Raw genomic sequence first — 57,671 nt, 5'->3', positions numbered from 1 at the left:
GTCTGGAGGACCTCCAGTACATCGGCACGAACGACAACGAGGCGGGGACGGGTTATGTCATTCCCCAGGGTGTCCTTAGCCACGTTCCCGTTGGCATCGAGGACGTATTCAGTGCCATCGGTGATTTCCTTCTCGTCGGTATATGCGCGCTCGTTGACCCGCTCGGGGCTCACCTGGATGTTATCGATCACGATGCGCGCGGTGTAGTCGTACTCCTTGCCGGCAACTGGCGTGAAGTCGTAGAACCTCCAGTTATCGTCCAGTACCGGTCCTTCGGGGCGCAGCAATTCATGTTCGAAGTTACGGGGCAGATATCCGCCGGTTTCGTTGACCATTTGTACCGCGACGAAGACCTTACCCAGTTCGCGGGCCTCGGCCCGCAGGGCATCGGTATCGCGGTAGTTGGCACGGTATTCCTCCACCCTGCCAAAAGCGACGAAAGCCTTTCTGCCGGCGGATTTATTGCCGATGCGGGCTTCTGACAGCAGATTCAGCGCCTCGGTATAGTATTGCTGAGCGGCCTTTTCTTCGGCTTCGGAGATTAGTCCGTCCAGGCGGGCGAAACGGAATTCGGCCTGGTAACCATTTTTGTCTACCAAAGGAAGCAAAGGAGTGAGAGCATCCTGGCGGCGCTGGATATTGTCGTATACAGAAGCAATTTCGGCCCAGTTGGGGTTGCCCGATACCGTCATGCGGCGGGCGCGCTCCATATCCTGAGCGATCATTTTATTGAAAGCGGTCTCGAGGGCCAGTACGAATTTCGGATTTTTCTTTTGCTTACCGGTCAGGCGGTTTTGGGCCAGCCGCACGGCTTCTTCGTAGTGTCCGCTTTCGACAAGCTTCTCCACCGATCCGCAGGAAGTGACCAGCAGCGCAAGTAAAGCGAAGCAAAAAAAGATGGGGGTTTGAATCAGGCGTGTCATAACTAGATAATTAATCAGGTGATGCATGATCACCTTTCTTACTGCTAAACACGGCTTTTTCTCCCTTCCGGTTGCTTACGGTCGGGTTAAGAAGAATTAAGATTTGTTAAGACGGGACGACAGCGATGGGCACCTTTCGGCTAATGACGAGGCGAGCACGCAGGTGCAAAGCGCGGAATTTCAGGCCTGGGGAACGGTCTGATTATTCCCTTCCTTGCACCTGCGTACGCGCCGTATGATCTATCAACCTGGCCTACTATTGCATACTACTGGACATTTCGCTTCGCGGCTTCTTCGAGGTTTGGTTCCCTCTCCGCTGAGCCTTAGGCGAAGCTTGCTGGAGAGGGCGGAGGGTGAGGTGGAAAACCAAAAATGTCCAGTTGCATACTACTATTGTTGTTTATCTCCGGCTGCGCGCGCCACCTCCGATGAGGCCAAGGTCGAGCAAGACCGCAACGACCATTCCAATGGTGGGAATCATCGTCCAGTCTCCTCCGTAAAAGTATTGAACGATACCGTACCAAAGTAAAGTGATCGGTAAAAACAGGAACCCGAGAATCGGGAGGAGGTAGCCATCGAAAGCGTCACGGAACCACCCGGTAAAAAAGAAAAGAAACACAATAACGATGCGCGGAAAAAACACACCAAGCAGAAGCAACAGAATAGGCATAACTCTGGGGTTGAAGTGAAACGAAATTGAATCGGAGTAATAACCCCGATTATTCCACGTACGTTCACAATTACCTGCAAGTTTACAGCACTCTGTTGAAAACCATCGATTTACGACTCCCAAGGCTAGCAAATGGCGCAGCAAATGCCCACACCCCTGAAAAGAATGATGTTCTGCCGTACCCCGAAAGCCAGACATAAACGAACAACTAGCAAGCTAATACCCGAAGAACGGGTGCCATAAAAAGATTTTAGCAAAATACTTGCAATTTATATATTTCTTTATATCTTGCCAATCACGAGCCGCTTAATTACACTACCCAAAGCGTTGCTCGGCTATTTCCTACCCACTTCATTGACTAGCTCATACCAAGAGAACAAACCAACAATTCCTAAATAAAAATACTAATCTAGTAATCAATTACCGGCATCGTTGACCGGAGGGTTGATTGTATTGCACCGTCAGGAAGGCGCCGTCCTGATGAATGGTAGTACTATGCCCTTACCTACGGAAACCGGGGTTTCACATACTTGTTTTTTCAAACCATTTAATCATGAAATTCACATCATTTGCGATGGCCGCCTGCGGCCTCTTCGCCCTCTCGAGCTGTACCACAGACAATGCGATCACCGAACAGCTCGCTCCTACCACCGACCTTGCTTTCATCGTTGACGTCAACGAAGACGGCAATACAAATATGCCTGCCTACGAATTCGGCGATGCCATCGCGGAGCACGTTGAAGGCCATTCACTCGACTTCACTTCTATGGAGAAAGTCACGGAGACTCGTCCGGACGGAACTACAGAAACCATGTGGCGCCTCGACGGAGACGTTGACGTAACTGAAGAGCAACTCCGCGAGCTTCAGAGCATGGACGCCAACGGAGAGAAGCAATACCGCACGAACAACCTTGTTTCGGACAACTACATTACAGTTGTTGGCTACACCGGAAGCGGCTACAACCTTACCAGCAAAATGCGGACAGCGCTTCAGTGGGCAGTAAACAACTACAATGCATTGAACACGAACAAGACCTTCAGTCTCAGTTTTGCGGCGAGCACCAATGCCGACATTGTAGTGTACCGTAACGTAAGCAACAACGGTGCTGGTGGTGTGGCAGGTTTCCCGAGTGGAGGCCAGCCTTACAAGTGGGTCCAGATTTACAACGGCATGGAGAACTACAACACCAACACCAACGAGCACGTGATGACACACGAGATCGGACACTGTATGGGTTTACGCCATACGGATTGGTTCAGCCGTCAGTCTTGCGGTCAGTCGGGCGAAAGCGCTGGCTCCGATGGTGCGGTTCACATTCCGGGTACGCCAACCGGCTACGACGCTAACTCAATCATGCTCGCGTGCTTCAGTTCTAACGAAGATGGCGAGTTCGGTTACTACGACCGGGTAGCACTGGAATACATCTACTAGCAGGTTGCGATTCAGCACCAAATTATTTTTACGTAAAAATTTACCCGCTCCAGCTCAGGCTGGGGCGGGTTTTTACGTTATTGGGCCAAGTTGTAAAAGATAATTTATTTTACTGCTTTCTAAATCATAAACCCGTATCTTTGCGGCCTCTTAGCGCAGATTTTCCAGCCTGGAAGTAGTGGCTGAGTTAAAAAGTCTATATGAAGTCCATAAGAAACATTGCCATCATTGCTCACGTAGACCACGGTAAAACTACCCTGGTTGATAAAATGCTCCTCGCAGGTCAGTTATTCGGCGACCACGAGCGGCCCGGTGAGCTAATCATGGATAACAATGATCAGGAACGTGAGCGTGGCATCACTATCCTGGCCAAGAACGTCTCCATTAACTATAAGGGAACGAAGATCAACATTATTGATACCCCTGGTCACGCCGATTTCGGTGGTGAGGTTGAGCGCGTTCTCAACATGGCCGACGGTGTACTCTTGCTCGTTGATGCATTCGAAGGTCCTATGCCTCAGACCCGGTTCGTAATGGACAAGGCGCTGAAACTCGGCCTTAACCCACTCGTGGTAGTTAACAAGGTTGACAAGCCGAACTGTACGCCGGACGAAGTGCACGAAATGGTATTCGACCTGATGTTCAGCCTCGACGCTACCGAAGAGCAGCTCGACTTCCCTACCATCTACGGTTCTGCAAAGAACGGCTGGATGAGCACCGACTGGCGCAAAGAGACCGATTCGATCGTTCCCCTTCTCGATGCTATCCTCGAGCACGTTCCCGAGCACCAGGCAGAAGAAGGTAACACTCAGATGCTGGTTACCAGCATTGAGTTCAGCAAGTACATCGGACGGATGGCCATTGGTCGTCTCAACCGTGGCACCCTGAAACAAAACCAGTCGCTGACGCTCATTAACCGTGAAGGTGTTGAGACCCGCGCTAAAGCACGTAACCTTTACGTATACGAAGGTTTCGGCCGCGTAGAAGTGGAAGAAGTACAGACCGGAGATATCTGTGCTGTGTTCGGTGCCGAAGGTTTTGAAATCGGTGATACCATCGCTGATGCCGAGAACCCCGAAGCACTGCCTACCATCGCCATCGATGAGCCGACGCTGAGCATGACTTTCACCATCAATGACTCTCCTTTCTTCGGTAAAGAGGGTAAATTCGTAACGAGCCGTCATATTCACGATCGCCTGCAGGCCGAACTTGAGCGCAACCTCGCGCTGCGCGTAGAGAACACGGACAGCGCCGATACCTTCCGGGTTTACGGTCGTGGTGTAATGCACCTTTCCGTACTCATCGAAACGATGCGTCGCGAAGGATACGAACTCCAGATTGGCCAGCCACAGGTAATCATGAAAGAAATCGACGGCGTTAAGCATGAGCCCGTCGAAGAAATGACCATCGACCTTCCTGAGAGTATGTCTGGTACAGCCATCAACATGGTAACCCAGCGTAAGGGAATGATGCTGAGCATGACTCCAAAAGGCGACCGTGTTGTTCTTGAATTCGAAATCCCATCTCGTGGTATCATCGGTATGCGTTCCAATATGCTGACCGCTACTCAGGGTGAGGCTATCATGACGCACCGCTTCAAAGAATTCCAGCCGCACAAAGGAGAAATCCCGGGGCGTATGAACGGATCTTTGATTTCTATGGAACTCGGTAAAGCCATTCCTTTCTCTATTAACAACCTTCAGGATCGCGGCCGTTTCTTCGTAGATGCTGGTGAAGAGATTTACGAAGGTCAGGTAATCGGAGAAAACAACCGTGCCAACGACCTGGTAATCAACGTTACCAAGACTAAGAAGCTGACCAACATGCGTTCCTCCGGAGCGGACGATAAAGCCCGCATCGTTCCCCCACGGAAGTTCACGCTGGAAGAAGCGCTGGAATACATCCAGGGCGATGAATACGTAGAAGCTACTCCTGAATCTATCCGCTTGCGGAAGATTCTCCTTCGCGAAGCCGAGCGTAAGCGTGGACACAAAATCAACATGTAGCCATGTATGTGAGGCTTATGGTTTCACATTAAGTTGCTTATAGAACGGCCCGCTCTCCTTCTCGGAAAGCGGGCCGTTTTTGTTGGGGTTGGGTGGAAAGCACCTCAAGCAGTGGTTATTACGCCTGCTCCACTACCCTTTCAGTTTTTTTACCCTGCTCTCACGGATGAATTTTCGGATGTACCGGATAAACCAGGGTACCGAGTAGCCTCTCTTCGTCAGGTGGACAGCCCCAAGTTCGTACATGTTTTTGTCGCCTTTGATGCCGTGTCCGTCGAGCAGCCTGTTGTAAAAGTTGAATAAGGCCCCTACGCAAATAGCATCTTGAAGCCCCTTCTCGCTCCAGCCAGCAGCAAAGACGGCCTGAGCATCCTCTTCTACAATTTTACTGGGGCTCAGTGTCAGCTTCTTTATGTACTTGAGAAGTTGCAGAAATTCAGGAGATACATCTGCCTGGTCAATATTGGTGATCAGGTCTACAATAAGTCTTTCATCGATACCGAAATTCTTGGCGACTTCAGTGTGGATGCCCTGGCAGAAGTTGCACTCGTTGAGGCCGGAGACGTAAGCAGCAATTATTTCACGTTGGGATACGCTCAACGACGACTTGCCACGTAAAATCTGGTGGGAGAACTTATCCAGAGATGCAAACCTTTTTCGGTCGCGGAATGTGATATCAGTAATGTCTGAATACTCGTCCAGGTAGCTAAAAAACGGCATGTATTGTATGGGTTATGAAGGTCAGAGACGGAAATCAGGCAGCCAAAGGCTCCTGATTAACCTTTCAAAGATAGCTTCTCAAGGCCTGAATTGAAGGCCCGTCAGAAACCTTTCGACAACTCCTCAATAGAACATACAATTCACCGGACGCATCCTGGGGCAACAATTCGAAATAGAACTCACGAGATTGAGATTCCCCTTGCTACGGCCTACGCCCGTTAATGTCCCTTCTGGAAATTAGCGATCATCTCTTCAGGTGACAGATGAGGCCTGCCGGCAGCTGTAGAATAATCGGAGGCTACGTCGTTCACCCCCAGTTGAATCCCCTCGTAGATGCCCGCTATTACGCTTCCAATAAATTCGCCGAGGGCTGCCTTACGTTCTTTTGCGTAATCTGACACGGAAACGGGGTGATATGAGAGGTCTGATCCGTAAGCAGCATTGAGAAGTTCAGCCAATTCAGCCTGAGTAATCGATTTGCCTGCCAGATTGTAGATTTGTCCGTTATGCTTCTCTTCGAGAAGCATCTTGGTGTACGCATGCCCTAACTCCGGTCTACTCGTGTAAGCACACTTCCCGTCACCCGCACAGTTACGGATTTCACCTTCTGCCACATACTGATCAACATACTCCAGGTCCGGCTCTATATATATTCCATTGCGTCCGATGGACCACTGCAGGCCGGAAGCCTGAATATCTTTCTCCGTTTGTCGGTTGCTCCTGACGACCTCGCTAAACGATGTTTTGTTTTCGTCGCCTACAATACTGGTGTAAACGATTTTACTTACCCCGTTTTGCTTCGCGGCCTCAATCACATTCCGGTGTTGCTGAATCCTCTTCTGCGGATCGTCCATTCCGGAAACCAGAAGAACGGCATCAACTCCCTTTAACGCCTGGTTGAAGTGCTCCCGGCTGTTGTAGTCTCCCTCACGGGTTTCCACGCCAAAATGACTGGCTTTCGCGGGGGTCCGCGCAATGGCAATCACCTGGTCTTTTCCGATTTCGTCGATTAGTTCTTTAACGATGGCTCCGCCGAGCTGTCCGCTGGCTGATGTTACTGCGATTTTCATTTTATTGGTTGTTTTTCGATTTAATGGAAGCCAATTCTTGCTCCAGGGCCTCAGCCTTCTCTTTGAACTTCTGCATCGCTTTTTTGAGTTGTCCCACCTTCAGGATGACTTCGTCATCCTGAAGCGCTTCGTAAGTTAGGGTTCCATCCTTTTCTTTGATCTTTGATTTACTGCCACAAGTAGGGCAGGTTGCTATTTGACTCATATTATAATTGATTTAGGCCTGCGTTGCGGGTCTGCTCCGTTGTTCAGGCAAGAATAGTGATGATTACTACCTTCCCGTTGAATTCGGGTTGGAGGTGATATTTTTTGCTTTCAGCAATTGTCCTCAGAAAGGCTTTTGTATCCGCCATATCAGCGTTGTCTACGTACACGACAGTTCCCGACCTGAAATTACCTTCAAGTATTCTGAACAGGGGCAGGTACAATTCTTTCCAGCCATCGAGGAATAAGAGATCAATTGGCTCATTGAAGTCTCTTAAGGTTTCAAGGGCGTTACCAACTCTTACTTCAATTAAATCTTCGACTCCCGCATTCCGGAAATTCTCTTTGGCTTTGCTGGCCTTCGAAGCTATGAGCTCTGTGGTAACAATTCGTCCGCCCGTGCTGGAAACGCCCTTGGCGAGGTACAAGGTGGATATCCCGAAAGAGGTTCCGAATTCTACTACAGTACGCAAGTTTTTAGCCCTGATGAGCTCAGTCAGAGCTTCCCCCTGCTTTTTAGAGATAGAGAGATATGCATCTTTGAAGTCTTGCGGCTTCATAGGCCTGAACACACTCCGGCTTGCACCCTTTAGCATTTTGATATGGTCGAATCGAGCATCATGGTGAAGTTCCGTGAGGACGCTATCGATCTGAACTGATTTATTTACGGTCATGGTAATTGTCTTTGAATAAGGCAGCACAGCAAATGAGACCGAATTCCCCGATCAACTCGGGAAAAGATTACTATCCTCCTACCCTTACCGGGCTACCCGGGCTCCGGGATAAAATGACAGCTGCTGCACGATTCATTATTTCTTTGGTTATTTGGTACAGCAAAACTATGGGCTTTCTCCGCCTGAACTGCTATCAAAGCGACAGCAAAAATGGTAAAAGTGGAACCGTCTTGCTAAAATGGCCGTTGGTGTCTACGGATCAGAGTCACGTCCTGATCCGTAGTTACGCGCTCCCGGCAAGAACGCGTACAGGGCTTTGACGAGTTGAAATCAGACTGCTCTTCGAAACTTGAGTGGTGTGGTCTGCGCGTTCCTTTTGAAGAACTTAACCATGTTGGCCGAATCTTCAAACCCGGTTCTGTAGCTGATTTCTTTCACCGACAAAGAAGTAGAAACCAGATAACGCTTGATCTCCATGGTGACAAAGTCGTCGATAAATGCTTTTACAGTCTTGCCGGTCAATTGCTTAACTACATCGTTGAGGAATTTGTAGGAAATCAGCAGTTTAGAGGCATACGCTCTCGAGTTCCGGGTGAACTCATAGTCCGTTTCCAGTAAGTCCTTGAACGAATTGAAGATTTCCAACCATTGCTTTTTAGCACCGCGTCCGGAGTACATTTCTTTTGTTCTTTCAGCCTTTAGCAATAGAACGTGAAGCAATGTGCGCAGCATTTCAGCTTTTGCAAAGCTGTTCGGAAACTTGAATTCGCGGTACAAATGATCCGCAATTTCAGAAAAGACATTTTCCTCGGGCTCATTCGTTCGAATTACGGGAGATTCAATATGATAATTGAAAAGCCGGTTAAACTTCCGGTTACCGGACAAGAGGTAATACTCTTCCATGAAAGTGCTGCTGAAAATAATCCCGTAGCCTTCGGCTTCAGTTAGCTTTTCAGTAAAATGATGGACCTGGTTCTTCGCTATGAAAATAGCACTTCCCGGCGCTAACGCGTAGTCATTGAAATCGACAAAATGGGTGTAGCTGCCTTCGGTTACTACAAGAACCAGGTAAAACTCTATTTTATGCGGCGCGAACGGATTGTGGTCTTTCGATTGAGATATTTTCCTGAACAACTGCTCGAAAGTCATCACCTCAATCTGCAGCGACTGGCTTGTATTAAAAAGTATCTTCGGGATTTCTTCTTCCATTCCTCACCAGTTTCAAGACGTTAACCTTGCCCGGCATCCAATCATCCTGTTGCGAGGATACCTGAAGCACTGCTTTTGGTTGACTGGGGTATACGCTTTGCTGCTTGTTATTTGCCCGCATTTGGTTCCTACAGGAGCGCAGACGTCCGTCCACTCGTGCAAACTGTACGTATCGGTCACTTTAAATTACAGCCTGCCCACCAGATAACAAAACAAGAGTACTTTTCTGAAACGTATTAAAATTAATACGGCTCCATTCCTGGCTCTTTACTCCGGAGAATTTTGGCCTTTAACCGTGTTTCCGTAATACTTGTCGCGTAGCCAGAAAGAAACACGCACCAACAGAATCAGCGCCGGCACTTCTACGAGTGGACCAATCACTCCGGCAAAAGCCTGGCCTGAGTTAAGGCCGAATACCGCAATGGCGACTGCGATCGCCAATTCGAAGTTATTCCCGGCCGCAGTAAAGGCCACCGAAGCAGTTTTGTCGTATTCCGCTCCGGTTGCTTTGGTGAAGAAGAAGCCGATGATGAACATCAGCGTAAAGTAAATCAGCAGAGGAACAGCTATGATCAAAACGTCCATAGGGATCTTAACGATCAGTTCCCCCTTCAGAGAAAACATAACGACGATGGTAAAAAGCAGAGCTATTAGTGTTATGGGCGAAATGAATGGAATGAAAGTTTGAGTATACCACTCTTCTCCTTTGAGTCTCACCAGAATCAATCGGCTCAGGATACCCATCACAAACGGGATTCCGAGATAAATCGCAACGCTTTCTGCGATCGTAACCACCGAAATGTCTAGGATAGCCCCTTCGAAACCGAAGTAAGGGGGAAGAACAGTGATAAAAACCCATGCGTAGAAACTGTAGGCAAACACCTGAAAAATACTATTCAATGCCACCAAGCCCGCACCGTATTCGGTACTTCCTTCGGCCAGGTCATTCCACACCAGAACCATCGCAATACAACGGGCCAGACCGATAAGTATCAGCCCGACCATATATTCAGGATAGTCGCGCAGGAAGGTGATTGCCAGCAGAAACATTAACACAGGTCCTATTATCCAGTTCAGGATCAATGAAATTGAGAGAATCTTCACGTTTCTGAACACCTTGGGCAACAGCGAATAGTTGACCTTTGCCAGCGGTGGGTACATCATCAGAATCAAACCGATAGCGATTGGAATATTAGTCGTTCCGCTACTGAAAGAATCGATAATACTCGGGAAAGAAGGTATGAAATAACCTAGTCCAACGCCTATTGCCATCGCGACGAATATCCACAGCGTCAAATTCCTGTCGAGAAAGCTTAGCTTTTTAGTTGCCATGTTTATTTTTTAAAAGTCCGGTTGCAGCAAGATTATAAAAAAGACCAGGCGCGATAATCCTCCAGAATCAGAATTCCTGTCGCTCCTGCCTTATGTTTTTTTGCTTTGTTGAAAGCAACGTGAAAAGGCATTCATTGTTTCATTGCAATATTACAATCAATAATTGAAAGCTCAAAACGCTGTTCGACCAGAACGTGGGCGACAAGCTGTATCCGTTGGGTAGGGCGTCGGAATTTATGGTGGTTCATCGGGCGCGGTCGCAGGTGCAGACCTGCTTTTTGAGGAGCCGGCACCTCCCTCTACAAACAGAATTGTCGCTTTCCTTCCCGTAATTTACCATTCCAGGGAAGAAAAGCGACAATTCTCAGGTTCAGCTCCTTGTTTCGGGTCTAGTAGCCGTCATTCTGTGGGTAACCCGGGCCCAGGAGGTCCAGGTCAATTTGCGCGATCGGCCAGTTGATGTAGTGAGATCGCCAGTTGGTCCGTGGATCTTTCTCACCGAGGTTATCGGGGAAAAATTCTCCGTCTCCCGCAAAGCTGGTAATCTGCCGGTCAATGACCTCCTGCCCCATTCTTTTCAGGGTGAACCATCGTTGACCTTCAAAGGCGAGTTCCCGCGCACGTTCATCCAGAATGGCCTGTTCGTCCACAACTGTGAGGGGGGCAGCATTCGCCCGTTCTCTTACGGCATTGATGTAGGGCAACGGATCACCGGAAGACCTCATGATCGCCTCCGCAGCGATCAGGTAGGTTTCGGCCAACCTGTAAACCATGATGTTGCTCCGGTTAAGGTAAGAGTTGGGGTTATCGTCTTCCTGAGCAAATTTGATACAGGACGGATGCTGCCGCTGGTAATACCGGGCGAATGTCGGACTCGGATTGTCCAGATCAGTGATTGGCGCATAGTCATCTACTTGTTCACCAATCCGATCCCCGGATGTGTAGTAATATTTCAACCTGAAGTATGTGTTGTCGTCCCTCGTATCATTCGGGTCATCGGCCAGCAGTCCCTGAAGGTAAAGGTTCGGCAGAATACGCGAAAAACCGCGGCCACCCTGCTCTGCATTAGCTTCTATACCCGCAATCTGGAAGTATTGGGTTACGTAATTGGCATTGAGCATAGTATTGTTGCCACCGCCAAGCAGATCGTCCTGAGCCTGGATGACAAACAGGGCTTCGGAGTGGTTTCTGTCGCCGTCAAATACTGCCGCAGTACTGGAAACCAGACTGTGTGGACTGTCCGGACTTTCGATCACGTCCAGTGCCTGGCTCTTGGCTTCCTCCCAATCACCTTCCCACATCGCCACCTTGGCTTTGAGGTGTTTAGCTGTTCCTTTGGTGACACGGCCAAAAACGCCGGTCCACTCCAGGTGCTCGACGGCAAAGTCAAGGTCACTGTTCAACAGCGCAAATATCTCTTCCTCCGAAGACTTATCGTTTACGACATCGAACGCATTGTCTACCGTAACCGTCTCCGTCGTAACGTAAATGTTGTTGAACATCCGGTACAGGTAGAAGTAAGAGTTAGCCCTGAAGAACCGAGCCTCTGCCAGAATGGTATTTCTCGCATCTTCATCGATGTCTTCAATCGCCTCAGCAGCGTTGATGATTTCTGTAGCTTTATTGGTAATGTTGTAAAAGTGCTTCCAGAACAAAGAAGAGACAAAATTTGCCCCCTGGTCTACCGGCGAAACACCTCTTTGGTACCTGCCCATAAGACCTGTATAACCCGTCCGGCTGAAAGCAAGATCACTTCTGGACGACATCAGCGTAGCACCCATAAAATCTTCGGTGCTCTGATCATACCGGTCTCTGTTGAATTTGTACAAGCTTACTACACCAGATTTCAGGCCTTCCTCAGTAGTATAAATATAGTCTGAATCAATCAGCGTACTTGGTTGTTCCTCGAGGAAGCTCTCGCAGGAAGAAAGACTAATGACCAATGCCAGAGATAACACCAACAGGCCTTGGGTTCGCGCGCGATACATTAAAGTATTCATAATTTAATTATTTTAAAATTAAAATTTAGCTCTCAGGCCGACGGTAAAACTTTGAGCGTCAGGGTAGCCGGTGTCTGCACTGGAGAAGGTACTTCTGATATTTACCTCCGGGCTGTATCCAAGGTAGTCGGTGTCGGTGAACAGGTTGGTACCCGTCACGTATACTCTCAATTGCTCCATGCGCAGTTTTGAAGTGAGGGCATCCGGCAGGCTGTAGCCCAGGCTTACCGTTCGCAGACGTAAATACGAAGCGTCCTTAACCGCAAGTGAGTTAAGGTAAAGTGGCGTTGCGTCAAAGTTCGCTCTCGGGAACTCACTGGAGGGGTTCTCCGGAGTATAGTAGTCTACCCGAATACCATTCAACTTACCTGAAATGGTTCCTCCGTTATTGAAGTCGGATAAGAAAGGATTGACTTTCGTTGCGCCGCTTACTGCGTAGAAATCAACAAACAGATCGAAGCCTTTATAGGCTAAAGTGGTAGAGAAGGAACCGAACCAATCCGGGTTCGGATCAATAAATACCCGATCCTCAGGAGTGATTTTACCATCAGGTATGCCAGTTCGGTTTCCGTCCGCATCAACGCCGTTGGTGTCCTTGATTCTGATGTCACCCGGCCGCAGGTTCTCCTGCGTCAGGATAGATTCGGGGTTGGCCTGCGGAGCACCGTCGAAATCATCTCCTTCCTGGAAGATTCCGTCAAACTCATACTGGTAGATTGCGCCAACGGCCTGCCCAACGAAATAGTTATACGTATCGTCTTCCAGGATTGGGTTACCATCACCGTCGTCGTACAGTTCAAGAATCTTGTTCTTGTTGTTCGACCAGTTTGTGGACACTGACCAGCTGAAATCTTTTTTGTTGATGATGTTCGCCGTCAGGCTAAGCTCAACTCCCTTGTTCTGCAGTTCTCCTGCGTTGAAGAAGGTGTACTGATAGCCCGTCGTAGAGGGTACTCCGCGCCGCAGAAGCAAATCAGTTGTTCTGGCGTCGTAGTAGTTGATGTTACCCTCGACAAACCTCTTGAACAGCGAAAAGTCAAGCCCGACGTTGAATGTCGTTATCCGCTCAAACTTCAAGTCCGGATTGGGCAGAATCACCGAAGGAGAATAGCCGGATGCAGACTGTTGATCGAAGATGTAGTTTTGTCCCTGAGCTGTAAAGAGCGAAGTATAGGCGCGGCCCAAATCGTTTACGAGTGAACCATAGCTTGTCCTGAACTTCAATTCCTGAATAGCATCATTACCGTCTAAAAAATCTTCATTGTGCAGTTTCCAGGCAAATGAGCCGGCAGGGTTGATGCTCCACTTATTATCGGCAGAATTAACCGATGCTCCGTCCGCCCTGGCGGTGAACGTGAAGAGATACTTATTCATCAGGTTGTACCGCGCCCTTCCCATAAAGGACGCCAGTCGTTGTCTGTTTTTGTCGCGTACTACAGATACGTTTCCAATGGCGTTCGTAATTCCGTCGTAGCCCAGACTTTCGTTAGTGAAGCCCTGCCCTTCCGTAAATGTTCGGCTGAACTGGTTTTCCTGTGCAGACTGAACCAGGGTCAGGTTGACGATGTGGTTGTAGTTGAATTCTTTATTGTAGGTTAGGATATTTTCTACCAGGTAAGACTCTCTCAACTGGTTGTTAATTCTTGCAATCCCGTTCACATCATCGCCCGCAGAACTCAACGACGATTGGTATTGTCCACCTTCAATGTTCCGCCGGGTGAAGTTTGTCTTCAACTGGTACATAAGGTTTTTGGTGATTTGCCAATTAGGGGTAACATTAATCACAAAATCGTTCCCTTTGGTATCGTTCGACTGCTCTCTCAGGTTCCAGAGAGGGTTAATCGCCGAGAGCTCCTCTCCACTCGGAAACTGGGTCAGGTCACCGTTGGCGTCATAGGCAAGGCCCAAAGGAGAAGTAGTGATTACATTCACGTTTGCCGCCCTTTCCGTATCGTCATTCAACATGTTCAGGTCGAAGTTGACGGAGAACTTATCGTTCAACTGCTGGTCCACGTTCAGGCGCAATGTTTTGCGGGTGTAACTGGAAGTAGGAATAATTCCGTCCTCTTTAAAGTAGTTGAGGCTACCGAAGACCTTTGTCTTTTCTGAGCCCCCGCTGATACTGATCGCATGACTGTTTACCATGCCCTGATCAACCAATTCATCTTCCCAATCGACAAATTCATTGTTTGCGATAGACGCCAATTCCAGTTCCGAAAAGATGTCGGAATCCGGAGAGTAGACATCATCGGCATTGGTAGACCTTACTGCCTCGCGTCTCAGCTGTGCAAATTCCTGACCACTGTAAACGTCGAAGTTTCTTTCCAGCGACTTAGTGGAAAGGTAACCGTGGTAACTCACACTTACCTTACCTGCTTCACCGCGTTTGGTGGTGATCAAAACCACACCGTTAGCGCCCCGTGAACCGTAGATCGCCTGAGCCGAAGCATCTTTAAGAAACTCGATGGATTCGATATCGTCAGGGTCGATATCCTCAATGCCCCCGTCTCTGATGATACCGTCAACAACGTAAATAGCGCTCACATTGCCTTCAATGGAACCACGGCCTCTAAAGATGATATCCGACGTTCCGCCAGGCCGGAGGCTTCCGCCACCTACATCTACCTGGAGTCCGGCGATGCGCCCGCGCAGCATCTCGTTCACGTCCGAAGTCGGCGTTAAAACTGCCCGATCCATTTCCGCGGTAGCAACAGCATTGACGATGTCGCTCTTCTTCTGGGTACCGTATCCTACAACCGTTACGAGATCGAGTGTACGATCATCAGCGACCAAAGCAATGGTCAGCGGAGAAGAAGCACCCACAATTTCCTGCGTAATGTAGCCAATATAGGACACCTTGAGGGTTGCGCCATCTTCATTAAGACGTAGGGAAAAATTACCATCAACATCCGTTATTGTGCCGTTGGCAGCCCCTACTTCCTGTACGGTTGCTCCAATCAACGGGCCTCCGTCCTCTAAACCGACAACAGAACCCGTAACTATTGATTGTGCCTGCAGGTGAGAAATCCCCCCTGATAAAGCGAACAGGAACAAGGTTAAAACCCTGATCATTCTAAAAAGTGATCTTTGTTTCATGTTATATGTATCTAGTGTTTCGTTTCAGAAAATCAAGTGCCGTACACTAAGTACATGCTCGTATTTGAATTTTCGAACGCAACATTAAGGCCGCTGACACCACATTAGTACTATCAGCTTCCAGGAATTAATCAGTGGTCAATTTCGGTTAAAACAGTTAACATTGCCTTTAAAAAATATGTAATTTATTCTCTCACAATCCCTAGCTATTCCTAATAAGAAATAGCGCCGGTTAAATCAGAGGAATCATGCTCAATGTTAAATAACCTCTGATTTACATTGTGTTTACCCTGAAAATCCCCGTTGGCCACCATACGTCGGTCTCTTTCACCATCACGCTTCGCCCCCGGCTCAGCACAGAGAGAGGGCCTCCGACGCCAGAGAAGGAGACTAAAAAACCATCTTTGCATCCTGCGTCCGCGCCCGAAAACCCAACGTTTAACCAGTGCTTAGTGTTACTTCTTGCCGAGCAGGAACTCAAGCGGGATATCCAGACGCTTATTCCAGGCCCTTTCGGAGTGGTCTTCTCCGTCAAACTTCAGGGTCTTCCAGTTCGACGCGTTGTAACCACCTTTTGTCATGATAGAATCGGCCATGATTTGGTAAGGCTCGTACAGCGCATCGAGTGTTTCTGTTCCGTAGTCAAAATAGATTTTATGGTTTCCGGGATCGGGCAAATGCTTTTCCAAATAGTCGGAAAACAGGAGGGGAATGGGGTTGTTGAGAGTATCGAAAATCCCGACCCAATGTGTCGACAGGCAAGCGGCTCCGGAAAAGACGTCGGGATACTCGCAAATTGCATACATTGATATCAATCCTCCCATACTTGAGCCCGCAACGAAGGTATTTTCCATCCCGGGGTGCGTGGAATACGTGCTGTCAATGAAAGGCTTCAATTCCTCCACCAGAAACCTGAGGTAATTGTCAGAATAAACTTCACGCTTAAATAATGACGACGCCCCGTTTTCTCCACCAGAGCTCAAAAGAGAATCCTGATAAGTTTCGGGCAGGTTTTCGAAGGGCTCCTGCGGAAAGTATTCGGAATGCCGAAACTCAGTGTTCCATATTCCGACAACGATGGTCTCCCGGATTTCTCCCGTCTCAATGAGTTTCGCCATCGTTTCGTCGACGCCCCAGTCCTGCTTATTCCAGGTGGTTGTAGAGTCAAACAGCATTTGTCCGTCGTGCATATAGAGTACTGCGTATTGCCTGGTGTCTGAGTATTCTTCAGGCAACCATACGTCTACATTTCGCGCGGGAATAAATTTAGAGTTGAAGTCTTCAACTCTCTCGACCTTACCACTCGCCAGGCTAAGCCCTTCGGGAGCGACGTTGCGCTGTGAGCAACTCAGCATCATGAGGACACAGAGGACACAGAGGACAGAAAATTTTATCATCTTTCAATTATAAGGGTACACACTACTTAAATCACAAAGTAAGTAATCTCCTGATAAAATTGACCAAAACGTTAAATCGGGAACAGGCACTAAACCAAACCCGACTCAGGCAGTCTATTGGTCAGCATAAAGCTTCGTTCATGAATAAGCTCCTTCACTTATACCGACGCGCGGGCTTCGGTCTCAGCCCATCTGAATGGCAGGACAGGCGGAATTGGTCGCTGGATCAGGCTATCGATGATCTCTTCCTCCGCGCGCAGTCCCGGGCTCCATTGCCCGAAGGCGACCATCCGGAATACACCCGGGGAGGGATGATGGCCGCCGCCCGACGAAAGGAACTGCAAAAGATGGAGCGTCAGGCGATGATGAGCATCAACCACAACTGGCTCTCCCGGATGGCAGCCCCCGGGGAAAGCAGTTTGCTGGAGCGGATGTGCTTTTTCTGGCACGGCCATTTTGCCTGCGAAGTGAAAGCGGGCTTACTTGCCATCCGGCAGCTGAACACGTTGAGGGCACACGGACTGGGCAACTTCCGGGACCTCGTACTGGCCGTTGCCCGCGACCCGGCGATGATCCGCTACCTTAACAACCAGCAGAATCGGAAATTCTCGCCCAACGAAAACTTCGCCCGCGAACTGATGGAGCTCTTCACCATCGGGCGCGGCCATTATACCGAAATGGATGTGAAAGAAGCTGCCCGTGCCTTCACGGGCTGGTCTGGCAACCTTGCGGGAGAATACGTTTTCCGCGCGCGCCAACACGATAACGGCACAAAAACCTTCATGGGTAAAACCGGAAACTTCAACGGCGAAGACATCATCGACATCATCCTTGAACAGGAAGAAACTGCTCGTTTTATTTGCCGGAAAGTCTACCGTCATTTCGTGAACGATACGGTGGATGAAAGCCATGTAAATACGCTGGCGGCCGAGTTCCGCAGTTTGGATTACGACATTGCCGCGCTGATGCGGTCTGTTTTCTCGAGTGACTGGTTTTACGCATCTGAAAACACCGGCAACAAGATTAAATCTCCCGTAGAATTGCTCGCGGGAACGATGCGGCAGCTCGAAGTCAGCAACATCGCTACCCAGGGTCTCATCGGATTGCAATTTGCTCTCGGGCAGGTTTTATTTCGCCCGCCCAACGTCGCCGGGTGGCCCGGCGGCCGCACCTGGATCGACAACTCCACGCTGTTACTGCGCCTGAACCTTGCCGCTGCGCTTTTTCAGGCGGCCGATTTCAACTTCGAGCTGGCTCCGGAACTGGAGCAGGAAAATAAAAGGCAGCTAAAACGACTGAACGCAGAGATCAATACGACTCCTTTAGCGGCGCTGGCGCAGGATGCAGGGCAGGTTGATGGAAAGCAAGGTGTTGCTTCTCTGGTTACGCTTCTGCTGGCTACTCCCCCACCCGACTTCAAAACCGGTCCCAAACCCAGTGCGGCACTGGTTGCCCTCCGGCTGATGTCGCTGCCCGAATACCAACTCTGTTGATCCGGATTATTCCGGGCGCAAACCAGATTGTCGTCCATTATTTCTCACCGGTCGTCCTTCAACCATCCAGATAAAAACCACGAGCATGAACCGCAGATCCTTCCTTCAGGCTTCCACGTTGGCCTCTACCGCAATGATGACTCCTGCCTTCCTGCGGAGCATGGCCTCAGCTTATACTACGGCTTCCCGATCCGGGAAAATCCTCATCGTTCTACAGTTGTCGGGCGGCAACGACGGATTGAATACGGTTGTTCCGTACGCCGACGATATTTACTACCAGAAGCGTCCGTCGCTGGCGATCAAGGCAAATGAGGTCATACGACTCAACGAAAAACAAGCTTTGCACCCTGCGCTCGCGCCGCTGCAAAACCTTTACGATCAGGGAGAGCTATGCATCGTCAATAGCGTCGGCTACCCGAATCCCGACCGGTCTCATTTCAGGTCGATGGACATCTGGCAAACGGGCAGCCCCGCCTCCGAGAACTGGTCGAGTGGCTGGATCGGTCGCTACCTTGACAGTGCCTGTGTCGGAAAGCCACCTTACCATGCCCTGGAAGTGAACGACGGGCTGAGCCTGGCGATGAAGGGAAAGATCAGCAACGGATTTGCCATGAGCGACGCCAAACGCTTGCGGCAGGCCGTCGACAATACCCGCCTGAAAAATCTGCAGGCTACCGGGGTTTCTCAAAGCGGAAACCTTGGCTATCTCTACAAAACCCTCACCGAAACTACCGATGCCGCAGCGTACCTCTACGAGCAATCGAGGGTACATAAAGCCACTGCCGATTACCCTAACGTAGCTTTTGGCAAAGACTTGAAGCAGATCGCCGAACTCATTACAGCCGACACGGCCACCCAGATTTACTACGCCAGCCTTAGTGGTTTCGATACCCACGCTGGTCAGAAAGGGCGCCAGCAAAGGCTTCTCGGTCAGTACGCACAAGGTGTTGCGGCGCTGGTCTCCGACCTGAAGGCCAACAACCTCTTCGACGATGTGCTCATCATGACCTTTTCGGAGTTCGGTCGCCGGTTGGCTCAAAACGGAAGCGGCGGAACCGATCACGGCACTGCCAACAACCTGTTCCTGATGGGAGGAAAACTTAAAAAAGCCGGGTTCTACAACGATGCCCCCAACCTTTCACGACTGCAGGACGCTGACCTTATTCACCAGGTAGACTTCCGGCAATGTTACGCCAGCATTATCGACGACTGGCTCGAAGGAGACAGCCAGGCGGTGCTGGGGCAGCAATTTGCAGGCATGGGAATATTCTGATCGGAAGCTGAGAAAACCCCTTTTCAGAATTTATCCCGGAAGCGTTGCTACAAAGAGCCTTCCTTTAGGATGCGGTCGGGGTAAAAAAAGTAGTGCCGTCCACAACGGACAGCACTACCCAAAAATTCATTTCCTTGTTTGAATTATTTACACCAATAAATCCGCCCCAGTCTCCAAAGTAATACGCTCCGTAGCCAGCAGCGTGCGCTTGTGCGCTGATACCTTGGGGAAGATGTAGTTGAAATAGAACCGTGCGGTAGCCACCTTGGACTTATAGAAGTTTGTATCATCCTGACCTTCTGCGGCGGGCAGAGTTTTGGCGGCTACGAGCGCCTCTTTGAGCCACAGCCATCCGATCACGTGGAGGCTGAAGTAGTCGAGGAAGATGGTTGCGTCGGCAAGGAAAACCTTAGGGTCTTCGGTTCTGGCGATCCCCATGAGGTGGTCCATTACTTGTTTTACGCCGCCGAGACTTTTGGCAAGGGTTTCGGCCAGCGGCCTGGTCGTTTCGTTAGCCATCGCCAGTTTGATCGTGCCCTGCACCTCCTGCATGAGGTATTCTACCGGTTTGCCGCCCTTCATCATCATTTTGCGGCCAAGCAGGTCGAGGCCATGGATGGTGGTTGTGCCCTCGTAAATAGAGTTAACGCGGATGTCGCGGAAGATTTGCTCCAGCGGGAAATCATCGCAGTAGCCGGCTCCGCCCAGTACCTGCATTCCGGTGCTGACCGATTCGTTGCCGTATTCGCTGGGGAAAGACTTTGCAATAGGCGTCAGCAGCTCGGTAAGCAGGTGAGCCCGTTCTTTTTCGGCCGGGTCTTCACTCACTTTACTGAGGTCTTCGTACAGAGACGACTGCAGCAGCAGGTGAACGCTTCCTTCCACGACGGCTTTCTGGAAAAGGAGCATCCGCCGCACGTCGGCGTGCTCAGCGATGAGGACCTGCGGTGCGTTGACGTCCTTATTTCCGGGGTGCCGCCCCTGCGGACGCTCCTTAGCGTAGTGCAGGCTGGCGTAGTACGCCGCCGACGCGGAGCCCGCGGCCATGATGCCCGTACCGATTCGGGCTTCGTTCATCATCTGGAACATGCAGTTCAGTCCGCGGAATTCTTCGCCGACCAGAAAGCCTTTCGTTGGTCCCTGCTCGCCGTACATGAGGTGAGCGGCCACGTAGCCTTTCTGGCCCATTTTGCCATAGATTCCGGCGGTGGTAACGTTGTTGTCCTTCAGGCCGTCGTCGGTCGGCAGGAATTTAGGGACTACAAAAAGGCTGACGCCCTTCATTCCTTTGGGGCCGCCTTTCTGGCGGGCAAGGAGAAGGTGAACAACGTTCTCGGTCGCGTTGTGGTCGCCACCCGAAATGTAGATCTTTTGTCCTTTGATGTTGTAGCTTCCATCTTCGTTCTCTTCGTAGTAGGTGGTGATGTCTGAGAGTGAAGAACCAGCCTGAGGCTCCGTAAGGGCCATAGTTCCCTGCCATTCGCCGGCGGCCATTTTGGCGAGGTACCTCTCCTTGAGCTCATCAGAGCCGAAGGTTCTGATGAGGTTGGCGGCTCCCGTAGTCAGGAAACTGTAGGCAGCCATGTTTCCGTTGGCTGCCTGGAAGATGAGTCCGGCGGCGTTACCGATCACGGATGGCATTTGCTGTCCGCCCTCGTCGTAGTTCCACAGGGCGCTGATCCATCCTCCCGCACCAAGCGTACGCATGCTCTCCCCTACTTCGGGAAGTACGTGTACCTCGCCGTCCTTATAGTAAGCCTTGTTTTTATCCATTTCCCGGTAAAAAGGGAAAAGATGCTGATCGGCCAACTGCTTGGCCGCATCCAGTGTCATTTCTGTGGCGTCGTGATCAAAAGCTTCATGAGCTTCGAAGCTGCGGATTTTAGAAAGATCGAGTACTTCGTTCAGGACAAAACGAAGGTTACGTGTGGAAATATATTGCATGATGATGATCGGTTATAGGGCGAATATAGAACATTTAGCGAAAATTCGCTACCCGGGAATGAAATACCTTCAATTAAGCCCCCTTTGCACCTGCGGTCGCGCAAACAGCTTGTCTGGATGTAATCCAAATAACGACACCCCCACTTGCGCACTAAGGCTCCGCAAGGCTACCTTTGCATTATTAAGACTTAGTTCAGATAAAAACAACCACTCCCCAAAACGAGACCACTAAATTTTTCAGATGAAGACTTCCCTCTACCTCTTTGCCGGACTGTTCCTGCTTTTTACCGTTGCCGCTTGTGACGACGATGACGACAATACCCCGGCGATCGATGTACCTGAGACGTATGAATTCTCCCGCGACGGTCAATCTACGGTTTCATTTTCTGGCCAGTCTCTTCGCATCGCAATGGCGGAAGAACTCACCGCTGCGATGCTGGACTTCGATAAAACGACCGAAGACCTCAATAATATGTTCACCAACGCTGAAGGCACCAATCCCTTCTCTGATGCGGAACTGAATGCCTCTACGAAATCCCTTCGCTCAAAAGTTGCGGCAAGCCGTGACCTCTACTCCGACAATTCCGTTGAAGCCGCTGAGGTAAAAGCTGAATTCGATCGTTGGATCTTCAATCAGGTAAATGAGGTATTCCCCAACCGCAACCAACTGGCCTCTGCTGGCCAGGCGGGTCAGATGGCCGATGGCAGTAGTGTTCGTTATGTTAGTTCCTGGGGGCTCGAGTACAACCAGGCGTTTGCGAAAGCCCTGATCGGAGCGATGATGTACGATCAGATTGCCAACCACTACCTCAGTTCCGACGTACTTTTCGAAGGGACCAACCAAGCCGATAACGATGCCGAAATCACCGTAGACGGAGAATCCTACACGACTATGGAACACTACTGGGACGAAGCTTTCGGCTACCTCTTCGGCGCTTCGGCTACCCCTGCGGAGCCTCTCACCGACGTAGGCGAAGCCGACAGTTTCCTCAACGAATACCTCGGCAGAGTAGCCGAGCAAGGCAGTTTCACCGCCATTACAACCATCACAGAACGCTCCTTCCGAACGGGTCGGGCGGCCATCGTAGCCGGCCGTTATGACGACATCGTACCACAACACGCCGTGATGATCCGGGCTGAACTCAACAAAGTTCTCGCGGCGCGGGCCAATTACTACCTCTGCTCTGCCATCGCTGATCTGGAAGCCATGCCAGCTAACCAGGGTGGTGCTTTCCATGCCCTTAGTGAGGCCTACGGCTTTATCTACGCGCTCCGCTTTATCGCTCAGAATTCCGGCAACTTCGTTCCGGCCGACATGGAGGTTATATCTGACTTCCTGCTCGAAGAACTGCGCAACGAAGATGGTTTCGGTTTCTGGGGGCTTAGTGCCGACGACATCCGGGTTATTAATAACGACCTTAAAGAAAGTGCTGTTATCGCCGGGATTTATCCTTCCAGCGCCTATTTCTGTGACTAAATCATTGAAATAAATTCAGGGAAGTTAGCGCGTGTCTGAAGATTTAGAAGACCTCGTAATCCGATACTTGCGTGTCACCGGCCAAAAGTCCTCAATCTCTTATTAAGACAATATCAAAATAAGGTTCCAAAAGCTTGCGCACCTCAATATCCTGACGTTACCTTTGCGCTATTAAGATTTAGTACAGATAAAAACAACCCCATCTTAAGGCTTCCGCTATGAAAACTTCACTTTACCTTTTTGCAGGTCTTTTTTTGCTTTTCTTCGCTACTTCCTGTGAGGACGATGATGACATTACCCCCAGCCTGGATGTACCGACCACGTACGCTTTCTCGCGTGATGGAGCGTCTACTGTATCCTTCTCCGGCCAGAGTGAACGTATTGCTATGGCGGAAGAACTCGTGAGTTCGTTTACAGACTTCAGCCAGACCACCGAGAGCCTCAACAATATGTTTACCAACGCTGAGGGGACTAACCCTTTCACTGATGCTGAACTGAATGCCTCTACAAAATCTATCCGTTCGAAAGTTGCTGCCAGCTCAGAGCTTTTTGCTGCCAACAGCGTGCTTTCAGCTGAGATCAAAGAAGACTTTGACGGCTGGATCAGCGCACAGGTAAACGAAGTATTCCCCGCTCAGAGCGAGGTGGCAGAAGCAGGAACCCCTGGTCAGATCGCTGATGGCAGTAGCGTACGTTACGTCAACGCATGGGGCCTCGAGTACAACCAGGCATTCGCGAAAAGCCTGATTGGCGGCCTTATGTACGATCAGATTGCCAACCACTACCTCAGCCCGCTACAACTCGATTCAGGCACCCGCCGCACCGACAACACTGCCGGAATCGTTGAAACCGACGAGTCTTACACCGCCATGGAGCACCGTTGGGATGAAGCTTACGGCTACCTCTTCGGTGCTTCTGAAGACGAAACGGGGCCGCTTACAGACCTCGGTTCCGCAGACAACTTCCTCAATAAGTACCTCGGGCGGGTAAACGATGATGAAGACTTCAGCGATACCGCTGCAAACATCGAGGCTGCTTTCCGTCGTGGCCGTGCGGCCATCGTTGCTGCCGACTATACTGAGCGTGACGCTCAGGCAAGTATCATCAAAGATGAGCTCTCTAAAGTGATTCGCGTACGTGCCGCTTACTACCTCATGCAGGGTAAAGCAGCGCTCGAAGACAGTAATATGGGTGGCGCATTCCACGACCTCAGCGAGGGGTACGGATTTGTCTACTCGCTTCGCTTCATTGACGGAACTGCCGGCGAAGATATTGCCGAAAGTTACCTAACAACACTGCGCAACGCTGATGGTAACGGCTTTTGGGACATCGACCCCGCAGCACTTGAAACCATCGCGTCTGAAATCGCTTCTAGCGGAGGATTCTCCCTCGAAGCAGCGGCCAACTAGGCCCTAACCATTCAACAATTGAAGGGGAAGCTTTCATCTTAAGCATGAACGCTTCCCCTTCAGGTGTTTAACATTCTTTCTTAAACCAAGCATCATGCAACGTTTACTTCTTTTGCCGATAGCAATTCTGTTCCTGACGATCGCAGCCTGCGACTCGAATAACGGAGGAACCGATGACGACGGGCCAATGCTTCCGTCTTTCGATCGCCAGGCGATGCTCACCGGGTGGGCCAACGATGTGATCGTTCCTGCCTATGACGAAGCAGGGGCAACCACAGAGCAGCTCACCACCTCAGCTTTCGACTTCGCCGCCGCCCCAACGGCCGAGGCATTCGACGCACTGCGTGCCGACTACCAGGCAGCTTACCTCGCGTGGCAGTCCGTGAGTCCGTTACTTATGGGCCGGGCTGAAGAGATCAACCTGCGCTTCCGGGCCAATACTTACCCCACCGATACTGAACTCATTGAGCAGAACATCGCAGCGGACGACTACAACCTCGACCTGCCCAGCCAAACCGTAGCGCAGGGCTTTCCGGCGCTGGATTACTTGCTGTACGCCAACTCCGGACTTCTGCTGGAAACAGGCCCCGCAGCAAGCGCGCGCCGCGAATACGTTGCCGCTCTCACCAGCACACTACGTGACCTCATCGCTAACGCAGCGAGCGAGTGGACCGATGCTTACGTGGCCTCTTATGGCCAGAACGATGGCAACTCCGCTACCGCCAGCGTAGACCGTACGGTGAACGACTATATTTTCCATTACGAGAAATTTCTCCGTGCGGGGAAAGTCGGCATTCCCGCTGGTGTATTCAGTGATATGCCACTGGCCGACCGGGCAGAAGCGCTTTACTCCGGCAACTCGAAAACTCTGTTCCTTGCCTCCCTTTCGGCTTCGGAAACCTTCTTCAATGATAACGGCCTGGCTGATTACCTCGACGCACTGAACGTAACGAGGGACGGTGAACTGCTGAGTGCAAAAATAGCTGATCAGTTTCTGGCTATCCGGTCCGCCTCCGCATCGGTTAGTGAAAGCTTCTCGGACCAGGTTGAATCCGACAACGTTGCTATGCTAACGCTCTACGATGAAATGCAACGCCTCGTCGTTCTGCTGAAGGTAGATATGCTGCAGGCACTAAGTATCAACGTAGATTACGTGGATGCCGATGGTGACTGATTTCCAAACGGCAAAGAGTCGGAGATAGAGGACTGGGGCTGCGCAATTCAAGATCCAATCTTAGTGCGCAGGGATCATGTTTAAAAAACCAATTACGGCAGGCCAGTGGCTTCAAATTACGCTTCGTCGACTTCGGCAGCACCGCTTGCCGTATTCCGAATAGGCTTTGGGTTCATGATGGCCCTTAGCCTTATTCGCTTTTGGTGGAATGGATGGATCGAGAAGCTCTACCTCGAACCTGATTATTTCTTTAGCTACCGCTACTTCGAATGGGTCAAGCCCCCTGGCAACTGGACATATCTGCTCTTTGTCATAGCTTTTGTTTCGGCAATAATGGTAATGATCGGGTGGAAATACCGCATCGCTATCGTACTCTTTTTCCTCAGCTTCACGTACATAGAGCTGATGGATAAAACCACCTATTTAAACCATTACTACTTCATTACGCTGCTCAGTTTTGTCCTGATTTGGCTCCCGGCTGCGAATTGTTACTCGGCAGATAAAGGAGTGAATAAGGCCGCAACTGTCCCCTCCTGGACGATAGACTGCCTCAAAGTCTTTGTCGGGGTCGTGTACTTCTACGCCGGGCTTGCCAAGCTGAATTCAGACTGGCTGATCGACGCCCAGCCGTTGTCGATCTGGTTGCCGGCCAAGTACGACATTCCGCTGCTGGGCGATCTGATGCAACAGGTTTGGGTCCACTATGCATTTTCGTGGGCTGGCGCAGCGTACGATCTCTTCATTGTCTTTTTCCTCCTTTGGCGCCCTACCCGTCCGCTTGCATTTGTCGCCGTAATCATTTTTCACGTGCTTACCCGTGTGCTCTTTCCCATCGGAATGTTCCCGTACATCATGATCGTCAGCGCACTGATATTCTTCCCCGCCAAGGTCCACCTCCGAATTCTAGAATGGCTGACGGCCATGTGGCCGGAGAGTAAAGCCCACAGCAAGGTTTCGGAGGCGCGGCCGCTGGATGCAAAGTGGGTTGATTGGAGCAAGGTAATTGTCGGGGTGGTGTTGGTGCTCCATCTTCTGCTTCCGTGGCGTTATCTCCTTCATCCCGGAGAACTCTTTTGGACCGAAGAAGGTTACCGCTTCAGCTGGCGGGTAATGCTGATGGAAAAAGCGGGCTACCTTACTTATAAAGTAGTAGACCCAGCTACGGGCAAACGTAAAATTGTTAACCCCGCCGACTACCTGACCACCTTCCAGAACAAGCAACTTGCGACACAACCGGACTTTATCCTTGAATTCGCTCATCATTTAGCTTCGCTGCATCAGGAAAAAGACGGACCTTTGCCTGCCGTTTACGCAGAGAGCTACGTAGCCCTGAACGGACGCGGCAGCCAGGTTTATGTGAACCCCGATATCAACCTGTCGGCAATAACCGAGGATACGCCCCGTACACAATGGCTGATGCCTTTTGAAGATACTATTTATGGATTGTAGACACAACGTCCCCGGCCCCCCTGCCCCTTTTCCTGTGGAAAAGAATAACACGATTGGTTTCTCCGGAGGCCGCTCCCTCTCAGGGTATAGTGTGGCAGGGATCAGCGGATCGTTGGTCTTGTACAAAAAGCCCGGGACAGCGCCATTACCCAAAATAAAAACTATGCTGTCGCCGCAACGATTTCCGGTGCTCCTAACCCTGCTCCTGACCTTTCTTTGCACCTGCGTCTGCGCCCAGAATACGCTTACGCTCACCATTCAGAATCAGGAAGACAATCAGCCTCTGCCGGCAGTCGAAATTTTTGCCGAAGAAACCGGGCAAGTGTACACGACCGACCGTAAAGGCATTGCAACGATCAGTAGCCAGTCTCCCGTACTCACCCTCACCATCCTCGGTACAGGTTTCAGTAGTCGTCAGGAAAGCATTGACTTTAGTCAGCCGGTTCAAGCGGTTACCATCCGGCTAGTACCGCTTCAACTCGACCTCGATGCCGTAACGGTACTTGCTGAAGGAAAGAAAAAAGCTTCCCTTTCGCGGCTCCGTGCGGTGGAGGGGACGGCCATCTACGCCGGGAAGAAAACGGAGGTTGTTCGCCTGGATGCACTCACGGTCAACCTGGCGAGTAACCAGGCGCGCCAGATTTACGCCGAGGTATCCGGGCTCAACATTTATGAATCAGACGATGCCGGCCTGCAGCTCAGCATCGGAGGCCGGGGCCTCGACCCCAACCGGTCGGCCAGCTTTAATACCCGTCAGAACGGCTACGACATTAGTGCCGATGTACTCGGCTACCCCGAAAGCTACTATACCCCGCCTGCCGAAGCATTAAGCGAGGTTCAGGTAATCCGGGGAGCGGCCAGTTTGCAGTATGGCACGCAGTTTGGCGGGCTGGTCAACTTCGTGTTTCGCAAGCCGAATCCCCGCAAAAAGATCGAACTCATCAGCCGACAAACAATTGGCTCCAACGGGCTTTTTACCAGCTTCAACTCCCTTAGTGGCACGGTCGGAAAACTCGGTTACTACGGATACTTCAACTACAAGCGGGGAGATGGCTTCCGGCCCAATTCAGGTTTCGACAGCCGCAACGCCTATCTGCATCTCGACTACGAGCTTGCCGAGAACAGCAAAATAAGTTTTGAGTACACCTACCTCGATTACCTCGCTCAGCAAGCCGGGGGGCTCACCGACGCCCAATTCTACGCAGATCCGTTGCAAAGCAACCGCACCCGCAACTGGTTTGAGGTAGACTGGGAACTCTACAACCTACGCTGGGACCACAAACTGAACGACCGGACAAATCTTTCGATCAGCGCTTTCGCGCTCGATGCGGCCCGCAGAGCTGTAGGCTTTCGGACGAACCGTGTTTCTCAGATAGACGACCTCTCCGCACCCCGCGACCTCATCGTTGGTGAGTTCAACAACTGGGGGGCAGAAGCGAGAATTCTTCACCGCTACAAACTGGGCAAGCGGTCCGCAGTATTCCTCCTGGGAGCCAAGTATTACCAGGCCGACAACAGTGCTTTACAGGGACCGGGTACCAACGGATCTGATGCTGACTTCATGCTGGCGACAAATGAATTTCCGGAATATCCCAATCAATCTGCCTTCACTTTCCCGAACCGTAATGTTGCGCTCTTCGGAGAGCATATTTTATACCTGACCGACAAACTAAGCATTACGCCCGGTGCCCGGTACGAATACATCAACACTCAATCAGAGGGCTCATTCCGCCGTATTGACTTTGATCTGGCGGGCAACCCAATCCGGGACACTGAGTTTACCGACGACCGCGACTTTGCCCGCAATAAAGTCCTTCTGGGCCTGGGTCTTAGTTACCTCCCTTCGGAACGGTTGGAGTTTTTCGCCAATGTGAGTCAGAATTACCGCTCGGTTACCTTCAACGACATTCGTACCGTAAACCCCAGTTTTCAGGTAGACCCGAACATCCGGGACGAGAGTGGCTTCACAGCAGATGCCGGAATCAGAGGCAGCATTTCCCGCTTTTCGTACACGGCTAACGTCTTTGGCCTGCGCTACAACGGTCGCCTCGGCGAAGTGCTCACCCCTGAAGTCCAGATCGATGCAACCGGTACAGAGCAACCTACCGGACGCATCATTCGTCTGCGGAGTAATATCGGAGACGCTTTCATCTATGGTCTCGAAACACTGATTGATTACAACCTGCTCAACACCAAAAATGAGGACGGCACCCCTTACACCCTAACGTTCTTCGCTAACACCAGCCTGACCCGCTCCGAGTACCTCTCCTCCGATATTGCCGGTGTAGCGGGCAATGAGGTTGAGTTTATACCGGTACTTAACCTTAAGACCGGGCTTCGCTTCGGCTACGGCAACCTACTGGGCTCGTTACAGTACGCTTATTTATCGGAGCAGTATACCGATGCTTCCAATGCACCACAGGATCAGGACGACAATCAATCGGGCATTGTTGGAGAGATTCCAGCCTATGGTGTGATGGACCTCTCTTTGAGCTACCGGTGGCGTAAGTTCAGTTTCGAAGGCGGCGTAAGTAATCTGCTGGACGAGGCTTACTTCACCCGGCGCGCGACCGGTTATCCGGGCCCCGGGATCATTCCCAGTGCGCCAAGAACCTTCTACGTTACGGTTGGGGTGATGTTGTAAAGTTCTTTACCATAACCAACGGTTTCGTGCCGTACCCGACATCCATCGAACCGGCGAGTGGTGACTTACCCGGCAACGCCGAGAACTCCTCCCAAAGGAACGCCAAGCCACGCTGGCCGCGAATTAAGCTCATATGCTACTTCATAGATGGCCTTTTCGAGCACGAAAAGGTCGAGCAGCGTTTTCCGGTCTGCTTCCGCAGCGGGGAGGAAAGTAGCTTCACCACAAGCGTCGAAATAGGCAGCGAGGTAGGCTGCTGAAACCGTTTCGTACCATTCATTTGCCCGGGCAGTAAGCACAGCCTGATCACGACCTGCGTAGGTTTCCGGATTCAGGAGAAGTTGAGCGTTGGCTGCATAGTGAAAAGAGCGGACCATTCCGGCAACATCTTTCAGTGCGGGCCGCCTGCGGCGGCGCTCTGGGATACTAAGCAGCGGCTCGCCTTCAAAATCGATGATAACAAAATCATCATCGGTAACCAGTACCTGCCCGAGGTGATAATCTGCGTGGATGCGAATGAGGTCGAGTTCCATTTCCTGTCCGGAGAGACTGGCGAGGCGCTCATTGAGCGCCGGTTCCAGGTCGAGGACACGTTGGGCGGCAGCCTTCATTTCAGGTTCCAGGCCAGAAGCTTTAGTGCGTAGTTCGGCGACCTGGCGGCTGAGGAGTTTTTGGGCGGCAAAGGTGATTTCGGACCTGTATTCGGCCGTGAGGGGTGCCGGCTTCAGCATATCTCCGGTTCCTTTAGTCAGAGCGTGGTGCATCTCGGCGGTACGCTGACCGAGGAGTCGGGCCCGGCGGATGGTCTCTTCGTCCACTTCGCCATCGCCAGCGAAGTAGCGCGCTGTGAGTTCCTGAAAGTATTCCCAGGCATCCCCCCGGTTGTCGACCTTCCCACTCAGCATCCCGAGGTTAAGGTAGTTGGGATCGGTCATTTTACCTACACCGAGGCTGCCTCCGTAGGGAGGACAGTTAGCAAAATCCGTTTTTTCGGACAGGTAACGGACGAGCTCGAGGTCGGGATTAAGGCCCGGGTCCAGTTTGCGGAAGAGTTTGAAGAAATACTTATCACCGTAGATGATAGCCGTATTGCTCGTATCGATGCTCGGCACGACACTGTCCATGGTTTCCGGCGCCCGTCGTAGTAGCTTACCGCATTCGCAGGTGATACCGTCGCTGGTGTCAACCCCGTTGCGAATCATCTCGTAGAGGGCCCGCCGGAAGGCGGGCAACGGTACAGCATCCACGATAATCGGCCCGCCGGGAACCCGGAGGAGGATCATTTTGGGCGTACACTTCAGGTACTTTTTCTGGTCCTCCACCCGATCTAGCTGAGCGAGTGGCATCTGGTAGAACTCCTTGCTCTTGTCAGCGAAATCGACCCGGATCACCACCAGCGCGGTGTCCTCCGAAACCGTATGCGAATCTTCGATGGAACACTTAACGATTTCTTTTCCCTTACTTGTAAACCAGCGCTGCCCGGCCAGGTATTCTGGTAACCTGTTAAGCATGGCGTGGGTAAAACGAGGGTCCTTGAAACGTTCGTCTAAGATTTGGGGGGCTTGCATACTGGTTGGTTTCTTATTGTAGCGCGGAAACGGGGAATTTGTTGGTTCTTCAGCCCGGTTTCCGGCAGATGCCGGTAAAGAAGTGTTGCAATGGTGGCCTGCCGGGCAGCGGCCGGCTACCTCAAATAACTGGCTCCGTTGATATCAAGCACAGCACCGGTGGTAAAACGTGCTTCGGGGCTGGCAAGGTAAAGGATGGCGCGTGCTACTTCATCGACCGTAGCGACCCGATTGAGAGGGCTTTGCGCCTTTACTGCTTCTCCGGCTTCGCCCTGTAGGTGAGGACGGGCCATCGCCGTTTCGATGAATCCCGGCGCTACGGCATGAACCGTGATGTTGTCTTTGCCCACGGCCTGAGCCAGTGATTGAGAAAGGGAATGCAGGCCGGCCTTTGCGGCCCCATACCCTACCTGGCCGGCCTCGCCGCGGAATGCACCGCGGCTACCCACGTTCACAATCGTACCGACGCCCTGCTTACGCATGATCTGAATAGCGGCGAAAGCCGCTGCCGCGGGACCGATGAGATTGGTATGGATGGTTTCGTGGAAAGTATCGAGCCACTGCTCAAAGCCCATGCTCCCATCGACGGGATGGGGCCGAAAGATGCCGGCGTTGTTCACCAGAATATCTAACCGTCCCATTTTCATGGCGGCGCTGTCCACCAATCGCTTTGCTTCTTTAGGTTTCGATAAATCTGCCTGTAAAAGGGTGTGTCCTGCTCCGGGGAGCGACGCCAGAACAGTCTTTGCACCTGCGACATCGCCCTTATAATGAACGCACACACGTGCGCCAGCCTGGGCCAGAATACGGGCAGTAGCTGCGCCCACCCCTTTGCTGCTGCCCGTAACCAGAGCAGTCTTGTTCGTAAAATCAACTGTTACCATTTTACAAATGTAACCGTCTGAGATATACTTTTCACGTCTCCGAAGCGTAATATATCTGAATCGAGTTCAAGCAGGCAGAACCTGCCACTTCAAGTATCCCCATGAAATCACTATTCTCTTTTTTCCTTAGCCTGCTTTGCACAGCAGCGCTCTTCTCTCAGGCCGGCCCATTGAGTCCGGCCGACAATTCTAACCTCCAGAAAGCTGAATCGGATTTGCTTCAGCTGTCATACATCATGCATACCGACAGCTCGGATGAGGCCCGCTTCCTTGCCTGTAAATCGCTGATAAAAGACCTCGTTGAAGCGCTCAAAACACCGAATAGCTTCAACTTCGACTTCTCCGGCCTCGAAGGAGTTAAAGTGATGATGGCACCCGACAGCAGCTTTCGCTTTTTCACCTGGGAGCTTCACGTCAACAGGGACGAATACCGCCACTACGGTGCGATCCAGTACAATTCCAGTGCGTTGAAGTTGATGCCCCTGATAGACCGGGGCGATCAACTGCGGCAAAATCCCGAAACAGCGATCACCAGTAATACGGACTGGCTGGGCTACGTGATTTACAACATCATCCCCGGAGGAACATACCAGGGCAAGCCTTATTATTTCCTTTTCGGATACAACCGCCATGCGGCCCTTAGCCGCCAAAAAGTCCTTGATGTTTTCTACCTTGACCCCGCCGGGAAGCCGGTGTTTGGCCTGCCTGTTTTCGCGGTTTATACTCCTGAAGGGCACCTCCTGGAAGACCATACCCGGCTCGTACTGGAATACAGTGCAGAGGCTAATGTTGCTATGCGCTTCGAGCCCGAATCTAAACGTATAATCTACGAAAACCTCATCATTGCTCAAGGGCCCGATGGTGGCCCGATCAGCCTTCCTGACGGTAGCTATCATGCTCTGGAATACGGTACCGACGGGCGCTGGCATGAAATCTCGAAAGTCTTTAACCACAAGTACGAAAAAGCGCCGGTAGAACGCGTGCTGCCGGAAGAGAAAAAAGACATCATGGGCCGGCCAAAAGGCCGGCTTTAAACTACTTACCCGTCAGGTCCGCTGATGCTTTAGGAGCATTCTTGCTGCGGACCTGACGGGTAAGAACAATGATTGTGTCTGTTGTCTGTTAGCCTACTTACTTGCAGTAGTAACGGGGAAAGCAACCACGAGGTCATCCCACATCATTTGGATGTCATTACCATCGAGAGCAAAGTCCATACGTTCTGCTCTTTCCGGAGCTGGCATCGATTCAGCCTTTACGCGGGCTGCGTCTGAAGATTCTTCATAATCGTAAGCTCCCCACTGGTCGGCTACTTTATTGAAAATGATCGTCCAGTCGTCTTTGCTGCTTGGCAGACTGAAAAGAGCGTAGGTACCTGCCGTCAGTTTGGTGTTGCTTTTGCCCACCATCACGTCGCGCTGGAAAGTGATCCGGGTTGCTTCGTTGGCTCCGGTACGCCAAACTTTGTTGTAGGGAACCAGGTCGCCGTAAATTACACGGTCGTTGACCGCCGGGCTACCGTAATTGATCACAACAGGAACCTCACCAATCTTACCAACAAGCTCCTTGCGTGGGCTCTTGATGGTACCATCCACGATGTTCAACTTGTAGCCATCTTTGGTTTCATCCATAGATTGACCACCATCGGTGGGAACTGCGCTCAGCGCAGTGGTGTCCGGCTCCGAAGTGTCCACAGTGTCTTGGGATGTGTCAGTGTTCGCGCAACTCGCAAAAATCATCAGAGCGGCGGCGAAGAGCATTACGTTTTTCAACATGTCAGGTTACTTGGTTTATTGGAGGAACAATTTTACGCACAAAAGGTCGATTTCATTGCTTTAATTTACACGTAAAAATTCTATTTTTTAAATCGGCCGACATTTTTCTCCTTTTCGGGCGCATACGCAGGTGCATTGCACGCCCGGAGGACGAACCGGATCAGTCGAGCACCTGCAACTTAGCAAATCGCAGCATAATTCTCTTTTCCGGCTGGGCCAATCCGCTGAAATGGATTGTTGCAATCCGATTGTCTGCTCCTCCGTCGATTTTCACCACCCTGCCCTCTCCAAACTTGAGGTGCATGACGTTTTGCCCCTCTTCAATCTCCGCAGGAGGATTGGGTTTAAACTTAGAGGGATCCATTTTAGGCTTCGTGAATTTGGCGGTCCCCCGCTTACGGATCGGGACGATCCCCGAAACTTTGGCCCGCTGACGCTCCAACGGGTCGTACTCGGACTTTTCCGAGCGCCGGCTGTAACTCGTGTTTTCCACGGCTTCGGCCGGGATTTCCGTCAGGAAGACGCTCGGTTCGTTCATCTTCATTTTACCGTAGCGGTAACGCGTATTGGCGTAGCTAAGGGTGAGGAACTGCTCGGCCCGGGTAATGGCGACGTAGAAAAGGCGTCGCTCTTCGTCCATGCCTTCAATTGTGCCCATACTCATGAAACTGGGAAACAACTCTTTCTCCAGCCCCACAACGAACACAGATTTAAATTCAAGCCCTTTGGCTGCGTGCACCGACATCAGCGTAATCACGTCGGTATTATTCTTTTCTTCGTTGCTGTCGAAATCCGTTAGCAGAGCGATGTTCTGGAGGTAACTCGCCAGGGTTTTGTCCGGCAGGGTGTCCGTATCGATCAGGGTGTCTTCCTCGACGAATGACTTAATGCCGTCGAGTAGGGCCTGGAAATTTTCAAGGCGGGCCATACCTTCGATGGAGACATCCTTGCGCAGGTTGTCCAGCAAGCCGGATTTGCGGGCTACGGTTTCGGCCAGTTCGTAGGCGTTGGCGGTATCGGCCTTGGCGCGGGCTTTGGTGATCAGCTCGATAAAGCCATCGGCGGCGTGGCGGGTACGTTTTGGCAATGCAACGTGCTTAAGGGCTTCAAAGAGCGTAATACCCTGCTGGCCGGCGAGGCTGGCGACTTTTTCCAGACTGGTCCCCCCAATTCCGCGTTTGGGGTTATTGATGCTGCGGCGGAAAGCCTCTTCGTCGTTCGGGTTCACTACCAACCTCAGGTAAGCAACGAGATCTTTTACTTCTTTACGCTGGTAGAAACTCAGACCACCGTAGACCCGGTAAGGCAGGTTGAACTTCCGCAGGTATTCCTCGAAGATACGAGACTGTGCGTTGGTCCGGTAAAGGATTGCAATGTCTTCGTTCTTGAGGTGGTAACGGCTTTTCTGCTCCACAATCGTATCAGCAACCCGGCGGCCTTCGCCGGTATCATCCATCTCGCGGATAATTTTGATCTTCTGCCCTTCACCCTTGTGGCTCCAGATGTTCTTCTGGATTTGCCGGCGGTTGTGGCTGATCACCGCATTCGCCGCCTGAACGATGTGCTCGGTACTGCGGTAATTCTGTTCCAGTTTGAAAGTCTGGATACCGTGGTCGGCAAAGTCCCGCTCAAAGTCGAGAATGTTCTGAATGGTTGCTCCCCGGAAGGCATAGATGGACTGAGCATCGTCTCCGACTACACAGATATTGCGCGGGCTCTTGGGGTACAAGACCAGCTTTTTCACAATAGCGTACTGAAGTGTATTCGTATCCTGGAACTCGTCTACAAGTACGTATTTAAACTTACGGCGGTACTTTTTCGCCACATCGGGGTGATTCTGCAGCAACTCAAAGAGACGGTAGAGCAGATCGTCGAAATCCATCGCTCCGGCCTTTTTACAACGACTCACGTAAGCGGCGTAAATCTTATGAACCAAAGGCATTTTAGCCTGCTTATCTTGCGTCAGTAGCTCCGCATTGTTCATGTAGAGTTTCGGCGTGATCAGGCTCGATTTTGCGCTGGAAATCCGGTTTTTGATCGCGTTAGCCTGGTATACAGTCTTATCGAGGTTGAGCTCCTTGATGATCGAATTGATCAGGCTCTTGGTATCGTCGGTGTCGTAGATAGTAAAGTTGCTCGGGTAGCCGATGTGCTTTGCCTCTACGCGCAGAATACGGGCAAAAAGGCTGTGAAAGGTGCCCGCCCAGATGTCTGAAGCCTTCTGCCCTACAACCTTCACGATCCGTTCCTTCATCTCACGGGCCGACTTGTTGGTAAAGGTCAGCGCTAATATCTCCCACGGTGCGGTTCCTTTTTCGATCAGGTGAGCAATGCGGTAGGTAAGCACCCGTGTTTTGCCCGAACCGGGACCAGCAATGACAAGCACAGGGCCTTCCGTCGCCGTAGCTGCCTGGCGTTGTACTTCGTTAAGTTCATCAAGGTAGTGGGGCGGCCGCTGGCTTACGGAATCGGACATTTGTGCTGTTTTCTGAATCGGCGAATATACGATGCTCCGCTTACCCGACCCAACACAAAGTCGGATATTTGTTTACAAATTACAGCAGTACTAATTATTTGTGTTTTCTGGGCGCGGTCGCAGGTGCAGTGAACGGTAGACGGACTGGTAGCTCCGGGAGGCATCAATGCTTCTCCGCCCGTGATCGAATGCCCAGCTATTCGTTACCGAACGATGCCCTTCAACTTCCATTGCACCTGCGCACCGCCGCCCTATCGGCCGGCTCATCAAAGGCAGACTGCTACCGCAAAACCGGTATCCGTAAGTCGATCTCGGTGTCTTTGTACCGCTGACCATCAACGGTGATTTCCTTCCCGTTGCGGTACGAGGTTCTGGGCAGGGCCTCGTCAGTAACCACCACCCGCAGCGGTACCGTGACGACCAAAGTATCGTTACCAGACGTACGCACCGGCAGGTAATTCTGGTTTGCGCAGCCACCATCAACCACCAGATAAGGTGCAGTTGAATGCAAGGAAATGTCGCCTTCAATCAGAGTCTGCTCCGGTGTGTGCAAACGGTAACGATTCCCGGTGACGCTAAGCCTGAGATTTTCTGCCTCAAAGTCATTTGCCGTCCGGAAATCTTCGAAATCTTTTTGACTGGATGTAAACCGGAGGATAGCCCGAGACATGGAATCAGGAACATACAACTCGGTGACTATTGTTCCTGCAGGATCAAGTCTCCCCAGCATATCAGCGATCGTCTCGTACTCGTAACCCGTCGCATTGGGCACAAACCGCTGCCGGCGCTCAGGGCCGTTGGGCGAATTATTATTTACCATTACTCCTGATATGCCGGAAGCCATAGACACCGAATCTACCAGCATCACAGAGTGTTGAACATTGCCCGTCGTCATCAGCAGCAGTGGCTGCCGGAACCGATGATCGATCCGCCAGTAACCATCTTTAATCAAGGACACCTGTGGGAAGTCATAGATATCAAAATAGCCCCGCGAGAGGTAGCAGTTTTGGTCTGTACCCGGTGTATTCTCAAACAAGTACGACCGATTGCTCCCCAAAAAGCCCGACGAAAAATCGCGACCAACCAACAGAGAATCAGGTACCGAGTCACGCTCGACGAGTTGCCTCAGGTAATAATTGTTGTTCTTTAGTGAGTCGTGGAGGATGATCGAATCCTGGCTGTGGCGGATCATCCGCCAGCGTTCCTCTTTCCCATAAATAATACTGTCTTCGATGCGGTAATCGATCGCCACGTTGGGAGCTCCGAGCGGGTAAACAGTCAGGCTGCTGTCGCGCAGACGAACAACATTCGCCATATCCAGAAACTCGTTGCGCAGGCCGCGATCGTTGCCAACGACAATCCATTCAGATGGCGGCAAAGGCGTTTCTATCGAGTCAGAGGAGCAGCCGAAAAAGCTGGCCAGCGCCAGGGTAAACAACAGTATAATAGGTTTCATGTAATGTTAATTGGGCGTATACGTGCCCGCAAGATGCTACATGTTCTTGTTTTGGTGGGCAGGAGCTAAAAATAGAGGTAATTCCGCCCCCAACTACGTTGCCACAAGCACAATAGACTTATGGCTTTTGCCTACACACTTGTCGGAAGCTCTTCGTCTTCATCGGAAGGCAACCAGTGGCCATTCAGGCGCAGGGTTCTTTCAATCACGTCGCGGACTGCGCCGCCACCGCCGTTGGCGTTGCTGACGTAGCTGGCGATAGAAAGAATTTCCGGGCAGGCATCCTTCGGGCAGGTAGGGAACCCGACAAGGCGCATTACGTCGTAATCCGGCACATCATCGCCCATATAGAGGACGTTTTCGTCGGAAATTTCGTCATCGTAGAGATACATGAACTCCCGGTAGGCTTCAACTTTATCGCGGATACCGTAGTAGATATCCACCACGCCCAGCCCTTGCAGGCGTTTTACCACGCCTTCGCTTTTACCACCGGTGATGATGGCAACTTTATAGCCCATATCAATGGCCCGTTTGATGGCGTAGCCATCGCGGACACTCATCTGGCGCAGGAGTTTTCCGTTTTCCAACACCAGCAACTGCGAGTTGGTAAGCACTCCGTCGACGTCGAAGATGAAGGTGTTTATCGGTTCGAATCGTTCGAGTTCATTCATAGCTTAAATGGTAGAAAACTGAAATCAGGGTCAGGAAACAGATGGCCTGCGAATCAGGAAACAGCAATCTGCGCTGAGCGCCATGATTGCTGTTCCCCGACCATAGGGTCTCAACCTACTGGTTCTCCCGCCATTCGTAAACCCACTTTGCCTGAATTTGCTCCAGGTGCTCTTCGGTGGAACCTTCTTTAGTACCCGTAAAATTGGGTATTTCGAGAATCCACGTCAGGAGATCAGTGAAGCGGATACGGTAAATTTTTCCCTGGTCCATTTCGTCACCGAAGCGATCGTAGAGGGCCATTGCAATATCTTCGTGGTCGGCCCAGCCGAAGGGGAAATTGTCGAAATCTTTAAAACTCATGTTGGTATTTTAGTTCGTTGCTTCTTTGGTTCGTTAGCAATTTGGGCGGGCCGTTGTGAAAGGCCTGCCAGTCAAAATGCCGTAATACCAATTTAGTGTTCGTGTCCGATGATTTGCTTCTGATCGGGGATTTCCACCTCGATTACAGCGTCTTCATCAATGATAACGGCCTGGCAACCCAGGCGGCTTTCGATGCGGGGATTGATGGCCCGGTCAATGAAATCTTCTTCTTTATCGCTGATTTCTTCCAGGGCGTCTTCGCCTTTGTGTACGTAGATGTGGCAGGTGCTGCAGGCACAAACTTCACCACAGTTATGGTTAAGGTGGATATCGTTCTCTTCGGTCACTTCAAGAATACTGATGTCCGCAGGAACGTTTTCAACCGTTTTGGGATCAATGCTTTTATCCTCGAAGGTAAATTTTACGGTGGCCATGTAGTAGTTTAAATTTTAAGGGCGCAAAGCTAAACACTTATTGCTGATCATGAAAAGTTAACCCGCCAGTTAGGTAAAGCGTTTAGCATGCCCGGAAATAAGCTTCAATATTTCGCCATACGTCATTACCAGCAGGCGCGGCCGCAGGTGCAATTAAGGTTTACGGGGCACTCTCCTACTCCCGGTCGGTTCTGAAAGAACCGGACCAAGCTTTGTGCGTACCCTCGGTCAGGGACATAAAAAAGCCGTCGTCAACCTAAGTCAACGACGGCTAATAGTAGCGGGGACAGGACTCGAACCTGTGACCTTCGGGTTATGAGCCCGACGAGCTACCAACTGCTCCACCCCGCGATGTTACCATTTTTGCTGTGTTAAAAGCAAAGCCCCTACGTTAAGGGACCGCAAAGATACAAACGTTTTTGAAACCGCAAAAGTTTATTTCACTTTTCTAAAAGAAAATTTCAAAACCTTCTGCTTATTCCTCCGCTTCGGGGGCCAATTGTACCCTCAGGCCATCCAGTTCGTCGGTGATGCGTAACTGACAACCTAGGCGTGAATTATCTTCAACGAAGAAAGCCTGATCCAGCATGTCTTCTTCGTCTTCCCCCATTTCGGGCAATTCAGTTTCCGAAAGAACATAACAGTGGCAGGTACTGCACAGCGCCATACCACCGCAGGTTCCCTGCACAGGTAGCTCATAAGCTTTACAAACTTCCATGAGGTTCATGTTCATATCAGTCGGAGCTTCCAGTTCGTGGGCTTCGCCTTGTCGGTCGACTACAGTTATGAGTACGTTTCCGTCTTCTGTCATTTGGACTATGCTTTGGGGAGCGCAAAGATAGCAAGACCATCTGAATAAGATCGTTTGGATACTTGAATGGATGCCATCGGGAAATGAGCGATTACAGCCTTCGTCCTGGCTGCCGTGGCTCTCCATCGAAGAACGGCCACCAGAAGAGACTACAGAACGGGACTACTCCCGCACAAAGAAACGCTTACGCCCGTCGCGCCGGTCACGGAGCACCAATTCATCCCGGTCGCTGAACACAATAGTATAAGGTATTCTTTGACTGTAAGCACGCCGCGAACCACGATTGTAGCGGTAAGGGCTGGCCGAGACCCTCCGCGGAGCATCAACCGTGAGGGTGAGGTGGCCCAGGCGATAGTCCGCATCCCAGCGACCAATGAAACGCCGGTCATCGGCATAGCGGTTGGTTCCGGGACGAATTTCCTCAAAGTAGCCATCCGGTTCCAGAAAGAGAGTAGTTCGCTTGGGTTGCCGTTCCACGGGCAGCGGCTGCCCGTAGCGGTCCAGGCTGGTCTCCAACCAAACGCCGTCGAGCGCCGGGCCGCGGCCACGCTGGGCGGATACAGGTAGAAAAAGAAGAGTCAGTAACGAAGCAAGCAGAATTTGGCGCATCATGAATCAGCATTTGGTTACTGTAATAACCACAGTGCGACAGAATTCATCCGGACTGAAACACGCTTTAAACCAATTTTAACCCCTTTTAAGAATTTGCTCAGTTTCCGGGTTTCAGACAAGAAACCGCTCATCGTACAGTACCTGCTTTACCTTTTCGTTGAGGCGGGTACGGCCTTCAATATCCAATTTCCCGGACCGATGGTACTCTTCTTGCAGGATGTACTGCTTGAAGCTGTCTCCCGGGCGCGGGATATGAATCAGTTCGGTTATACCCTGCTGCCGGAAGTACTTCATTTCCCGGGCAAGGATGTTCCAGGGCAATCCCGTCGCAACCATCAGGTCGTGTGGGCTCACCTTGTAATCGTAGGCGATAAAGATCTCCTGCAGATCTTCGATGGTCAGGAACGGTTCCCCCGACAATTGGATACCGGGACGCTCCTCGAGCGGAGCCGACAATTCATAGAACTGCTTCATGCCCGAAGGGTTAGAGCCTACGAGAAGTAAGCCGCCGTGAGCCAGGCCCGACAGCCGGGATGAAGCCTCGGCTGCAGTCAGGCCCGTTTTATCAGCAACCATCTTTGCGGACAAAATCCCCCCGGGCTGGCGCTCGAAGAGGCGCAACAACTCAAGATCAGTGATGATTCGTTGCGTATCCCGCAACGTTTTGTTGTGGCGAGCCTGGTATAAGATGCCCCAAACAATCATGGCTAACCCGATCAGAATTAAACTGACAATTATGATTACATCTTTGTCCATAAAGCTAAATTAAAGCAAAAGGTATTTAAACTGAAATTCTTTGTACCTACCGTACCAGGTACAGTTCTGTTTGTCGTCCGTCGATGTACCGGAACTTTTCTCCGTCCCAGAAACCATCCTCTTCCATCATCATTCTGATGTCCTTATCCCATGCGTCGATTCTGACTTTAGTGTTCAGCTCGATGCTGTAGGCGGTATTGGGGTGCAGGGGGTAATCTCCTCGTACGGGTACTCCTTCCTGTTGGTCCCAAAGACCGACAGTAGGGCCTGCACCGTGACCATGATAGCCGATCGGGTGGGTGTAGATGGTTGGTCTGAGGCCCTCATCCTTTCCCTGCACCAGCGCCCGCGCCAGAAGTTCGTTGCCCGTCCGACCGTTCTCAAACTGCTCGGTCAGGATGTCCATCGTACGCATTCCTTTTCCGAACGCCCGCACGAGGTAATCGGGGGCTTCGGTCTCGCCTGGTTTCAGGACGTAGGCATTGTGCTGAGTGTCGGTATTGAGGCCACAGTACGTGATTCCGTAGTCGCAGTGCAACAGATCTCCCGGCATAATCACCGTAGCATCGGGCCGGCCGCTAAAGGCGTACAATTCCTGGTTTTCGGCGCGTTGTACATCCACCGTTGGGTGAAACCATATCCCCAGGCCAAGTTTATTGGCCCGTTCACGCATATACCACACTACGTCATCGGTCGTGGTCACGCCCGGTGTGATGACTTTATTGCTGAAGGCTTCAGCGATGATGGTGTGCGCCACGCCCATCACCTGGCGGTACACGGTCATTTCCGACGGCAGGCGGGTTTCCAACCAGCCGATGGCCAGCTTCTCGCCGCTGATCAGGCGCGAACGCAGGTGCTCAGGAAGGGTCTCCCGGAGCTTGTCGTAATGCCATGAACTGATGCCATCCGCCAGGCCGAAGTCTTCGCTCCGGTTCACGGCTATTCGGTCCGGGTTACGTTCTTCGATGATCTCCCGCAGCGCAGCCCACTGATCGGGCTGCTTTTCGGGGTCCCATGCCTTCTTGAAAACATCACCGACGTCGTAGCGGGCGCAGGCCAGGGTTTCGAGCTCACTACCCTCTCCGTCGTCGTAGATCACCAGCATCGTAGTCCGCCGTGCCCCCATCCATTTACTGGGCAGCATCGTCTTCAGAACCGGGTCTTCGTTGTACTCGCGGCTGATGATGATCCACATAGCAACACCCTCTCTGCTCATCAGCATCGGCAGAACGGTTTTTGCCCGCTCGCTCAACCAACTATCGTGGAGCTTCCCCTGCTGCTCAAGCGAGAGGATGGCCGGCATCTCCGGTTGAGCGGAAGAGGTGAGGAAGGGGGTGAGAGCAAAAAAGAGGATCAACAAGTATTTCAATTTGAGAAAATTTTAGATGAGTAAAATAATTAGAAACAGACCATGAACAGCTAAAGGTTATCCGTTTAGAAGTTCAGGCCCGGCAGTAAAGGAAGGACAAAGTAGCAAGCGATTGAAATGACAAGGATGGAGATCAGGTTCATCCAGAGACCTGCTTTTGCCATATCAGGAATTGTCAGGTATCCGGACCCGAAGACCACAGCATTGGGCGGAGTTGCGACGGGCAACATAAAAGCACAGGTTGCAGCAAGGGTTGCCGGAATCATGAGCGAAGCGGCCGAGACACCGAGCGGACCTGCCGCCAGGGCAAGTACCGGCAACAGCATCGAAGTGGTCGCAACATTACTGGTAATTTCGGTCAGGAAGTTAACCGCTGCGACTACCATCAGCATAACGAGGAGCAGGCTGACTCCTTCGGGAACGCTGAGGTGGTTCCCGACGTATTCGCCCAGTCCGCCGGCTTCGAATCCGGATGCTAAAGCGAATCCTCCCCCAAGCAACAGCACCACCCCCCACGGCAGCCTTACGGCCTCTTGCCAGGTCAGCAACGGGGTGCCTTTTTCTTTGCCGGGAATAAGGAATAAAGCAGTAGCTCCCATCATGGCGATAACGGTGTCGTTGATTCCCGGAACCAGCGGAGCGAGCAGCGATTTCCGAAACACCCAGGCTGCTGCCGTTACGGAGAACACCAAAAGCACCTTCATTTCTTCGCGGCTCATAGGGCCGAGTTCCTTTTGGAGCCGTCTGATCTCAGCACGCCCTCCGGCAAATGAGTCCCTCTCAAAGGTGAAGGCAACCCGCGTCAGATACCACCAGCAAATCAGCAACAAGACAACCGAAACGGGCAGACCGATCCGCATCCATTCCATAAAGCCAACCTGAATTCCGAATACTTCCTGCACCTGGCCGGCCAGTACGAAATTTACCGGCGTTCCGATCAGGGAAGCCATGCCACCAATCGAAGCCGAATAGGCAACCGCCAGCATCAGTGCCTTGCCGAAAGTACTGTTTTCGTTCACCTCCGTTGATGGGTCGTCGTCCATCTGTTGGGCGATCGCCATCGCGATCGGTAACATCATCACCGAAGTTGCGGTGTTGGATATCCACATCGACAAAAAGGCGGTAGCAACCATCGCTCCCAGAATTACCATCTTCAGGTTAGAGCCGATGAGATTGATGATGCCCAGGGCGATTCGCCGGTGCAAATTCCATCGTTCTACGGCCATCGCGATGATGAACCCGCCCAGAAACAGAAACACGAGGTAATGGCCGTACGGCTTGGTTATCTCGCTCACGCTCTGCACTCCGGTCAGCGGGAAAAGGATGATCGGCAGCATTGCCGTTACGGCAATCGCGATGACTTCGGTGGTCCACCAGATTGCCATCCAGGCGGTGGTTGCCAGCACCGCCGTGCCGGTGAAGGGCAGGCCTTCGGGGCGCAAAAAGACGAGGATCAAAGCAAAGGATAGAGGGCCCAAAACGAGGCCGGCCAATTTTTTTGTTGTCATTCGTAGATGATTACCATTGCTCCTGATCGCTGGGCATTTACCGGTAATATTACAAAATTTTCAATTGTTCCGCTTCCTCTGCTCCTTTTTACAACCGGAAGAACCACCGCTGGTGCAGGGCGGTACAAGCCACTGAAATTTTCATTTTGGGCTACCCTACCCTCTTCGGGTCAATCGTCCAGTATCGGCTGGCCCAGTACTACCCGCACTTCCGGAGAAATCCGAACGACAATTTTCAGGATCAAGGGATCTCGCAGCGGAGCCTGGGTTTTCTTTTGTAGCCGATAAGCGGTACGGATGGTCGAAAGTACGGTGGTAATGGAGTGCTCACCTTTGTGATCGGCCAGACGTTTGGCGATCGCTTCGTCAGACCAGTCTTCGTGCTTGCCCAGCAATTCCACGTTCAGGCTCGGGCTAATGGCCAGGCCCATGCTGAAACTGGTAATTTCCAACCCGTATTCGGCCAGTTGAGGGAAAATTTCCAACCAATCCTCGATCAGGGCCAGACTCTTTTCTCTGGCGCCTTCGCCAACTGATCCGGCAAGATCATTCATTCCTTTCAAAGTAGCATTCCAAATATCTCCGAGCATGTCTGGCTTTGTTTTGATGGCAATTTAAGTGTTTTTAGATTTGGGCGCGGCCGCGGGTGCAAAGAAGGTTGTTGGAAGACCGGTATCGCTTGCGGAGCAGCATGCTGTTGTCCGTCTACTGCACCTGCGTCTGCGCCCAAATCAGGAAAATGACAGCAGGCATCAGCCTGCCGGTAGAGCGTATAGCACCAACGGCGCATCTTAAAATAGTGTATGTACCTTTGAAATTCTCCGGGTAAATCAATTAATTGGGTTATAATCCACACTACTGGACATTTCGCTTCGCGGCTTCTTCGAGGTTTGGTTCCCTCTCCGCTGAGCCTTAGGCAAACCTTGCTGAAAAGGACGGAGGGTGAGGTGGAAAATCAAAAATGTCCAGTAGTATAGTTATAATCTTAAAGTCGATCACCATATTATGAAGTTATTGCAATTCCTTCTGGTCCTTCTGACGACCACCACCCTTACCGCGCAACTGACTCCCTTTGAAGCCCTGGAAGGTATGGGGCGGGGCATCAACCTCGGCAACACTCTGGAGCCGCCGCAGGAAAGCGCGTGGAACAACGGCCCTGCCCAGGAAGCTTACTTCGACGCATACGTCGCAGCGGGATTCACGAATGTCCGGGTTCCTGTTCGCTGGGACGAACACACCATGAACACCCCTCCGTATACAATCGATGCCGACTGGATGGACCGGGTAGAAGAAGTTGTTGACTGGGGCCTGGACCGGGGGCTGTACATTACCCTTAACGGCCACCACGAAGACTGGCTGAAACAGAACTATACGACGGAAAACAAAGCCAGGTACGACTCCATCTGGCGGCAGATCGTTGTCCGTTTTCAGGACAAACCGGACAAGTTACTCTATGAAATCATCAATGAGCCGTTTGGTCTTACCGTAGCTCAGGTCGATGACCTGAACGCCCGGATACTCGGAATAATCCGTGAACAGGAACCTACCAGAATAGTGATCTTTGGCGGCAACCAGTACTCCAACGCAGAAGAACTTTTCAGAGCTGAAATTCCGGACGATGATTACATCATGGGGTATTACCATTCCTACGATCCGTGGAATTTTGCGGGCCTCTCTCAGGGCACCTGGGGCACACCGGCGGATTACGCAGGAATGGCCAACAAATTCCAGGCAGCAAAAGACTGGTCCGATCAGTATGGCATTCCGGTTCACATCAGCGAATACGGCGCAAAAGTAAATGCCGACTTCAACTCACGTATGCGTTGGTACGGCGAGTACCTCGGACTCGCAGACTTACACGGCTTCGCCACCTCCACCTGGGACGATGGTGGCGACTTCAGGGTGTTGAACAGATCCGACCAGACCTGGCCTGAAGTAAAAGATGTCCTCATTCACTATTATCAGGATTCGCCCAATGAGATCGTCGTTACTTCGACACAGGATGACCAGGGAAACCCGGTTGTGATGTTGGACTGGAACAACCGACTTACAGACAACGACAGCATAGTGGTAGAACGTGCCGAGGGCGTAAATGGAACCTTTGCTGAAGTGGGCAGACTGGCCCCTTCGGCCATGTCTTTTCTTGATACCGACGTCTACAGCAACGGTGTTTTCACTTACCGGCTGTACACCCACGATGCGACTGGCCGCCTGACGCACGGGTATCCGCAGCGGTTAACGCTTTCCTCAGACGTCCAGTCGCCCTACAACAATACCCCCCAGGCGATTCCCGGCAAAATAGAAGTAGAGGATTACGACAACGGCGGTCAGGACGTTGCCTATAACGATAACGATTCCGCCAATCAGGGCGGCGGATACCGCCTCTCGGAAGGAGTCGACATCGGAGGAGGTCCGGATGATGGCTATGTACTCGGTTACGTCTCGGCGGGAGAATGGATTGAATATACCGTCGATGTGGAAACTGCCGGAAACTACAGGGTTGACGCTCGGATCGCCTCCGACGACGCAGCCAGTGCCTTTACGCTGAACTTCCCTGCTGACGCAACCGTAAATTTCGTTACGCCAGTAACGGCAGGCTGGAATGATTATCAGGAAATAAGTGCCGAAGGCCCAGTAATGCTGGAAGCCGGCCAGCAGGTGATGCGCCTGAATATTACCGGAGGAGCAGCGTTCAACATCGACTGGATAATCTTCACCCTTGAATCAAATGCAACCGGAGAAGAACAGGACAACCAACTTATAGTCTCCCCCAATCCGGCCGACGATCAGGTAAGAGTTGCGTTCCCGGCCAGCCTTCAGTCCGCCACCGGCACGGTACAACTTTACGGTGCCTCGAGAGGCAAAATTGCTGAATACAAGGTAGCTGGTAATACGGCTACGATCAATGTTTCAGACCTCCCTTCCGGAACTTATTTGTTGCGGCTGACGGATGGCAGCAAAAATTTCGTCCGGCGGATCCTAATCCACTAACCCTTGTAGTCATGTAACAATACATCTACAACCCCATGCCCCCGGGGCCACAGATGTTTTTTCACTGTTTGCACAACTAATCCCGCAAAAGTGCCGTTTAAAGGAAAATATTTCAGACTTTACCCACTGTTTATTGCCCTTGCACGGGCCATTTTATCTGTAGTAACATTCCTTTCCGTTCAGCACAATAATGACCTATTAGTTTCTGCACATCACTTCACCGTGATCGTGTGCAGATATTTTGTGAACTGACCATTTTTTAATCCCAGCATAGCATACTCCTTGTAAATAACGGTTTCGCCAACGGGCGAGATCCGCTACTTCATATCATTTATTCAAACCAACATCGCTATCATGCGCTTTATTACTTTCTGTCTGGCAGTGCTTTGCACCAGCCTGCTGGCAACCGGGCTAACCGCCCAAAATCTTCGTCCTTCTGCCCTCGTTGAGCAGGCTACAGCTACCCAAAGCAGCGAGGAAACTTTCGACATATTCACTTCCGCAAAGAGCAGTTCGTTCGTTAAAGCCCTCGATGAGGTGGGTGCAGACTATACTGTTTTCGAACTTTCCGAAACCGGAATGAACGACTTGCGCAAGAGCGCTCCTGACCGTCTGGAATTAACCATTCCCGGCGGTATCGGAAAAGTGGACCTTGTGCGGGCCGACATCTTCGCCGACGGCTTTCGGGTGACCGAAAGTGGAAGCAACAGCTACAATAAATCGCCGCTCGGACTTCATTACCGGGGCATTGTGTCTGATGACAAAACAAGTCTGGTTGCAGTGTCCATTTTCGAAGATGAGCTCAGTGGTATGATCGCTACCAATGCGGGCAATTTCGTACTGGGTAAGATGTCTGGCAAAGACGAAGTTCGTCACGTCATTTACAACGATCATGACCTGCCTGCTCCCGACCTGGGCGTCTGTGAAACTCCGGACTCTAATATCCCTTATTCGCCCAAGGACCTTATCGACCTTGATCCGAGTCAGAAAGACGCCAACAACTGCGTCAACCTTTACCTGGAAGCCGATTATTCTATCTTCCAGCAACGCGGCAGCGTTGCCAACGTTACGAGCTTCCTGACCGGGCTGTTCAACCAGGTTGCGGTACTCTACGCCAACGAAAACATCAACCTCGTTCTCAGTGAGCTGTACGTCTGGTCAAGTCAGGATCCTTTCAATGCCAACAGCAGCAGCGACAACCTTAGTGCTTTCCGCTCCACCCGTACAAATTTCAACGGAGACATCGCTCACCTTGTGTCGTTTCAGGCGAGTGGAGGTGTGGCTTACGTCAATGTTTTGTGTGCTCCGAGCTATGCGTACGGCTTTAGCTCTATCGACAACAACTACAACGCCGTTCCGAGCTACAGCTGGTCGGTCAACGTTTTGGCCCATGAGCTTGGCCACAACTTTGGTTCACAACACACCCACGCCTGTGTTTGGAACAACAATAACACGGCCATCGACGGTTGTTACGCAACCGAAGGAGGTTGCTCCAGTTCGGTTGGTCTGCCCAGCGGCGGCGGTACTATTATGAGCTATTGCCACCTGACGAGTGCAGGAGTGAACCTCAACAACGGTTTCGGTACGCAGCCCGGCAACCTTATCCGTAACCGGGCCTATAGCGGCAGTTGCCTGACCAGCTGCAGCACCGGTGGCGGTGGCGATAACGGCGGCGGCGACAACGGAACGAACTGTACCGAAAACGAAGTAACGGTTACCATCCGCACCGACAACTACCCCGGTGAAACAGCCTGGACGCTCACTAATTCTGCCGGAAGCACTGTTGCATCAGGCGGTGGTTACAGCCAAAGAAACACCAGCTATACGGAGGAATTCTGCCTCGAAGACGATTGCTACACCTTTACCATTACCGATACTTACGGCGACGGTATTTGCTGCTCTTACGGAAACGGTGCCTATACCATTAACCTGAACGGCACGGACGTTGCTACAGGTGGCAATTTTACCACCTCAACCACAGAACAATTCTGTGCCAACACTAGCGACGACGGAGGAGGCTCCGGTGGTGGCGGAGGAGATACCTCCTGTGACGCTCTTGATTTTCAGGTCAACGTGCCCACTACCTACGGAGGCAATCAGGACAAGGGTAACGTTACCGTCCTGAGTAACTCGACGGGAATATCAATACAGAACAACGCCTGGAAAGACGTAATGATTGACTACACCGTTACGCCAAACACCGTACTTGAATTTGAGTTTGGTTCTTCCCGGCAAGGAGAAATACATGGCATTGGTTTCGATAACAACAATACCATCAGCTCCAATTATGCTTTCCAGCTTTTCGGAACCCAAACCTGGGGCTACGGAGACTTCAAAGATTATAATACCATCGGGAACTGGAAAGCTTACTCGATCCCTGTAGGTCAGTACTACACGGGTACATTCGACCGGATTTTCTTCGTGTGTGACCACGATGGTGCGCCCCGAAACGGAAATTCTTACTTCCGCAACATCCGAATTTACGAAGGAGCTGCCTGCGTAGCGCTGATCCCCGGCAACGAACCGATTATCCCGCAGGAGGAAACACTGGTTCCTGCTGCTGAATCTCTCGATGTATTCCCTAACCCAGCTTCGAGCATTGTGAATCTGAACTTAGCGATGGTGGAAGCCACTGTCGCCACCGTACAGGTAATCGACATGACTGGCCGTACTGTACGAAATATGGAGGTAAGCCTTGTGGCCGGAGAGCAGCGCGTTGCGCTGCCCGTGAATGACTTCCCTGCAGGAACGTACTTCGTTCGTTTAAACGCAGCGTCAGGATATTCCGCAACCACAAAATTCACGGTTGCGAGGTAATTGCATAAAGTGTTGCATTAGTACCTATACTCAACTGCCCCGTCGGACTATGTGTCCGGCGGGGCTTTTTTACCAGGGCAGGTACTGATGTCCGGCTTTCTGCCCTCACACGGATAGCAATTAAAAATGGCGGGAGCAAGGCTGTTGCCCCACTTCCACCATTGTAAATCACACACATTCAATTGGGGAAGAACCAGCGGCAAAACAAGGAGTTAGCCATTGTACCGGTTCTACTATTCTTCGTTACCAGCTGAAACCAAAACGTGCTTCAGCCTGGATGATAGCACCCGAAACATCATCGGCCGTAACAAGTTCATTATCGATGCCGGAAGCGAAGCGGTAACCACCGTCGATGCCCAACCGGAACCACTGGAAAAGATTGAGTTCCAGACCAATTGTGGCCTGACCGGCGAGGAAGCGATCGTCGCGTTCGCCGGTGAATCCGGGGACCGAGTCGTCAAGAATCTCAAACCGGCCGGGACCGAAAACAGTAGTGATTCGCGGATGAATAGCGTTGTAAGCAAAGGGTGAGTAGGCGATGATGAGGCCGCTGTGCTTGTAGTCGAACTTCGGGGAGAGACTCGTCGGGTTATCGACGGTGTGCTCTTCGCGGCTTTTCCAGCCGCCGTAGCCGATGAAGAGTTCATCCGAGAACTCCAATCCACCGAAGCCACCACGCAGCAGCGCCCAATCGTCTCCGGTAGCGGAGTAATTGTAAGTAGGGCCACCCCATGCACCACTCAGGTCGAGGTCACCAAGTAGAGTGCGTTCGCGACCGGTTAAGGCATAAGATGCATTGATGTTGGTGGTTTGGGTCTCGGTCTTGTACGCCAGGACGGGTCCATCGGCATCCACACTCACCGATTGAGCGGAAAGTGCCGTAAAAGCGAATACACAGATGAGTAAAGTAAAGAGTCTCATAGATATCATGTTTAGGTAAGTGAAAGGTGAATAAACCGGAAAGACTACGTGTTCCTTTCCAGAGATTGAATTTACTATAAGGGCGTTTGTCGCTTTACGAAGGTTGCACTTTGAAATCTTAAATTTTGCGATTGATATACTAAAGAGAGGTTAAGATCTACCAACGGAGCACCTCTTCTCTCCAACCCCACCCTGCACCTGCGCGCCGGCGCCCGAAAAAAATACAGATCGACGGTTGATTGCAGTGGCTCCAGGACAGCCTGGCCGTCGGTTGAGTTAAAGCAACAGCGACTCAACCGCCGATTCATTAACTTGCGCGAAAATTCAGACACTATGCGCAAGGGAACCATTCTAATTAAAGGCGGCACGATCGTCAACCGGGGAAAACGATTTACCGGAGACATCTTCGTTAAAAACGGATTTATCGAAGCCGTTGGCTCTTCCATAGACCGGCATGCCGATCAAGAGATCAACGCCGAAGGCTGTCTTGTTCTTCCGGGCATCATCGACGATCAGGTTCATTTCCGGGAGCCGGGCCTTACGCATAAGGCGACCATAAAAACAGAAAGTCGCGCTGCCGTGGCCGGAGGCACCACTACCTTCATGGAGATGCCAAATACAAAGCCGGCTGCGCTGACGCAGGAACTGCTGCAAGCGAAGTACGACAAGGCTGCTCAGGTGAGCCCTGCCAATTACAGTTTTTACATGGGTGCCTCGAACGACAACCGCGAAGAAGCGCTACGCACCGACCCTAAAACCGTCTGCGGACTAAAGATTTTCATGGGTAGCAGTACCGGAAATATGCTGGTCGATGACCGCCAGGTACTGGATGCACTATTCGCTGATTGTCCGCTCCTGATAGCGACCCACTGCGAAGATGAAGCCACCATCCGGAGCAACGCAGCGGCGGCTAAAGAGAAATACGGAGACGACATCCCGGTCACGGAACATCCCAACATCCGCTCAGCTGCCGGCTGTTATAAATCCAGCAGCCTCGCCGTGGAACTGGCCAAAAAACACAATACCCGTCTCCACATCCTTCATATAAGCACTGAAGATGAAATTGCCCTGTTCCGCAACGACATCCCGCTGGAAGAAAAGAGAATCACCGCCGAAGTGTGTGTTCACCACCTTACCTTCAACGCCGACGATTACCTGAGGCTTGGTAATAAAATAAAGTGCAACCCGGCCATCAAAGCGGAGCACCACCGGAAAGCGCTCTTGCCGGCGCTGCTCGACAACCGCTTCGATGTGATCGCTACCGATCACGCTCCTCATACTGCAGAGGAGAAGGCCCGCAGTGATTACTTCAAAGCCCCCGGTGGACTTCCTTTGGTGCAGCATTCGCTGGATATGATGATGCGGCTCGTACAGAAAGGAGACATAACTCTGGAGCGCGTGATCGAAAAAATGTGTCATGCCCCGGCCATTTGTTTTGAGGTGGACCGCCGTGGCTTTCTTGACGAAGGGATGTACGCCGACATCATCATTTATGACCCCAAAGAAGACTGGACCGTTGCCCAAGACAACATTTTCTACAAAGTGGGATGGTCTCCGCTGGAAGGAGAATCGTTTGAAGGTCGCGTCCGGCAAACAATCGTTTCGGGGCACCTGGCCTATGACCGGGGCTTATTCTTCGAAGAAGTTAAAGGGATGCGCCTCGACTTTACCAGAGACTAACGCGTATAGCAATACTATCAGGACAACGGACTTAGAACCAACAGGAGTGCCATCGTCAATACCAACGATGGCACTTCTTGTGTTTCAGCCAGATTCAGTACTGCCACATATCGATAAGCGACTGAAACACCTTCACGGTGTTTTTAGCATCGGTAAGAGCCCGGTGCTGCTCGCCCTCCCACTCATAGCCCTCGTGCTTAACGGCAGATTTGAGACCGCGTTTCTTGGGGAGCCCCTTGATGTCCTGATACTGTGCCTTTAGGTTGATGTGCTCGTCGAGCCAGTAGTCATCCATTTTGTGCAAACGGCAATCGGCTGCCAACTGCTGAGGGTCAAACTTCCCCCAACTTGCAAGAATATATTCGGAATCGTGCACACCGATCCAATCCTGAAAATCTTCGATGACACGGTTGAAGCCCTGGGCACGATTGAGCTCTACCTGATCAATTTTGGTCAGGTTCCGGCAAAAATGGCTGATGGTCGGATGGAGGACCGGGCGAACCAAACGGCTGAAATAATCCTGAATGCGACCAAACCGGTCGAGTTCGCAAGCTCCTATTTCAATGGTTTCCTGAACCATTCCGGGAGGGCGACCTTCCCAGCAGGTGGCTTCGATGTCGTAGATAATAAACTTCACATTTTAAGAATGCGGAAAGGGGGGCATAAAGTTCAGCAAAGGGCAGGTTCAGCAAAAAAAAATCCGGTAACACTCTAGAGTGTTACCGGAAGAATTGGTCTATTAAACTCCTTTTTGGAAAAATGAGAAGCACATTTGAAACACGTTTCCTTACAACCGGGGCATCCGGCTTTTGATTTCTGCGTGGTACGCCTTACCCATTTTCACCTCGTAGCCACCAACGCTGATGGTACCATTGGCAAAACTGATTTTGTTGACGCGGGCAAAGTTGACAAGGATGCCGCGGCTGGCACGAACGAAGTCGGGAGCTTCGAGCTCTTCTGTGATGGCCGCCAGAGACCGCTTAACGGCGAAGCGCTTGTCTTCGGTCTGCAGGTAAGCATAATTTCCGTCAGCTTGAATATACTCGATGTTCGAGAGCGGAATTTTTACGTATGTTGTCCCCTCGCGTAAGAAGAGGTGATCCGGATATTGGTTCAGTTTATTCATAGTGAATCGAGTGAAAGCATGTTTATGATAGCCGGCAATGAACAACTGAGTGTATCAGTACCGTTAATACCGTTGATTTTGCTTTTTGACGGAAGTTCTTAAAAAAAGTAACAGTCTTTCCGAATTTAGTTCATCGTAAACCTGTGAATAATTACATCTAAGCCCCCTTCTTCATTACTTACAGCCCTCCAAAACAGACTAATGCACAACTTACCCATCTATCAGGTAGACGCCTTCGCCGACAAAGTTTTCAGCGGCAATCCCGCGGCCGTGGTTCCCGTACCGGAGTTCCCTTCTGATGAACTGATGCAAAACATCGCCACAGAGAACAACCTTTCTGAAACCGCTTTTGTGACCATCAATGGGCCTGGAAAATTTAACATCAGATGGTTCACCCCGGCAATGGAAGTAAGGCTCTGCGGGCACGCCACTCTTGCAGCTGCTCACATCCTGTACAAATCGGGAGGGGAAACGCTGAACAAAATGAGGTTCAAAACCCGCGAAGCGGGTACCATCGTAGTCGTTCCGAATGATGATGGATCGTACAGCATGGACTTCCCCGTCGACAAACCAGAGAAAATCAGATCACCCAAAGGATTAAGAGGTATTCTGGGTGGAATTAAACCACTCGAGGTCTACGCCGGGATCGATGACCTGATCGTTGTTCTGAAGAACCAGTCACAGGTAGAGAAACTCAACCCCAATTTCCCCATGCTTGCCGCATTGAAAAAACGGCGCGGCCTTTTGGTGACGGCTCCTGGAAAGAAACATGACTTTGTGAGCAGGTGTTTTTTCCCTGCGTACGGCATCGACGAAGACCCCGTTACGGGTTCGGCTCATACGGTCCTTACACCGCTGTGGGCCGGTAAGCTTGGAAAGAAAAAACTAAAGGCCCGCCAGATCTCCACCAGAGGCGGAGACATTGATTGCCAACTGAGAGGGAAAAAGGTCAGACTGACCGGCCAGGCAATCACTTACATGACCGGTCAGATTGTTCTGCAGCCAAAGGCGTAATCCTTTGGTTAGTCAACACTAAGGTTAATCAGTTTAAGGCCGGCGTTCGTTGCAAGAGAGTCTGACTTCGTCAGAATATCGGCAAAAGGCTGATTGGTAAGGAAAGCACTTTCGTAAGCCCCGTCCTGAAAGATAGCTACGTAGCGGATGTGGTTTCCGGTACGGAAACGGTCGAAGTCGATCAACTCCACGTCGCTTCCCTTACGCTCATTATATTCCTTCTCGAACTCCTCCATGGTGTCGGCGAAGTAAAGGAAGTTGAAGCGATCGATCGGGGAGAAATGGTAAAGTACAACGAAAGACGGCTCACCGTTGGGAACGTCGATGACATGAACACGCTTGATCTTAAAGCGCGACTTGGCCATGTCTTTTGTTTTCTTCTCGATGGTCTCACGGCTGTCCAGCAACCAGACCTTATGGATAGTTGGATTGTCCTCCTTGACCCAAACGCCGTAGAAGTTAACGTCGGATTCGTTGAGGGTCACCGCGGCAATGTCGATCATGGTGAAGCCCTCCTTCACTTTTTTGCGCTTCAGCTTGATGAAAGCCGTCCAGCCCTCGGCCATTTCGACTACGCCCTCGAGCGGGCTTTTGGTGTAGGTACCGATGAAGCTGCGGTCGTCGCCCCCTTCTTTGAAGGTTTCCAGGTCGGTAAGCCGGAAGCCCTTTTGGGTCATCGAATTGGTTTCAGCCAGAAAATTCTCCCACCCCATCTTGGTTATGGTATGCACCTCAGCGTCTGAAGGCTGAAAAATCGCGGAGAAATTTTGGGCGAAGGAAGGAATGGTGAAAGCAACGAGCAGCGTTGCGAAAATCAATTTAAGCATGTGAGTGTTTGAATCTGTAGTGTTGATGTACTTGCAAGCATAACGGATTTTACGGTAGCGAATGTTGCCTCCCGATACGTTACCGTCAACTTAAAATGTAAAAACCGGCTTTTGGGCCAGTTTGGGCACACCACCAACTCTGATTACTTTTTGCTGAGGCCCAGCATAGTCTGCCAGGCTTCGTCAAAATTCAGGGCGTACAGCTTCGAGGCAGGCTTTCTATCCTTCTTTATAAGCGTCATAAACGCTTTCTGGCGGGGGCTCAGGAAACGCCCGAGGTCTTCTCCCCTGCCGTAGGCAGCGTTCATTTTGGTTTTTTGTACTTCCGTCAAGGGTAGATAAACGTAATCGGTTTGCTGCAGCTGGTAGTAGTGATCCTTTGCCGCAATGCGGTAGCCGGCATTGCCTTTGACCTGTTTGATGTCTTTCTGTGCAGCGTACTGAGCCAGTTGCGCCTCGTTGGCTTTAGCGGGATCGTACTTCACCTTAACTACTTCGTGGCCATTCAGGAAGCCTGGCTCGGTGGTCAGCACGGCATCGTTGTTACCTAGGTGGTGCTCTCCGCTCCAAAAACAATACATCTGGTAGTAGGCTTCCTTCACCGGCGCAGCGGAAGCGGAAAGCTCAAGGCCCAATACTTCCATATAACCGGGAATCGTCTTTTGTCGGCTGATCAGTGTTTGCGCCATCGCTGCGTACAGACCCTGCGGAGAGTAGTTCCCCGCCACCCGGTCAACGAGATTTTTGCCCTTCTCGTCCACGATCCGCACCACAGGGTTGTTCCAACTGGGCTCTCCAAACTTTGCCAGCACCCGCGCATCGTCGCCCCCTTTATTATTGAAGATTGCCAACGGAATAAATTCGTTCTCTATGGCTTCCACCATGAGCGGATGGCTGAGCGTAGACGTGCCGTAGCGCTGGCAGGTGGCACAACCTGGCACCTCCTGAAACAAAATCAATACCGGCTTACCGCTTTTTTCGGCCAGCGCAAGCGCCTGATCGTAGTTGCGGTACCAGCTAACTTTACCCAGTTCAGCGCGCTGGCCTTCAACTTCAGTACGGCCCTGGGCGGAAAGACCGGTGGTAAAAATAATAGCCAGCAGGAGGAGGAGATAGTTCTTCATTACGATTTATTTGCCTCAATAATGTTTTTGCTGAGGCCGCTGTTGTACCGCCGGGCAAGAAAGTAAGTTGAGGGTCTTTTCACGACACCAGACATTCTCCGGCGCGGACGCGGGTGCAAAGGCAGTTTCTCAGAAAAAACAGATCCCTGATTAATAGTCTTCTTCGTCCCTCTGATGGTAGGGGTGTTTCGCATCATCCTCTTCCGACTGTTCGTCTACATCTTCGAAGAGCACCGAGTTGTAACTGCGATCGGAGATTTCCTGTAAGGAAACAACCGTGTTGTAGCTGTGAACCTCAGTACACTCTACTGTATAAAGTTCTCCGGCCGTCAGTCCTTGCGGGTCAATGGTCGGCCAGCCGTTGCTAGGTGGCGGTAATGGATCAACCGCCCGTACCCGGTGGCCCTTCAAAGCAAAAATATTCATCAGTTAACGTCTTTTAGTAATTCCGCGATGGCACGCTCCAGTTGCTCGTCGCGCCCCTGGTCAACGACTCCTGGCATGTTTTTGACCTTGATCATCGGTTCCGTCTGGTTATTTTCCATCCAGTTGCCGTTGATGTCTTTGGCCGAAACAGGAACTACTCCCCATACCGATCCGTCGGGCAGGCGCTCCCACCCGGCGAAGGAGCAGGTACCCGGCGTAGGCATTCCAACCGTTTTACCGATTTTGAGGTCGGTGTAACCACAAGCGAAGCAGTGTCCGTCGGAGTATTGTGCTTCGTTGATCAGAGCCAGCGTAGGCTTAGTCCAGCGGGAGGTAGGCTCTCCGCCAACAACCTTGGCTTCGGTTGCGTAGGTAATGAAAGGTGTACCGGTGAAGAACATCGCAAGGTCGGCCACCAGGTCTCCGCCGCCGTTGAAGCGTGTGTCGACGATCATGGCCTTGCGGTTGAAG

At 51.4% G+C, this 57,671-nt stretch carries 47 protein-coding genes and 1 tRNA gene (2 of these 48 cut by a window edge); 14 read left to right on the top strand and 34 right to left on the bottom strand.

Annotated elements, in window-relative coordinates; translation table 11 throughout:
* On the bottom strand, positions 1-923 hold the 5' portion of the coding sequence (locus tag FUA23_RS09015; protein ID WP_147930409.1) for a hypothetical protein. 271 nt of this gene lie to the left of the window's left edge; only the first 923 of its 1,194 coding nucleotides appear in the window; it begins with the start codon at positions 921-923; the stop codon falls past the left edge of the window.
* A gap of 400 nt (positions 924-1,323) precedes the next feature.
* Positions 1,324-1,593: a hypothetical protein gene (locus tag FUA23_RS09010; RefSeq protein ID WP_147930408.1), complete on the bottom strand. Its 270-nt coding sequence runs from the start codon at positions 1,591-1,593 to the stop codon at positions 1,324-1,326.
* Positions 1,594-2,146: 553 nt separating this feature from the next.
* Here FUA23_RS09010 and FUA23_RS09005 point away from each other — a divergent pair.
* Together FUA23_RS09005 and typA are read left to right on the top strand one after the other, a co-directional pair.
* Positions 2,147-3,025, top strand: a complete 879-nt coding sequence (locus FUA23_RS09005; protein ID WP_147930407.1) for a M57 family metalloprotease — start codon at positions 2,147-2,149, stop codon at positions 3,023-3,025.
* A 200-nt stretch (positions 3,026-3,225) separates the two neighbouring features.
* Positions 3,226-5,031 (top strand): translational GTPase TypA, encoded by a 1,806-nt coding sequence (gene typA / locus FUA23_RS09000; RefSeq protein WP_147930406.1) that lies wholly within the window; start codon positions 3,226-3,228, stop codon positions 5,029-5,031.
* 132 nt (positions 5,032-5,163) lie between these two features.
* Here the strand turns inward: typA and FUA23_RS08995 are convergent, their stop codons facing one another.
* The 9 genes from FUA23_RS08995 to FUA23_RS08955 all read right to left on the bottom strand — a co-directional run bounded on the left by FUA23_RS08995 (position 5,164) and on the right by FUA23_RS08955 (position 16,733).
* Complete coding sequence (locus FUA23_RS08995) at positions 5,164-5,751, bottom strand: carboxymuconolactone decarboxylase family protein (protein ID WP_147930405.1); 588 nt, start codon at positions 5,749-5,751, stop codon at positions 5,164-5,166.
* A 218-nt stretch (positions 5,752-5,969) separates the two neighbouring features.
* A complete protein-coding gene (locus FUA23_RS08990) occupies positions 5,970-6,821 on the bottom strand; it encodes an SDR family oxidoreductase (RefSeq protein ID WP_147930404.1) in 852 nt (283 codons plus the stop codon).
* 1 nt (position 6,822) lies between these two features.
* Positions 6,823-7,026, bottom strand: a complete 204-nt coding sequence (locus FUA23_RS08985; RefSeq protein WP_147930403.1) for a hypothetical protein — start codon at positions 7,024-7,026, stop codon at positions 6,823-6,825.
* A 43-nt stretch (positions 7,027-7,069) separates the two neighbouring features.
* The gene (locus FUA23_RS08980) at positions 7,070-7,699 is read right to left on the bottom strand and encodes an O-methyltransferase (protein ID WP_147930402.1); all 630 of its coding nucleotides are present in this window, start codon (positions 7,697-7,699) and stop codon (positions 7,070-7,072) included.
* A 330-nt stretch (positions 7,700-8,029) separates the two neighbouring features.
* Entirely contained in the window at positions 8,030-8,908 is an 879-nt protein-coding gene (locus FUA23_RS08975) for an AraC family transcriptional regulator (protein ID WP_147930401.1), read from the bottom strand.
* A gap of 267 nt (positions 8,909-9,175) precedes the next feature.
* Positions 9,176-10,240 (bottom strand): ACR3 family arsenite efflux transporter, encoded by a 1,065-nt coding sequence (arsB, locus tag FUA23_RS08970; protein WP_147930400.1) that lies wholly within the window; start codon positions 10,238-10,240, stop codon positions 9,176-9,178.
* A 389-nt stretch (positions 10,241-10,629) separates the two neighbouring features.
* On the bottom strand, positions 10,630-12,240 hold the full coding sequence (locus FUA23_RS08965; RefSeq protein ID WP_147930399.1) for a RagB/SusD family nutrient uptake outer membrane protein: 1,611 nt from the start codon (positions 12,238-12,240) through the stop codon (positions 10,630-10,632).
* 18 nt (positions 12,241-12,258) lie between these two features.
* Positions 12,259-15,312, bottom strand: a complete 3,054-nt coding sequence (locus FUA23_RS08960; RefSeq protein ID WP_187270944.1) for a SusC/RagA family TonB-linked outer membrane protein — start codon at positions 15,310-15,312, stop codon at positions 12,259-12,261.
* Positions 15,313-15,791: 479 nt separating this feature from the next.
* Positions 15,792-16,733 (bottom strand): alpha/beta hydrolase, encoded by a 942-nt coding sequence (locus FUA23_RS08955; protein WP_147930397.1) that lies wholly within the window; start codon positions 16,731-16,733, stop codon positions 15,792-15,794.
* 140 nt (positions 16,734-16,873) lie between these two features.
* Here FUA23_RS08955 and FUA23_RS08950 point away from each other — a divergent pair, with 140 nt between their 5' ends.
* The gene (locus FUA23_RS08950; protein WP_147930396.1) at positions 16,874-18,226 is read left to right on the top strand and encodes a DUF1800 domain-containing protein; all 1,353 of its coding nucleotides are present in this window, start codon (positions 16,874-16,876) and stop codon (positions 18,224-18,226) included.
* Between the two features lie 85 nt (positions 18,227-18,311).
* The gene (locus tag FUA23_RS08945) at positions 18,312-19,499 is read left to right on the top strand and encodes a DUF1501 domain-containing protein (protein ID WP_147930395.1); all 1,188 of its coding nucleotides are present in this window, start codon (positions 18,312-18,314) and stop codon (positions 19,497-19,499) included.
* A 147-nt stretch (positions 19,500-19,646) separates the two neighbouring features.
* On the opposite strand, the gene FUA23_RS08940 is transcribed toward FUA23_RS08945, so the two are convergent.
* On the bottom strand, positions 19,647-21,443 hold the full coding sequence (locus FUA23_RS08940) for an acyl-CoA dehydrogenase (RefSeq protein WP_147930394.1): 1,797 nt from the start codon (positions 21,441-21,443) through the stop codon (positions 19,647-19,649).
* A gap of 241 nt (positions 21,444-21,684) precedes the next feature.
* Between FUA23_RS08940 and FUA23_RS08935 the strand changes: the two genes are divergently transcribed.
* The 5 genes from FUA23_RS08935 (at position 21,685) to FUA23_RS08915 (ending at position 29,596) form a co-directional block, all read left to right on the top strand.
* Complete coding sequence (locus FUA23_RS08935; RefSeq protein ID WP_147930393.1) at positions 21,685-22,920, top strand: DUF4856 domain-containing protein; 1,236 nt, start codon at positions 21,685-21,687, stop codon at positions 22,918-22,920.
* Between the two features lie 218 nt (positions 22,921-23,138).
* Positions 23,139-24,329 (top strand): DUF4856 domain-containing protein, encoded by a 1,191-nt coding sequence (locus FUA23_RS08930; protein WP_147930392.1) that lies wholly within the window; start codon positions 23,139-23,141, stop codon positions 24,327-24,329.
* 94 nt (positions 24,330-24,423) lie between these two features.
* A complete protein-coding gene (locus FUA23_RS08925) occupies positions 24,424-25,503 on the top strand; it encodes an imelysin family protein (protein WP_147930391.1) in 1,080 nt (359 codons plus the stop codon).
* 105 nt (positions 25,504-25,608) lie between these two features.
* Complete coding sequence (locus FUA23_RS08920; RefSeq protein WP_246144116.1) at positions 25,609-26,952, top strand: HTTM domain-containing protein; 1,344 nt, start codon at positions 25,609-25,611, stop codon at positions 26,950-26,952.
* 163 nt (positions 26,953-27,115) lie between these two features.
* Entirely contained in the window at positions 27,116-29,596 is a 2,481-nt protein-coding gene (locus FUA23_RS08915) for a TonB-dependent receptor domain-containing protein (protein ID WP_147930390.1), read from the top strand.
* A 65-nt stretch (positions 29,597-29,661) separates the two neighbouring features.
* Here FUA23_RS08915 and FUA23_RS08910 read toward each other — a convergent pair whose 3' ends face one another.
* The gene (locus tag FUA23_RS08910) at positions 29,662-31,164 is read right to left on the bottom strand and encodes a phosphotransferase (protein WP_147930389.1); all 1,503 of its coding nucleotides are present in this window, start codon (positions 31,162-31,164) and stop codon (positions 29,662-29,664) included.
* A 116-nt stretch (positions 31,165-31,280) separates the two neighbouring features.
* The gene (locus FUA23_RS08905; RefSeq protein WP_147930388.1) at positions 31,281-32,048 is read right to left on the bottom strand and encodes an SDR family NAD(P)-dependent oxidoreductase; all 768 of its coding nucleotides are present in this window, start codon (positions 32,046-32,048) and stop codon (positions 31,281-31,283) included.
* 101 nt (positions 32,049-32,149) lie between these two features.
* Between FUA23_RS08905 and FUA23_RS08900 the strand changes: the two genes are divergently transcribed.
* The gene (locus tag FUA23_RS08900) at positions 32,150-33,082 is read left to right on the top strand and encodes a hypothetical protein (protein WP_147930387.1); all 933 of its coding nucleotides are present in this window, start codon (positions 32,150-32,152) and stop codon (positions 33,080-33,082) included.
* 93 nt (positions 33,083-33,175) lie between these two features.
* Here the strand turns inward: FUA23_RS08900 and FUA23_RS08895 are convergent, their stop codons facing one another.
* The 13 genes from FUA23_RS08895 to FUA23_RS08835 all read right to left on the bottom strand — a co-directional run bounded on the left by FUA23_RS08895 (position 33,176) and on the right by FUA23_RS08835 (position 44,864).
* Complete coding sequence (locus tag FUA23_RS08895; RefSeq protein WP_147930386.1) at positions 33,176-33,820, bottom strand: DUF2911 domain-containing protein; 645 nt, start codon at positions 33,818-33,820, stop codon at positions 33,176-33,178.
* A gap of 160 nt (positions 33,821-33,980) precedes the next feature.
* Positions 33,981-36,296 (bottom strand): ATP-dependent helicase, encoded by a 2,316-nt coding sequence (locus FUA23_RS08890; RefSeq protein WP_147930385.1) that lies wholly within the window; start codon positions 36,294-36,296, stop codon positions 33,981-33,983.
* Positions 36,297-36,576: 280 nt separating this feature from the next.
* Positions 36,577-37,752 carry a hypothetical protein gene (locus FUA23_RS08885; RefSeq protein WP_147930384.1) on the bottom strand — a complete coding sequence of 392 codons (1,176 nt, stop codon included), beginning with the start codon at positions 37,750-37,752 and terminating at the stop codon, positions 36,577-36,579.
* 131 nt (positions 37,753-37,883) lie between these two features.
* Positions 37,884-38,423 carry a KdsC family phosphatase gene (locus FUA23_RS08880; protein ID WP_147930383.1) on the bottom strand — a complete coding sequence of 180 codons (540 nt, stop codon included), beginning with the start codon at positions 38,421-38,423 and terminating at the stop codon, positions 37,884-37,886.
* A 115-nt stretch (positions 38,424-38,538) separates the two neighbouring features.
* A complete protein-coding gene (gene iscX, locus FUA23_RS08875) occupies positions 38,539-38,784 on the bottom strand; it encodes a Fe-S cluster assembly protein IscX (protein WP_147930382.1) in 246 nt (81 codons plus the stop codon).
* 92 nt (positions 38,785-38,876) lie between these two features.
* Positions 38,877-39,218: a 2Fe-2S iron-sulfur cluster-binding protein gene (locus FUA23_RS08870; protein WP_147930381.1), complete on the bottom strand. Its 342-nt coding sequence runs from the start codon at positions 39,216-39,218 to the stop codon at positions 38,877-38,879.
* Positions 39,219-39,496: 278 nt separating this feature from the next.
* A tRNA-Met gene (locus FUA23_RS08865) sits at positions 39,497-39,569 on the bottom strand.
* Positions 39,570-39,693: 124 nt separating this feature from the next.
* Positions 39,694-40,029 (bottom strand): 2Fe-2S iron-sulfur cluster-binding protein, encoded by a 336-nt coding sequence (locus tag FUA23_RS08860; RefSeq protein WP_147930380.1) that lies wholly within the window; start codon positions 40,027-40,029, stop codon positions 39,694-39,696.
* 162 nt (positions 40,030-40,191) lie between these two features.
* Entirely contained in the window at positions 40,192-40,641 is a 450-nt protein-coding gene (locus FUA23_RS08855) for a hypothetical protein (protein ID WP_147930379.1), read from the bottom strand.
* Positions 40,642-40,752: 111 nt separating this feature from the next.
* The gene (locus FUA23_RS08850) at positions 40,753-41,397 is read right to left on the bottom strand and encodes a helix-turn-helix domain-containing protein (RefSeq protein ID WP_147930378.1); all 645 of its coding nucleotides are present in this window, start codon (positions 41,395-41,397) and stop codon (positions 40,753-40,755) included.
* A gap of 46 nt (positions 41,398-41,443) precedes the next feature.
* A complete protein-coding gene (locus FUA23_RS08845) occupies positions 41,444-42,766 on the bottom strand; it encodes a M24 family metallopeptidase (RefSeq protein WP_246144114.1) in 1,323 nt (440 codons plus the stop codon).
* A gap of 65 nt (positions 42,767-42,831) precedes the next feature.
* On the bottom strand, positions 42,832-44,274 hold the full coding sequence (locus FUA23_RS08840) for an SLC13 family permease (protein ID WP_147930377.1): 1,443 nt from the start codon (positions 44,272-44,274) through the stop codon (positions 42,832-42,834).
* 170 nt (positions 44,275-44,444) lie between these two features.
* Entirely contained in the window at positions 44,445-44,864 is a 420-nt protein-coding gene (locus FUA23_RS08835; protein ID WP_147930376.1) for a hypothetical protein, read from the bottom strand.
* A 415-nt stretch (positions 44,865-45,279) separates the two neighbouring features.
* Here FUA23_RS08835 and FUA23_RS08830 point away from each other — a divergent pair, with 415 nt between their 5' ends.
* Both FUA23_RS08830 and FUA23_RS08825 read left to right on the top strand, forming a co-directional pair.
* Positions 45,280-47,265, top strand: coding sequence for a cellulase family glycosylhydrolase (locus FUA23_RS08830; protein ID WP_147930375.1), 1,986 nt, complete (start codon positions 45,280-45,282; stop codon positions 47,263-47,265).
* A gap of 354 nt (positions 47,266-47,619) precedes the next feature.
* A complete protein-coding gene (locus FUA23_RS08825; RefSeq protein WP_147930374.1) occupies positions 47,620-50,082 on the top strand; it encodes a zinc-dependent metalloprotease in 2,463 nt (820 codons plus the stop codon).
* Positions 50,083-50,325: 243 nt separating this feature from the next.
* Here the strand turns inward: FUA23_RS08825 and FUA23_RS08820 are convergent, their stop codons facing one another.
* Positions 50,326-51,003 carry a hypothetical protein gene (locus FUA23_RS08820; protein ID WP_147930373.1) on the bottom strand — a complete coding sequence of 226 codons (678 nt, stop codon included), beginning with the start codon at positions 51,001-51,003 and terminating at the stop codon, positions 50,326-50,328.
* Positions 51,004-51,336: 333 nt separating this feature from the next.
* Between FUA23_RS08820 and FUA23_RS08815 the strand changes: the two genes are divergently transcribed.
* A complete protein-coding gene (locus tag FUA23_RS08815) occupies positions 51,337-52,683 on the top strand; it encodes a dihydroorotase (protein WP_147930372.1) in 1,347 nt (448 codons plus the stop codon).
* A 94-nt stretch (positions 52,684-52,777) separates the two neighbouring features.
* Here FUA23_RS08815 and FUA23_RS08810 read toward each other — a convergent pair whose 3' ends face one another.
* Together FUA23_RS08810 and FUA23_RS08805 are read right to left on the bottom strand one after the other, a co-directional pair.
* The gene (locus tag FUA23_RS08810; RefSeq protein ID WP_147930371.1) at positions 52,778-53,320 is read right to left on the bottom strand and encodes a 3'-5' exonuclease; all 543 of its coding nucleotides are present in this window, start codon (positions 53,318-53,320) and stop codon (positions 52,778-52,780) included.
* Between the two features lie 150 nt (positions 53,321-53,470).
* Positions 53,471-53,809 carry a LytR/AlgR family response regulator transcription factor gene (locus FUA23_RS08805; RefSeq protein WP_147930370.1) on the bottom strand — a complete coding sequence of 113 codons (339 nt, stop codon included), beginning with the start codon at positions 53,807-53,809 and terminating at the stop codon, positions 53,471-53,473.
* A 201-nt stretch (positions 53,810-54,010) separates the two neighbouring features.
* On the opposite strand from FUA23_RS08805, the gene FUA23_RS08800 reads away from it, so the two are divergent.
* Positions 54,011-54,823 carry a PhzF family phenazine biosynthesis protein gene (locus FUA23_RS08800; protein WP_147930369.1) on the top strand — a complete coding sequence of 271 codons (813 nt, stop codon included), beginning with the start codon at positions 54,011-54,013 and terminating at the stop codon, positions 54,821-54,823.
* 8 nt (positions 54,824-54,831) lie between these two features.
* Here the strand turns inward: FUA23_RS08800 and FUA23_RS08795 are convergent, their stop codons facing one another.
* The 4 genes from FUA23_RS08795 to FUA23_RS08780 all read right to left on the bottom strand — a co-directional run.
* Positions 54,832-55,650 (bottom strand): hypothetical protein, encoded by an 819-nt coding sequence (locus tag FUA23_RS08795; protein ID WP_147930368.1) that lies wholly within the window; start codon positions 55,648-55,650, stop codon positions 54,832-54,834.
* Between the two features lie 143 nt (positions 55,651-55,793).
* Entirely contained in the window at positions 55,794-56,774 is a 981-nt protein-coding gene (locus FUA23_RS08790) for a VPGUxxT family thioredoxin-like (seleno)protein, type 2 (protein WP_147930367.1), read from the bottom strand.
* Positions 56,775-56,924: 150 nt separating this feature from the next.
* Positions 56,925-57,200, bottom strand: coding sequence for a hypothetical protein (locus FUA23_RS08785; protein WP_147930366.1), 276 nt, complete (start codon positions 57,198-57,200; stop codon positions 56,925-56,927).
* Positions 57,200-57,671, bottom strand: partial view of a S41 family peptidase gene (locus FUA23_RS08780; RefSeq protein ID WP_147930365.1) — the 3' end only. The gene runs 2,774 nt beyond the window's last position; the window shows 472 of its 3,246 coding nt (coding positions 2,775-3,246); its start codon lies beyond the right edge, outside the window; the stop codon is at positions 57,200-57,202. Before FUA23_RS08780 ends, FUA23_RS08785 begins: the two co-directional genes overlap by 1 nt.

It is taken from the genome of Neolewinella aurantiaca (genome assembly GCF_008014675.1).
In the GTDB taxonomy this organism is placed as follows: domain Bacteria; phylum Bacteroidota; class Bacteroidia; order Chitinophagales; family Saprospiraceae; genus Neolewinella; species Neolewinella aurantiaca.
This window is presented reverse-complemented; position numbering and strand designations above follow the sequence as displayed.

Coding starts and splice junctions, on each gene's coding strand:
- FUA23_RS09010 (WP_147930408.1), bottom strand. CDS start 1,593: ATGCCTATTCTGTTGCTTCTGCTTGGTGTGTTTTTTCCGCGCATCGTT.
- FUA23_RS09005 (WP_147930407.1), top strand. CDS start 2,147: ATGAAATTCACATCATTTGCGATGGCCGCCTGCGGCCTCTTCGCCCTC.
- typA (WP_147930406.1), top strand. CDS start 3,226: ATGAAGTCCATAAGAAACATTGCCATCATTGCTCACGTAGACCACGGT.
- FUA23_RS08995 (WP_147930405.1), bottom strand. CDS start 5,751: ATGCCGTTTTTTAGCTACCTGGACGAGTATTCAGACATTACTGATATC.
- FUA23_RS08990 (WP_147930404.1), bottom strand. CDS start 6,821: ATGAAAATCGCAGTAACATCAGCCAGCGGACAGCTCGGCGGAGCCATC.
- FUA23_RS08985 (WP_147930403.1), bottom strand. CDS start 7,026: ATGAGTCAAATAGCAACCTGCCCTACTTGTGGCAGTAAATCAAAGATC.
- FUA23_RS08980 (WP_147930402.1), bottom strand. CDS start 7,699: ATGACCGTAAATAAATCAGTTCAGATCGATAGCGTCCTCACGGAACTT.
- FUA23_RS08975 (WP_147930401.1), bottom strand. CDS start 8,908: ATGGAAGAAGAAATCCCGAAGATACTTTTTAATACAAGCCAGTCGCTG.
- arsB (WP_147930400.1), bottom strand. CDS start 10,240: ATGGCAACTAAAAAGCTAAGCTTTCTCGACAGGAATTTGACGCTGTGG.
- FUA23_RS08965 (WP_147930399.1), bottom strand. CDS start 12,240: ATGAATACTTTAATGTATCGCGCGCGAACCCAAGGCCTGTTGGTGTTA.
- FUA23_RS08960 (WP_187270944.1), bottom strand. CDS start 15,312: ATGATCAGGGTTTTAACCTTGTTCCTGTTCGCTTTATCAGGGGGGATT.
- FUA23_RS08955 (WP_147930397.1), bottom strand. CDS start 16,733: ATGATAAAATTTTCTGTCCTCTGTGTCCTCTGTGTCCTCATGATGCTG.
- FUA23_RS08950 (WP_147930396.1), top strand. CDS start 16,874: ATGAATAAGCTCCTTCACTTATACCGACGCGCGGGCTTCGGTCTCAGC.
- FUA23_RS08945 (WP_147930395.1), top strand. CDS start 18,312: ATGAACCGCAGATCCTTCCTTCAGGCTTCCACGTTGGCCTCTACCGCA.
- FUA23_RS08940 (WP_147930394.1), bottom strand. CDS start 21,443: ATGCAATATATTTCCACACGTAACCTTCGTTTTGTCCTGAACGAAGTA.
- FUA23_RS08935 (WP_147930393.1), top strand. CDS start 21,685: ATGAAGACTTCCCTCTACCTCTTTGCCGGACTGTTCCTGCTTTTTACC.
- FUA23_RS08930 (WP_147930392.1), top strand. CDS start 23,139: ATGAAAACTTCACTTTACCTTTTTGCAGGTCTTTTTTTGCTTTTCTTC.
- FUA23_RS08925 (WP_147930391.1), top strand. CDS start 24,424: ATGCAACGTTTACTTCTTTTGCCGATAGCAATTCTGTTCCTGACGATC.
- FUA23_RS08915 (WP_147930390.1), top strand. CDS start 27,116: ATGCTGTCGCCGCAACGATTTCCGGTGCTCCTAACCCTGCTCCTGACC.
- FUA23_RS08910 (WP_147930389.1), bottom strand. CDS start 31,164: ATGCAAGCCCCCCAAATCTTAGACGAACGTTTCAAGGACCCTCGTTTT.
- FUA23_RS08905 (WP_147930388.1), bottom strand. CDS start 32,048: ATGGTAACAGTTGATTTTACGAACAAGACTGCTCTGGTTACGGGCAGC.
- FUA23_RS08900 (WP_147930387.1), top strand. CDS start 32,150: ATGAAATCACTATTCTCTTTTTTCCTTAGCCTGCTTTGCACAGCAGCG.
- FUA23_RS08895 (WP_147930386.1), bottom strand. CDS start 33,820: ATGTTGAAAAACGTAATGCTCTTCGCCGCCGCTCTGATGATTTTTGCG.
- FUA23_RS08890 (WP_147930385.1), bottom strand. CDS start 36,296: ATGTCCGATTCCGTAAGCCAGCGGCCGCCCCACTACCTTGATGAACTT.
- FUA23_RS08885 (WP_147930384.1), bottom strand. CDS start 37,752: ATGAAACCTATTATACTGTTGTTTACCCTGGCGCTGGCCAGCTTTTTC.
- FUA23_RS08880 (WP_147930383.1), bottom strand. CDS start 38,423: ATGAATGAACTCGAACGATTCGAACCGATAAACACCTTCATCTTCGAC.
- iscX (WP_147930382.1), bottom strand. CDS start 38,784: ATGAGTTTTAAAGATTTCGACAATTTCCCCTTCGGCTGGGCCGACCAC.
- FUA23_RS08870 (WP_147930381.1), bottom strand. CDS start 39,218: ATGGCCACCGTAAAATTTACCTTCGAGGATAAAAGCATTGATCCCAAA.
- FUA23_RS08860 (WP_147930380.1), bottom strand. CDS start 40,029: ATGACAGAAGACGGAAACGTACTCATAACTGTAGTCGACCGACAAGGC.
- FUA23_RS08855 (WP_147930379.1), bottom strand. CDS start 40,641: ATGATGCGCCAAATTCTGCTTGCTTCGTTACTGACTCTTCTTTTTCTA.
- FUA23_RS08850 (WP_147930378.1), bottom strand. CDS start 41,397: ATGGACAAAGATGTAATCATAATTGTCAGTTTAATTCTGATCGGGTTA.
- FUA23_RS08840 (WP_147930377.1), bottom strand. CDS start 44,274: ATGACAACAAAAAAATTGGCCGGCCTCGTTTTGGGCCCTCTATCCTTT.
- FUA23_RS08835 (WP_147930376.1), bottom strand. CDS start 44,864: ATGCTCGGAGATATTTGGAATGCTACTTTGAAAGGAATGAATGATCTT.
- FUA23_RS08830 (WP_147930375.1), top strand. CDS start 45,280: ATGAAGTTATTGCAATTCCTTCTGGTCCTTCTGACGACCACCACCCTT.
- FUA23_RS08825 (WP_147930374.1), top strand. CDS start 47,620: ATGCGCTTTATTACTTTCTGTCTGGCAGTGCTTTGCACCAGCCTGCTG.
- FUA23_RS08820 (WP_147930373.1), bottom strand. CDS start 51,003: ATGAGACTCTTTACTTTACTCATCTGTGTATTCGCTTTTACGGCACTT.
- FUA23_RS08815 (WP_147930372.1), top strand. CDS start 51,337: ATGCGCAAGGGAACCATTCTAATTAAAGGCGGCACGATCGTCAACCGG.
- FUA23_RS08805 (WP_147930370.1), bottom strand. CDS start 53,809: ATGAATAAACTGAACCAATATCCGGATCACCTCTTCTTACGCGAGGGG.
- FUA23_RS08800 (WP_147930369.1), top strand. CDS start 54,011: ATGCACAACTTACCCATCTATCAGGTAGACGCCTTCGCCGACAAAGTT.
- FUA23_RS08795 (WP_147930368.1), bottom strand. CDS start 55,650: ATGCTTAAATTGATTTTCGCAACGCTGCTCGTTGCTTTCACCATTCCT.
- FUA23_RS08790 (WP_147930367.1), bottom strand. CDS start 56,774: ATGAAGAACTATCTCCTCCTCCTGCTGGCTATTATTTTTACCACCGGT.
- FUA23_RS08785 (WP_147930366.1), bottom strand. CDS start 57,200: ATGAATATTTTTGCTTTGAAGGGCCACCGGGTACGGGCGGTTGATCCA.